Origin of the sequence: Pseudovibrio sp. WM33, assembly GCF_001623165.1 — a bacterium.
In the GTDB taxonomy this organism is placed as follows: Bacteria; Pseudomonadota; Alphaproteobacteria; order Rhizobiales; family Stappiaceae; genus Pseudovibrio.
Genome location: NZ_LMCK01000079.1, coordinates 1 through 54,366, shown reverse-complemented (window position 1 = coordinate 54,366; position 54,366 = coordinate 1). Strand labels below are relative to the sequence as shown.

The following is a 54,366-nucleotide window of genomic DNA, read 5'->3' as shown; positions in this document are numbered from 1 at the left end:
AACCCACCTAACCGGGTCAATTTTGCATGCCGATTCACATTCTTAGGCGGTCTGGCGAGCCCAAGGTACAGGCTGGGCTGAAGGTGCTGCAGCGCGAGTATTTGCGGCAATCACCTCAACTTCTCGGTGATTAACACACCGATTTTCAAGAGGAGGCAGTTAGGCAAGCCTGATCGGCGGTTGTTTATGGCTTGAGGAGACTGGCTTATGAAAGCGGAGAAAGTCCTGAGTATTTTAAATCCCGAACTGAAGAAGAAGCTTGCTGATAAATATGATGCTGCGGTGCCCGGTATGTCTGAAAGTGTGGTGGACTGGGCCTACGACAAGCATTATGGCCGGGAAGGGGTTGACCTGAAGACCCGGCAATTGTGCAGTATTGCGGCTTTGACAGCGATGGGTGGGCATACAGGGCCACAACTGGTCATGAATATTGAGCACACACTGAACTCAGGTGCACGCCCCTCCGAGATCCTTGAAGTCATCTGGCAAATGGCGGTCTATGCAGGCGTACCCGCCGCCCTGAACGGCCTGAACACAGCAATCGCGTATTTTGAAGAGAAGGGGCTGGATCCGCGGTCTTAAAGGAGTTTCCTCGACCTCTCATCTGGAGTGCGAACCTGACGTCCGCACTCCATTTGTCTTTGTAGGCTTCTACTTCTTCTTCGCGGGGCGGGATGGGCCTTCGCGTTCGGAGGATTGGGCCCAGAGGTTGATGTTGGCTTCTGTGGCGTACTGATCGATGGCGGTCAGTTCCTCCTCTGTGAACTCCAGATTGTTGATGGTGGCTGCGCAGTCGATCACCTGCTCCTTGCGGCTTGCGCCGATCAGAGCTGAGGTGACGCGGCCTTTGCGCAGAACCCATGCCAGCGCCATCTGGGCCAGTGTCTGCCCACGGTTCTCGGCAATCTCGTTCAGCGAGCGAATGTGGGTCAGCGTGGTCTCGTTGAGGAAGCTTTCCTGGAAGGAGCCAACGTGTTTGCCCGCGCGGCTGTCCTGCGGAACGCCGCCCAGGTATTTGTTGGACAGCATGCCTTGTGCCAGAGGGGAAAAGACGATGGAGCCGATGCCTTCTTCTGCCAGCGTGTCGAGCAGGCCGTCCTCTTCCACCCAGCGGTTGAGCATGGAATAGCTTGGCTGATGGATCAGGCATGGGGTGCCCAGTTCCTTCAGGATCTTCGCTGCTTCCCTGGTGCGTTTGGAATTGTAGGAGGAGATGCCCACGTAGAGCGCTTTGCCCTGACGAACGATCTGGTCGAGGGCCATCATGGTCTCTTCCAGTGGAGTATCCGGGTCGAAGCGGTGGGAATAAAAGATGTCGACGTAGTCCAGCCCCATACGCTTCAAAGACTGATCGCAGCTGGCCATGAGGTATTTGCGGCTGCCCCATTCGCCATAAGGTCCCGGCCACATGTCATAACCTGCTTTGGAAGAGATGACGAGCTCGTCGCGGTATCCGGCAAAGTCGGTGCGCAGGATCTCACCAAAAGCGGTTTCCGCACTGCCTGGAGGCGGGCCGTAGTTGTTGGCAAGGTCGAAGTGGGTGATGCCCAGATCGAACGCTGTGCGGCACATTTCGCGTTTGGTTTGATGTGGGGTGGTTTCACCGAAGTTGTGCCAGAGACCGAGGGAGATGGCAGGTAGCTTGAGGCCACTCTTCCCGCAGCGGTTGTACTTCATGGTGTCATAGCGATTTTCAGCTGGTTGCCAAGCCATCAGATGTCCTCCCAGACTTCTGTTTATTTGTTTTGGATGGAAAAATTGAGGAGGACTGGTGGCGCGGTCGCCACCAGTATTTTTGGAGGGTACGCTCAAAACGAGCGCGGTACTTAAGCGGAGAGTTCAACCCAGACTGGGACGTGGTCTGATGGTTTTTCCCAGCCGCGGACGTGTTTGTCGATGCCAACGCCTTGCATGATGCGGGCGGCTTCCGGTGAGAGCAGCAGGTGGTCGATGCGGATGCCGTTGTCACGTTGCCATGCGCCCGCCTGATAATCCCAGAACGTGTAGGTTCCGGCAGTGCTGTTGGTGGCGCGGACGGCTTCGGTGAAGCCGAGGTTGAGCAGGGTGCGGAAACGCTGGCGGCTTTCCGGACGGAAGAGAGCATCACCAACCCAAGCCTCTGGCTTCTTTGCGTCTTCCGGCTCAGGAATAACGTTGTAATCGCCAACCAGCAGGAAGGCTTCTTCCTTTTCCAGCTGCTTAACTGCGTGCTTGTGAAGGCGATCCATCCAGCGCAGTTTATATGGAAACTTTTCGGTCTCTACCGGATTGCCGTTTGGTAGATATAGGCAACCCACGCGGATCGGCTCGTTGTCGCCGGCGATAACGGCCTCGATATAACGGGCTTGCTCGTCTTCGTCTTCACCCGGCAGGCGGCGGTTAACCTCCTCAAACGGGCGTTTGGACAGGATTGCGACGCCGTTGAAGCCTTTCTGGCCGTGGGTTTCCAGATTGTAACCCAGCTCCTCAAACGGAGCGCGCGGGAAGTTCTCATCAACCGATTTAATTTCCTGAAAACAGGCGACGTCTGGCTGTTCTTCTTCGAGCCATTTGAGAACCGTTTCTAACCGCGCTTTGACGCCATTAATGTTCCAGCTTGCGATTTTCATCGGGTTTCCCTTCGAGAAAGCAGTGAGGTCAGAGCTCTGCGCATTAATGCATTTGCAGCAGTCGCTCTGGCTGCTTGGTCTATATGTGTCTTGATTTGTTCTAGCACGGTGTCCGAGGAGGGCAAGGCAGGCAGGGCAAGTGTGTGTGGATGAGGCCTTGTCGAGCGTTATCGGGTAATCCTGAGGCGGCTTTACTTGGCTTTCTGATCCAAAAGCCTTTTGAGGTACTCAAGGATAAAGGCCAGCGCAATGAGTTGCCCGCCGATTGCAAATGAACTCACAAGGACAGATACCTGGGTCACAAACTGATCGGCGGTGTAAGCAAAAACGCCAAAATGCCAGTTCGCTATGAGTGATGTTGCGATCTGCAGCACGCCAATACTCAAGAGCGCGTAAACAACCAGCTTGTGTGCGTTTTGAAAGGACAGCATGAGGCTTCTCTGAGGGTGTTTGCGTGGAAGGGAACAAGTTCTACGCGGAACGAGGATAACTGTTTTGCGTTGAAATGTGCGTTGGTTTGCGCGGAAAGCGGGAAAACTGCGTTCTTATGGGGCGGGGCTTTGAGGCTGGTAGGGCGTGGTTGCTTTGGGATGCATTCACGCCCGCTTTTTAACTTATTCCCCTGATGTGCGACTGGCTTATCTTAGATGGAGAAGCTTGTGCCGCATCCACAGCCGGCGGCGGCCTGAGGATTTGAGATCTGGAAGGACTGGCCCATGAGATCTGTTACGAAATCAATTTGCGAGCCTGCCATATATTGCAGGGAGATGCTGTCGATGAGAACCGTTGCGCCGAGTTTGGCGAGGACGAGGTCGTCATCTTCCTGTTCTTTTACGATGTCATACTTGTATTGAAAACCGGAGCAGCCGCCACCTTCGACAGAAATGCGGAGCATGCTGCCATTGGTTTCTGTTTCCAGTATCTGGGCGACGCGTTTTGCGGCCTTGTCGGTCAAGCCGACAGTATTTTCAGGGGTCTGGGTCATAAGCTCAGTCTTGTTTCGGCTTGCGTACTTTCTTTGCCTTATAATTTAGGTGGTCTCCATGGTAATTTCCATAGTATTTTATTGCTAAATTACATTTGGCTTGGGAAAGCGGTTGTTTACAGGGCTTTTACATCTGTTATGTCATTGCTGTGATACGAAAATCGCAGGGAATGACCTGGGCATTTTCTGATTGTAAGGGGCGGGGGATAAAGAATGGTCAAGACGTTAGGATACGGTGCTCAGCCACGGGCGGAATATGCTGTTGATCCGGAAGTCAGCCGTGGCCGACTTTTTCCAGAACCGGAAAGCCCGACACGTACGCCGTTTCAGCGTGATCGAGATCGTATTATTCATAGTGCTGCTTTCCGCCGCCTCAAGCACAAGACGCAGGTCTTTGTGTACCATGAGGGCGATCACTTCCGCACACGCCTGACGCACACCATTGAGGTCTCCCAGATTGCGCGTTCGCTTGCACGTGCGCTGCGGCTGGATGAGGATCTGGCCGAGTGTCTGGCGCTGGCGCATGATCTTGGACACACTCCGTTTGGGCATGAGGGCGAGGACGTGATGCATGAATGCATGGCGGACTATGGCGGGTTTGACCACAACGCCCAGTCTCTGCGCATTGTGACGGATCTTGAGCGCCGGTATGCCGAGTTTGATGGCCTCAATCTGGCGTGGGAAACGCTGGAAGGGCTTGTGAAGCACAATGGGCCGCTGATGGATCGATCCGGCGCGCCTTGTGGCAAGCTTGAAGGCAAGCATCTGCCGTTTGCTGTGAGCGAATATGCCAAGCATCAGGATTTGCTGCTGTGGTCGTGGCCAAGTGCAGAGGCGCAGGTGGCAGCGATTGCAGATGACATCGCTTATGACGCGCATGATCTGGATGATGGACTGCGGGCTGGGTTGCTTAGCTTTGAGGCCATGAAAGTGGTGCCGTATCTGAAGCGTATTTTAGACGAGGTGGACGGGAAATATCCCGGTCTTGAGGATGCGCGGCGTATTCATGAGATTGGGCGCAGATGTATCACCGGCATGGTAGAGGACGTGATTGCGGAGAGTATTTCGCGAATTAATCAGGTTTCTCCCAAGAAATGCGGGGATATTCGTGATGCAAATGGTCCTGTTATTGCCTTTTCAACTGAAATGGCGCGAGAAGAGCGCGAGTTGAAAGAATTTTTGTTTGCCAATCTGTACCGACACGAAAGTGTTCTGGCGGTTCGCAGGAAGGTTGCCAAAGTGGTGCGGGATTTATTCCATGCCTACTTTAAGGCACCGGAAAGAATGCCAGAACCATGGTGTACGGGACTGAAAGGCGAGGGTGATGATGTGAAGGCCCGCAGGGTTTGTGACTTCATTGCAGGTATGACGGACCGTTATGCCATAGACGAACACCGACGATTATTTGACGATACCCCGGAACTGGGGTAATGCGCCAATTCAAACACTATTAATTCATGGAGTTTATGTGGGGCTGCGGCTTCGCAAAACCCTGTGAGCTGTCAAACTAGGCTATTAAAAATGAACATCTTTGCAGACTTCGCCGAAAGGGTAAACAGTGTAGTCAAGGGTCTCGACCTTGCTGCTGACGCGCCGGAGCTGGATCTGCGACGAGTGACTGTTGAACCTCCTCGGGATGCTGCTCATGGCGATCTGGCGACCAATGCTGCCATGGTGCTGGCTAAACAGCTGAAGATGAAGCCGCGTGATCTTGCCGAAAAGATTGCAGAAGGCCTGCGCGCCGACAGTGAAGTTGATGCTGTTGATATTGCCGGACCTGGCTTCATCAACATCCGCGTAAACAAAGCTATATGGGAACGCGTGCTGGCAGATGTTGTTGCCAAGGGCAATGCGTTTGGTAGTGGCAGCCGTGGTGCCGGTTTGAAGGTGAACGTGGAGTATGTATCCGCGAACCCGACCGGGCCTATGCATGTGGGCCATACACGTGGTGCTGTTGTGGGTGATGCGCTGGCGAGCCTGTTGCAGTTTGCCGGTTATGATGTGACCCGTGAATACGTGATCAACGATGCTGGCTCCCAGATTGATACGCTGGCGAAGTCCGCCTTTCTGCGTTACCGCGAAGCACTGGGTGAAGACATTGGGCAGATCCCTGAGGGCTATTATCCGGGCGAATACCTTATTCCAGTCGGCAAGGCGCTGGCAGAGGAATATGGTGAGCGCCTGAAGGAGATGGGCGAGGGCGAGCGCCATGCTATGCTCAAGGGCTATGCCGTTGACAAGATGATGGATCTGATCCGTGAAGACCTGAGTGCTTTGAACGTGAAGCATGACGTGTTCTTTTCAGAAAAGACCATGCACGGTCAGGGGAATGCCATTGATCTGACGCTCGATGCACTGCGTCAGCGCGATCTGGTTTATACTGGCACTTTGCCACCACCAAAGGGCGAAGTGCCTGATGACTGGGAAGACCGTGAGCAGACCCTGTTCCGCTCTTCCAACTACGGTGATGACAGTGACCGTGCGCTGGTAAAGTCTGATGGCAGCTACACCTACTTTGCTGCTGACGTTGCTTACATGCGCGACAAGATTGAGCGCGGGTTCAAAGAAATCATCTTTGTGCTTGGTGCGGACCATGGCGGCTATGTGAAGCGTCTGGAAGCGATCGGCAATGCGATCTCCGGCGGTGATGTGGATGTGATTGTGCGTCTGTGTCAGCTCGTGAAGCTCTTTAAGGGCGGTGCTGAGTTCAAAATGTCCAAGCGCTCTGGTAATTTCATCACCCTTCGCGATGTGGTTGATGAAGTGGGCGTAGATGCGGTACGCTTTATGATGCTCTATCGTAAGAACGATGCGCAGCTGGATTTCGATTTTGACAAGGTGAAAGAGCAGTCAAAAGACAATCCAGTGTTTTATGTTCAGTACGGTCACGCTCGGTGTCATTCTGTGCTGCGTCAGGCTGCTGGAGAGCTGGATTGGTTCTCTAATACTGCTGAAGAGTTGCAGTCTGCAGATTTTGCACAACTTGAAGATGAGGGTGAACTTGCACTGGTCGCGAAGATGGCTCAGTGGCCTCGAATTGTAGACGGAGCCTCAGAAAATCACGAGCCGCACCGCATTGCGTTTTATCTGTATGAGCTTGCAAGCGCCCTGCATGGACACTGGTCCAGAGGCAAGGAAAAGCCGCAATTACGCTTTATTAATGATAAAACGCCAGAATTAACCAAAGCTCGACTCGCGTTAGTTTACGCAGTTTCACAGGTAATAGCTTCTGGCCTCAATGTTTTGGGTGTCACAGCACCAAATGAAATGCGCTAGCGCCTGAGCATAGTTGATAGAGTACTGGAGGTTCGCGGTGGGGATTGCGAGCCTCTTATTTAAGGGAAAACACCGCTGCAATGACCAATCGCTCCAAGTATCCGGGTCCGGGTGAGGTTTCTGCTAGGCAAACGGCAGGCGATGAACCGCAACAGTGGGCAGGCGATCAAGATCCGCTCGTAGAACTTGCCAGAATTGTCGGGGAGAGCGCTGCTCAGTACCGTCCTAGTTCTCGCGTAGAAAGCGAAGTCTCTGACCGTCCGCTGTTTCCAAAGACTGATGAGCGCAGTGTAACTGCCGATCATGCTCCTCAGCATGGCTCTCAGGACGCCACGTTGGCCGATGATTATTCAGTGGGTGCAGCTGAAGTGAATGAGCCTGCATCAACTCAAGATTCATTTGCGGCTCTGGATGCTGTTTTTGCATCTCCAAAAACCTCCGCGTCACCTGCACATGCTGATCCGTTTGCGGATTTGAGCGCTGCTGCGTTGTCCGCCGGTGCGCCGAGTGAGGCTGTTGACTACGTCAGTGACCTTCCACCGGTTCCAAAAGCGGCGGCTGTGCCTGAAGCAAAGCCAGTTCCTGCTCCTGCACCTGTGCGCCAGTCTGTGACTGCTGCTGATGTGACTGCAGAGCCGGAAATGGATGATATTCTTTCGCGCGATCTTGAAGAGAGCCTTGTTGCCTCTCTCAATCAGTCTCAGGTGGAGCGTGAGCAGACGTCTCGTCCTCAACGGTCCGTGAGCCGTGCGACACCGACGCTGGATGCTGTTGGCGCACGGGATGTGCGCCCTGAGCAGACTTTGCGTGAGCGCCTTGAACGCCGCACAGTGGATGCTCCACGTGTGGTTGAAACACCGCGCGTTGCTAAGCCTGCTGCGCCTGTACAAAATGTGGCGTCTGCTTCGCCGAGAGCTCTGGATGAGCTTTCCCAGAGTGATTATGACAGCTGGCGCGCCGAGCGTGCTGCTGAGCGTGCAACTGCGGCAGCAGCTGCCAAGCCTGTTCAGCCTGCACCGGCACCAACGCCTGCGATTGAAGAAGCTCCTGCCGCGCCTCAATTGCGTGGCACGCATGATGATGTGGCACCTGCTGCTGACCCTGTTTCATTTGAACCTGATATGACAGCGTTTGCGATGGACACCGGTGCTGAGCTTGAGGGTGAGCACATCAGCGCTCCTGAAGTGTCTGCACAGGAAACTGTTATTCCTGCCAAGCATCTTGAAGAAGCTTTGTTGGCTGAGTTCAGTCTTGACGAGGAAGCGCAGCCAAGCGTTGTTGCTGAACCTGTTGCGCCTCAGCCTGTGCGAAATGTTGCGCAGGAGATTGAGGCGAGCGTTGATGACATCTTTGCAGATGAAATTGCGCAGGAGCCGCAGCCAGAACCAGAGCCGGAGGTTGAAATCGGCCCTGAAGTGGCTGCAGAGCTGAATGAATTTGAGCGCATGAGTGCCGGTTTTGAACAGGTTGCTCAGGAAATCGATCCATTTGCCGTTGAAGGTGATGATGCATGGCAGCTGGACGAAAGCGTTGCCAACGATACGTCTTTGGATGAAATGTCCTGGCCTGCTGCTGCTGAAAAGCTGGCGCAGACAGAAGCTGCTCATCAAGAGGCGATGAATGCAGCGAAAAAGCCTGGTGAAGAGCAGTCTCCTCCTCCTGGTGGATATGATCTTGATGCTGTGGCGCAGGCTATGCGCAAAGAAGACCCGAGCCTTGATGGCGGCGTTCTTCCGCAAGCTGTGCCACGCGTTTCTGTTGATGTTCCGATTGAAGCAGAAGAGAACCGCAGTGGCGGTATGCGCAAAGGCCTGATGGCTGCTTCGCTCATTGGCGGTATTGTTGTGGTTGGCGGTGCCGGTCTGTTCCTGTTCGACTTCGGTGGAACAGGCGGAGATGCAACTCCACCACCAATTATTCGAGCTGATGCCTCTCCAATGAAGGAGGTTCCATCTCCTTCAGCGCAGCCTAAAAACGACACGGCAAAAGTCTTTTCTCCGGAGGAAGCGTCTCAGCCAGTCACTGGCGAGAAGATGATTCAGCGTGAAGATGCAGCTGTGACACCATTGCCGCCAGCATCCAGTGAAACGGATACTGCAAAGTCCAGCGTGTTTGATGTGAACCCGACGAAGAAGGTGCGGACCGTTATTGTTCGTCCTGACGGGACCATCGTACAGCGGGCTGGTGCAGAGGCCAATGTGTCTGCACAGCCTCGTGTTGTCACAAGCAGCACTGTGCGCAACAGTAATCCGCAAAATACGGGTAGCACCACACCGGCGGCAACGTCTGGGCAGTGGGACCCACTTCCGGGTGAAACCCAGGGTGCAAACCAGCAGACTACAGCTGTACCAACAACCACCAGCTTGCAGGATGCGTTTGCGAATGCTCCGGTGGCAACGCGGACCGAGACGCGCAATACGCTTCTGGGTGTGAGTGTTGTGCCTCAGTCCAAGCCGTTTGTTGTGGCGTCCGCCAATACAGGCAGCGGTACTGTTCGCTCCAACACACTGACGCCGCTGCAGCCGCAGCCAACGTCTCGTGCCAGCAACGCACCGCTGAACCTGACAGGTAACCAGAACACGCAAACAGCTGCTGTAAACCCGCAGGCGATTGCTCCAACTCCGACACCTACCGAAGGTGTTGTTGGTGAGATTCCAGGTGGGACTTACATTGTGCAGGTGGCGTCTGTGCGCACTGTTGAGGATGCTCGTGGTCAGATCCGCCGTTACAACAGCCGCTATCCAAACCTGATGGCGTTGGTGACACCGGTGATTACGCGTGCTGATCTTGGCGACAAAGGCATTTACTACCGCATTCAGGTTCCGTTTGATGGTCCGACCAGTGCAAACACCTTCTGCGGTGAGTTTAAATCTGCAGGTGGCGACTGTTACGTTCGCCGCAACTAAATACGCTTTCCCTTTTCAGGGACTACGCTTTGGAGCTTGACGCCGTACCGGCGTCAAGCTACCAGCTTTACTCATGTTTTTAAAATCGTTCATTTCCGGATGCCTTGGACCTGAGCTCAGCGCTGAGAGCAAAGCCTTTTTTCGCGACCAGCAGCCGTTTGGTCTGATCCTTTTTGCTAGAAACATGGAAACGCCGGAGCAGATCCGCCGACTTTGCGCTGATTTTCGTGAGGCTGTTGGCCGTGCGGATGCGCCTGTTTTTATTGATCAGGAAGGCGGGCGGGTGCAACGCTTTGGTGCACCGCATGTGCCAGTCTATCCAGCGGCAGGGACGATTGGGTGCCTTTATGCGCAGGACGTTGAGGCGGCGAAACGAGCTGCTTATTTACATGCCTTGCTGATTGGGCTGGATCTGCGTGATCTTGGGTTGAATGCCAACTGTATTCCGTGTCTTGATATGCCCATTGAAGGTGCGAGCAACATTATTGGTCTGCGGGCCTACGGATCTGATGCGGCGCTTGTGAGTGATTTGGGCCGCGCTGCGATGGATGGCTGTCTTGCTGCTGGTGTGATGCCGGTTATGAAGCATATGCCGGGCCATGGCCGGGCGCTGGTTGATAGTCATCTTTCCTTGCCTGAAGTGACAAGCCCACTTGAGGAGCTTGAAGAGCGGGACTTTTTGCCGTTCAAATCCTTGCGGGACTGTCCGATGGGGATGACCGCTCACATCGTGTTTAAAGAGATTGATGGAGATCACCCTGTTACGCAATCTTCCTATGCTATTCAGAAGGTTATCCGGGAAGCGATTGGTTTTGATGGCGTCCTGATCAGTGATGACATCTCCATGAAAGCGCTTGGTGGTGATCTGAAGAGCCGGGTTGAGAAAATTGTTGCGGCGGGGTGTGATCTTGTTCTGCATTGCAATGGCGAGCTGGATGAGATGAAGACGGTTGCTTCGGCTGTGCCGGAGATTGATGGCAAACGCGCTGAGCGCATCAAGGCGGCTATGCAGCGAAATACCCAAGTGTTTGATGGGGATGAAACGGCACTGCGCACGGAGTTTGATGAGCTGTGTGCGAAAGTTTGAGAGGGTGTCTTTTTACCGGAGTGCAGGTCATGCTCTTCGGAGATACGCTTTAAAGGGATTGATGTTTGAGCGACGTTGAGGCCACAGAGCAGATAGAGGAAGCGTTGGCAGGCGCGGCAGCTGTGGAGCAGCCCGCGACTGGCGACCCGAACCTGCTTGTGGATGTGGACGGGTTTGAAGGCCCGCTTGATGTTTTGCTCACACTGGCCCGCAGCCAGAAGGTTGACATCACCAAGATCTCCATTCTGGCGCTGACAGAGCAGTATCTTGAGTTTGTAAAGGAAGCGCGCCGTTTGCGGCTGGAGCTGGCTGCAGATTATCTGGTGATGGCGGCGTGGTTGGCTTATCTGAAATCCCGTTTGCTCATACCGCAGCAAAAAGACAGCGACGAGCCAACGGGTGAAGAACTGGCAGCGGCGCTGGCGTTTCGTCTGCAACGATTAGAAGCCATGCGGGATGCTTCTGCAAAGCTGATGAACCGGTCACGTCTTGGACGGGATCTGTTTGCGCGTGGTGCTCCTGAAACTGTGTCGGTGGAGCGGCGCAGTGTTTGGACTGCCACGCTTTATGATTTGCTGATGGCGTATGCGTCTCAGCGCCAGCGCCACTCGGTGACGTCCGTACATGTGAAGCGGCGTCAGGTCTGGTCGCTTCAGGACGCGCGCGATATTCTGACCCGTCTTGTGGGGCAGGTTGCAGTATGGACACCGATTGAGCGATTTCTGACGGCTTACCTGGAAGACCCGCAGGAGCGGGCGACGGCTATGGCTTCGGCGTTTTCGGCCAGTCTGGAGCTGGTGCGTGAAGGGGTGATCGATATTCAGCAATCCGGGCCGTTCGAGACGATCTATGTGCGTGCCTCACAACGGACGCCGGAAGAGATTGGTGCGGGTGAACCAGCTGAAGAGCTTCAGGAAAAAGAGGTTGAGTTGTCATGAGTAAAACGCCAGACCTGCTCGACACAGTCTCAGACAATGAGGCTATTGAAGTTGCGGATGCCGGGGAGCTTTTAGAAACGGAGCGCATGGTTGAGGCTTTGATCTTTGCCAGTGCGGAGCCTCTCAGCTTTTCCGAGCTGACAAAGCGTATTCCTGGTGATCGGGATATTCGCGGCGCTCTTAACCGCCTGCGCTCGTTTTATCGCAAGCGCGGTGTGCAGCTGCGGTCTACTGAGGATCGATGGTCGTTTCGGACTGCGGAAGATCTGTCGTTCATTTTGCACCGTGAAGCGATTGAGCAGCGGCGCTTGTCGCGGGCTGCACTGGAAACATTAGCTATTATTGCCTTTCACCAACCTGTGACCCGCGCAGAGATTGAAGATATTCGCGGCGTTTCTACATCTAAGGGCACGCTTGATGTGCTGCTGGAAACGGGCTGGGTGCGCATGCGTGGTCGACGCAGAACACCAGGGCGTCCTGTAACTTATGGAACGAGCTTTGATTTTCTTGATCACTTTGGTCTTGAGAACATCAAGGATTTGCCGGGACTGGAAGAGCTGAAAGGGGCAGGGCTGCTTGATAGTGCGATACCCGCCAGCTTCCATGTGCCTGCACCGGATGACAGTATTGATCTGACAGAAGATGAAGATCCTCTGGAAGAAAGTGAAATGTTTGCAACTGGCGCACTTGAAGAAGACGCCGGAGAAAAATAAACACATGCAAGGGGCGCGAATTTGTGTTCGGCCGCCTTGCAAGTTTTATGAGGGACGAATGGAGCCAGGGAAGGTTGCGGCATCAGAACGGCTGGTGTTTGACAATATCTACCATCATTATGGGGACTTACCTGCGGTTCGCGGTGTTTCGCTTTCTTTGAAAAGCGGAGAAGTGCTGTGTTTGCTAGGGCATTCTGGTTGCGGAAAGACAACGGTGCTGCGTATTGCCGCTGGTGTCGTGCGTCAACAGCAGGGAAGCGTCCGGATCAATGGTTCTGTAGTTGCTGATGAGCGGACTTTTCTGCCGCCAGAAAAGCGCGGTGTGGGGCTTATGTTCCAGGACTATGCGCTGTTTCCGCATCTAACGATTCTTGAGAACGTGAAGTTTGGCCTTTCTGACCTTTCTTCTGAAGTGGCCGAGCGCCGTGCGCGTGATGCGCTGCACATGGTTGGTCTCGGTCAGTATCTGGATGATTATCCGCATGGACTGTCTGGAGGTGAGCAGCAACGTGCTGCGCTGGCGCGTGCAATGGCGCCGCGGCCTCATACACTTTTGATGGATGAGCCATTTTCAGGACTGGACAGTCGCTTGCGTGATGATGTGCGCACGCAGACGCTGGATATGATTAAAATGCAAGGTGCGACAGCGGTTGTGGTGACCCATGATCCTGAAGAAGCCTTGCGTGTGGGTGATCGAATTGCGCTGATGCGTAACGGGGAGGTGGTGCAATTGGCGACGCCAGAGGATATCTACTTCCGCCCGAATAGTTTGTTTGCCGCTAAATTCTTTTCCGATCTCAATGAGATACCCGGAAAAGTTGTTGGTGGCCGTGTGGTCACGCCTATCGGGAATTTTTCCTCTAATGGCCTTGAAGAAGGGGCTCATGCGACCTTATGTGTAAGACCACATCACTTAAAGGTATGCCATGGTGAGGGACAGTTCAAAGGCAGAGTAATTTCTCGCGCAATGGCAGGTGAGACAGATCTTCTGGACGTACAAGTTGATGGAATTGAGCGTCTTCTACGTATTCGTACGAGGGATGTATTACAATTCTACCCAGAAAATGTCATAGACTTGTGTATAAATGCAGAGAATGTTTTGGTTTTTGGGCGAGAGACGTCAGTAAATCATAGTGGGTAATTCTTCTGGATACTACCTATTAGTATCTGGGGGATGTAGTGTCTCTCAAAACACAGTTCAGGGTTCTTAAGGAGTTTGGTTGATGGGCTCAATTGGTATTTGGCAAATTGTCATCATCGCGGTTGTCGTAGTTCTGCTGTTTGGTCGCGGAAAGATTTCCGAGCTGATGGGCGATGTTGCAAAGGGCATCAACAGCTTCAAAAAGGGGCTGAATGATGATGCTGCGGAAGCAAAAGAAAAAGAAGAAGATCCTAAAGTGATCGACCATGCGCCGGGTGACACCGTGAATGCGCAGGAAAAAACTGAAGACACCGCGAAAAAGGACTAAGTCTCCTTTAAGGTAGTCTGTGTAATTTACCTAGGGAAAGTCGGCGTTTTCTGGCTTAGAGTTTGTGATCTACGCCTTTCCCTAGTGAATGTGCCGTTTGCGGCACGACATGTCTATGATGAGAGCCTGGCAACGGGCTGTCATTGAGACACTAACGAAACGGCTTCTTTATGTTCGATATCGCATGGACAGAGCTGCTGCTTGTTGCTGTGGTTGCCATTTTGGTGGTTGGCCCCAAAGAACTGCCGGGCATGTTGCGCACAATCGGGCGCACAATCGGCAGCGTGCGGCGTATGGCTGGCGAGTTTCAGTCTAGTTTGAATGACGCTGTCAAAGAAGCGGAGAAGCAGACCGGCATTGATGAAATGCGGAAGCAGGCTGATGCAGCACAGAACTTCAATCCACTTGATGACTTAAAAAAGACATTGGCGGACGAGAAGAAGAAGCTTCAGGACAGCATGAAAACTGCGGAAAGCGACGTGAAAAGCTCGCTGAACGGTGAGGGCTCTACGGAGAGCAAGCCGGACAGTGCGCCAGAAGCTGCGCCTGTGAAAGCAGAGGTTCCGACGCAGAAAGTTGTTTCTTCAGCTGAGCTGGCTTCCACGCAAAAAGCAAAAGAAAGTGCCGCAAGCACTCCTTCCAGCAAAGACGAAAGCTAGGGCGGCTATTTTATGAGTGATAACGAAATTGAAGATTCGCGTGCGCCGCTGATTGAGCACCTGATCGAATTGCGTTCCCGCCTGATGAAGTCGGTGATTGCGATCGCCATTGCCTTTGCGGTTTGCTTTTACTTTTCAAATGACATCTTCAACTTCCTGATCGAACCGTTTTCGGCAGCGGCCGGGGAAAGTATTGAAGTCAAGCTGATCTACACCGCACCGCACGAATGGTTCTTCACGCAGATGAAGCTGGCTTTGTTTGGAGCGCTGTTTATTGCCTTCCCGGTTCTTGCCAGTCAGATTTACATGTTTATGGCGCCCGGGCTTTATAAGCATGAGCGTAGTGCGTTTATTCCGTATCTGATCGCGACACCTGTTTTGTTCGTGATTGGTGGATCGCTGGTGTATTACCTCGTGCTGCCAATGGCGATGGGCTTCTTCCTGGCCATGCAGCAGATGGGTATGGACGGGCAAGCGTCCATTGAGATGCTTCCGCGTGTGAGTGAGTACCTGAGCTTTGTGATGGTTCTGATCTTCGCGTTCGGTCTGGTTTTTCAGCTTCCGGTTGTTTTGACGCTTATGGGACGCGCGGGTCTTGTGACCTCTGAGTCTTTGAAGGGTAAGCGAAAATATGCCGTTGTTGCTGCGTTTGCAGCTGCGGCAATTTTAACACCTCCTGATCCGATTTCGCAGATCGGTCTTGCACTTCCTACTCTGCTTCTCTACGAAGTCTCCATCTATTGTGTAAGGCTCGTCGAGAAGAAACGTAAAGAGAAGGAAGCGGAAGAAGAGGCCTAGTCTCACTTCCATCCTGATTTACGAGTTTCCCGGCGGGTTATTTGAAGGCAAACCTGCCGGGGTTACTAAGTTATGCTTGATATCAAGTGGATTCGTGAAAATCAGGAGAGCTTTGATACAGCTCTCGCTAAACGCGGCCAAGAGCCACGCGCTGCGCTGCTCGTTGAACTGGACGATGCGCGCCGTTCCCACACCACCAAGCTTCAGGAGGCGCAGCAGCGCCGTAACTCCGCATCCAAAGAAATCGGCATGGCCATGGGCCAGGGCGACAAGGAAAAAGCAGAGGCCCTGAAGGCTGAAGTTGCCGAAATCAAAAGCTTTATTCAGAACGGCGAAGAGGAACAGCGCAAGCTGAACGCAGCGCTCGAGGATGCTCTGGCTGTTATCCCCAATATTCCGCATGAGGATGTTCCGCTTGGTGCGGATGAGGCTGACAACGTTTTGCTGCACACGCATGGCGAAAAGCCGCGTAACAACTTTGAGCAGAAAGAACATTACGAACTGGGTGAACAACTTGGCGGCATGGACTTTGAAACCGCTGCTAAAATGTCTGGCTCCCGTTTTGTGTTGCTGAAAGGTCAGATTGCGCGACTGGAGCGTGCGATCGGTCAGTTCATGATTGACCTGCACACGCAGGAAAACGGCTACACCGAAGTTTCTCCACCACTGTTGGTGCGTGATAACGCGCTGCACGGCACGGGGCAGCTGCCAAAGTTTGCTGAAGATCTGTTCCGTACGACAAATGATCATTGGCTTATTCCAACAGCAGAAGTTCCGCTGACGAATGTGGTTGCTGGCGAGACGCTTGCTGAGGCAGACCTGCCACTGCGTATGACTGCTCTGACCTATTGTTTCCGCTCTGAAGCTGGATCTGCTGGTCGTGATACGGCTGGTATGCTGCGTCAGCATCAGTTCCAGAAGTGTGAGCTTGTTTCTATTACGGATGAGAACAGCTCTCTGGAAGAGCTGGAGCGGATGCGTGAGTCTGCTGAAAAGGTTCTGAAGCTGCTTGGCTTGCACTACCGCGTTGTCACACTGTGTGTTGGTGATATGGGCTTTGGTGCTCGTAAAACCTACGATATTGAAGTTTGGCTGCCAGGTCAGGATGCTTATCGCGAGATCTCTTCCTGTTCTGTTTGTGGTGACTTCCAGGGCCGCCGCATGAATGCACGCTACCGCGTGGAAGGCGAGAAGGCTCTGAAGTTCGTTCATACTTTGAACGGCTCTGGCCTTGCTGTTGGGCGCTGCCTGATTGCGGTGATGGAAAACTATCAGAATGCAGACGGAACAATTACGGTTCCTGAGATTCTTCGCCCGTACATGAATGGCCTTGAAGTCATTGGCGCTTAACAATTGATGTAAGCGTATTTTCAGCAGAAGGGCGGTAGCGTTCTTCTGCTGCACTGCGCGACTTATATGAGGAATTGCTGCGATATGCGTATCTTACTAACCAACGATGACGGGATCCACGCTGAGGGTCTTGAGGTTTTGGAGCGCATTGCGCGGCAGATTTCAGATGATGTTTGGGTTGTTGCGCCAGAAACCGACCAGAGCGGCGTGGCGCACTCCCTGTCTTTGAATGATCCTTTACGCGTTCGTGAAATTGACAGCCGTCACTTCGCTGTTCGCGGTACACCAACGGATTGTGTGATCATGGCGGTTCGTTCCATCATGGATACACCGCCTGATCTGGTTCTTTCCGGTATCAACCGGGGTGCGAACATTGCAGATGATGTGACTTATTCCGGCACCATTGCTGCGGCTATGGAAGGCACTTTGATGGGCGTTCGTTCCATCGCGCTTTCTCAGGCTTATGCATTTGGTTCTGAGTTTGGCCCAAGCTACGACACCGCTGAAGCGCATGCTGTTGGTGTGATCCGCAGCTTGCTGGAGTTCAATTTGCCATCTGACACGCTGCTGAACGTGAACTTCCCTAAAGACGCGCCTGACATGGTTAAAGGTGTTAAGGTTGTGCGTCAGGGCAAGCGCGATGCGGGTTCGCTCTACATTGAAAGCCGCAAGGATGGCCGTGGTAATCCATATCACTGGCTTGCTTTCCAAAATCGTGTACCAAGTGCGCGTGAAGGGACTGACATCAATGCTTTGAAAGAGGGCTATATTTCAGTCACGCCTTTGCATCTGAACCTGACAGCTGATGAGTTAATGGGGCAGTTGGAAAAGACGCTTGAAAAGTCCTGATATGATGAGAACCTGATAAGGTCCTTCGGGTTCACGTCAGGTTCTTAGGTTATATGTGCGTATTCTTCAAAGGGCAGAGGTGGCCTTTGAAAGCGCGCTCTTTTGAGCTTGCTGGTCCGCCAGCAGGCTTTGCATTGCAGATAGACGGAGTGTTTAAAATGGAAGGCAGTCTGTTTGCTGATGAAGATGGTCGCTTTGATGAGAACCTTGCCAGGCAAGCGGCATGGGTGATGAAGCTGCGATCTGAGGGTGTGCGGAATATTGTGGTTCTGGGCGCACTTGAAGCTATTCCTCGTAAAATATTTTTGTCAGCCAGCCAGCAATTTCTGGCCTTCGAAGATCGTGCATTTCCAATTGATTGCGGGCAGATGAGTACACAGCCATCCTTGATTGGGAAGGTTGCTGATTTTCTGCAAATGAAGCCGGATCATTCCCTGCTGGAGATTGGCAGTGGATCCGGGTATCAGTGCGCGGTTCTTTCTAAAATCTGTGATCGCATCGTCTCGCTGGAGCGCTACCGGACACTGGCTGATCTGGCGCGTGAGCGACTTCGGTCCTGCAAGATCAACAATGTCGATGTGATTCATGCAGATGGTCTTGTAGCGCCTGTTGATGAAGAGGACGATGGCGGCCCGTTTGACCGCATTATTTTAAATGGTGCGCTGGACCGTGTGCCGGGCTTCTTGTTCGACCGCCTTGCGCCCGGGGGGCGTTTGTTGGCGCCAATCAAGCATGAAAGCGGTATTTGCCGCCTGATTCAGTATGACAAAGGTGGCCGCGGTCTTGATGAGACCGACCTTGGTGGTTTCCGCTATCTTTCTCTCACACCGGGAATAGCTGCGAAACTGTAGGGGAATGAGGCTTTAATTAAGTCTTTATCAACTCTGTTGTCAGTAAACTTACGCCAGTTAGCCTTTTATTTGTATTGGGTAGGGCGGATATGCAGTTTCATTCCCGTGAGAAAGCCAGATTGCGGCGCGGTGTAGCCTTGTTTTTGCTGTCAGCAGGTCTTGCTGGTTGTAGTGGCAATGTGGACCGGTTTGGCAAGTCTGAATATGTTGATGAACCAACGTCTCCGGCTCGAACTGCCGTTGTGGTGACACCCGGACTTCCATCAACAAGCACAAAATCTGTTGTTCAGCGCGGCGTCTTGTTGCCTGCGCCAACAGCAAGCAATGCTCCTATTGTGACCGGATCTGCGCAATCGCGCGGGTATCCGCAGCAGACATGGCAGCCGACATTTTCTAAACAACCTGCTCCGGTGAGCCAGCGCACGCGCGCGAGCGCCCGGGTTCCTGCAGCACTTGCCAAAGCGCCGAATGATGGCACGCTTGGGTGGACAGCTGTTGGTGGCCGCGTTGTCACGCTGAAAGCCAACGAGAATGTTGATAGTCTTGCCTGGCAATACCGTGTGCCGGCGAACGAAATTCTTCATGCCAATCGCGTGACTGTGAGTTCTGCGCTGCAGCCCGGTGATTCCGTTGTTATTCCGGTGAAAATGGTTCGTAAGCCGAACCGTTTGCCGAAAGCCAGCGCTCGTGTGTTGCCGTCCAATAATCAGCAGCCTCAGATGACGGCCTCCATTCCTTCGCAGTATGTTGCGCCTTTGAATGCCAATGGCTCTGCTTCCAGGCAGTCTCGTGATGTGTTTGCCACCAAGATTGCGGCTGCGTTGCTTCCTCCGGGTAATGTGGGAGAGCGATCGCGTCCTGTTTACAGTGATGCGCCTCCAGCCGCTTATCCGGTGCAAAGGCGAGCACCAGCAGCAGCTGTGCCTGCGTCTTCGCTTCAGCCAATTCAGCAGCCTGCACCTTCTCAGGTCTATCGTGCGCAGCAACAGCCAACGACCTATCGCAGTCAGTCTTTGACACCGATTGTTGCTCCGCAGTCTGCGACTGCTCAGCCATCTTATGGTGTGCCTGTTACGGGGCAGGCGGCGCGCAGCGTTGCTCCTCTGCGCGTTTCAGCTGTGCCAAAGAGCAAGCCTAGGGCTTCTGTTGCACAGCGTCCGGCATCGGTTGTCAGTGTTAAAGCGACACAAGCTGTGCCGAAGCCGAAGAGAATCGCTTTGGCAGGGTTGAGCCCGCAACGCGTGACCGCTCCGGTTGCGACACAGCGCACGCTTGCCAATTCTCTTGCGCCGACCCCAGTTCACACCGCAAGTGTTCAGAAGCCGCAAAAACCGATTGTTCCGGTTATCTCTGAAGCTGAGACGGATGTTGTCCGTTTGCAGCCGACAGAAGTTTCCAAGCCAGCGCCTGTGCAGCCAGTTGCGACCGCGAAGGCTCCAAAGGTTGCTGTGGCAGATGAAGCGACGTTCCGCTGGCCGGTACGTGGGCGGATTATCTCTGACTTTGGCGTGAAGCCGGGTGGGTCTAAAAACGACGGCATTAATCTGGCAGTTCCATCAGGAACAGACATTAAAGCTGCAGAAGACGGAACCATCGTTTACGCTGGTAACGAGCTGAAAGGCTTTGGAAATCTGGTGCTGATCCGCCATGATAATGGCTGGGTTTCAGCTTATGCGCACAACAAAGAGCTGAAGGTGCGCCGTGGTGACGCCGTACGCCGTGGTCAGACAATTGCCATGGCTGGCGCGACCGGGTCTGTGACACAGCCTCAGCTGCATTTTGAGCTGCGTAAGGATAACAAGCCGGTAGATCCTATGAACCATCTACCGCGTTCCTAATAAAAAGGGGGAGGGTTCTTCTTGGAACTCTTTTCATAGGTAGAGCACGCCGCGTTGGTGACCTTCACGCGGCGTGCTTTTTTATGAGCGCTTTTGCTTGTCAGGACAGCGTTTGGCTGAGGCGGCCTGCCAGATCCTGAATAAATTGCCATGCGACACGACCAGAGCGAGCGCCGCGTGTGGTGGACCATTCCAGAGCCTGCGCGCGGAGCTGCTCCTGCTCGACCTTTAAGCCAAAATGCTCTGTGTAGCCGTAGATCATATCCAGATACTCATCCTGAGAGCATTTGTGGAAGCCGATCCAAAGGCCGAATCGATCAGAAAGTGAAACCTTCTCTTCCACCGCTTCGCTTGCATGGATCGCGGTTGACCGCTCGTTCTCCATCATATCGCGTGGCAGAAGGTGTCTGCGGTTGGATGTGGCGTAAAACAGGACATTTGCTGGTCGACCTTCAATGCCGCCGTCCAGAGCTGCTTTCAGGCTCTTGTAGCTGGTGTCGTCGCCATCAAAGGAGAGGTCGTCGCAAAAGATGATGAAGTTGTAAGGCTTGCCGCGCAGCTCGTTCATCAGCGCGGGGAGGGCTTCGATGTCCTCGCGGTGAATCTCAATGAGAACAAGTTTGCGGACGCCTTCGGAGTTTGCGTGTGCTGCGTTGATCGCAGCATGAGCAGATTTCACCAAAGACGACTTGCCCATGCCTCTGGCACCCCACAACAGCACGTTATTGGCCGGAAAACCTTCTGCGAACCTATTTGTATTCTCCATCAGCATTTTCTTGGAGTGATCGACGCCTTTGAGCAGGTTAATATCAACCCGATTGACTTTGGGTACAGGTGCAAGCTCAAACGGGGAAGGGTGGAATACAAAGGCATCGGCTTCGTCGAAATTGACAGTAACCGGAGGCTTGGGAAGGGAGCTGGCCAACAGGGCGACAATCTCGTCCAGCTTGGATGTAAGAAGGGCGACTTCAGAGGTATTTTCTTTAGTGGTCATGTGTATCTACGTGATTAACTCAGGTGCGCTGGCATAGGCTTTACGCAAAATGCACTAGGTGAAAAATTGTCTCAGCGGCGGTTCTGCTATTTGATCTGCGGCCAAGTATCCCTATTTACAGCTGTATCATGTCCAATACTCTTGGGGAAAGTCCCAGTTAGCATGTCAATGCCTTGAAAAGGTTGGAGTGGACTGTATAGTCCAGCGCAAAATCCTTGTTCTTTCGGGCCAAGGTCAATTTTGGAGGGGTTCACCTCGCCAATTGTTTAATGAACGCCATCAGGTTCCTCGGGAATTTGTGGTAAGGAGAAACTAATGTTTATTACCCCTGCCTATGCACAGGCCGCAGGCGGCGTGCCAGACGTTGTAATGTCTATTGTGCCGTTCGTCCTGATCTTTGTGATCATGTGGTTCCTGATCATTCGCCCTCAGCGCCAGAAAATGAAGTCTCATCAGGAAATGGTGAGCAATCTGCGTCGCGGCGACACCGTTGTGACTTCTGGTGGTCTGATTGGTAAAGTTGCTAAGATCGTTGATGATGCTGAACTGCAGGTGGACATTGCTGAAGGTACGCGTGTGCGTATTGCTCGTGCCATGATCCAGGAAGTTCGCTCCAAAGGTGAACCTGTTAAGGACGGCGAATAATCGCGCCTTGATACCTGTAGTTTCAGACCGCTTTCCTGTTTCGGCAATTGCCGCAGTGAGAGCGGTCTGCCTATTCTAGGACCGGGCATATACTCATGCTTCATTTCGCGCGTTGGAAAATCGCCCTGATTATCGTCGTGGTGCTGGGCGGTATCTTTACAACATTGCCGAACTTCTTCCCGGCAAGTACCGTTCAATCCTGGCCGGATTTTATGCCTAAGCGCCAGATTGTTCTCGGTCTTGACCTGCAGGGCGGTGCTTATCTGCTCTATGAGGTTGATAAGGAAGATTACAAAGAAAAACAGTTCCGTCAGCTGGTTGGAAATATCCGCCGGGCCCTGCGCGAGAACCCACGTATCGGCTACACCGGTCTGGGTATTCAGGGAGACGGTGTTCAGGTTCGCATTCGTGATAATGCACGCTTTGACGAAGCCGAACAACGCCTTGCAGAACTGGTAAACCCGCTAAACTCCGGCGTTTTCGGTGGTGCAGCGGTTAACGAATTTGTTCTTGAACCTCAAGGTGACGGCCTGTTCCGCATGGCTTTCTCTGAGGAAGGTCTGGACATGCGCCTCGCTTCTGTTGTGAGGCAGTCCATTGAGGTTATCCGTCGCCGTGTTGATGAACTCGGCACGACTGAGCCTTCCATTCAGCGTCAGGGCACTGACCGTATCCTTGTTGAAGCGCCGGGTGAATCCAACCCTCAGCGCCTGAAGGATATTATTGGTGCAACTGCGCAGCTAACGTTCCATCTTGTTAGTCAGGAAATGAGCGCGTCACAGGCACTTCAAGGCCGTCCGCCAGCAGGCACGATGGTTGTTGAGGGTTCTGATGGGCAACCATACCTGTTGGATGAAAACCCGTTGCTGACGGGTGAAGAGCTGCAGGATGCTTCTGTTGCGTTTGACCAGCAGACAAACGAGCCTGTTGTGAACTTCCGCTTCAACACTGCCGGTGCCCGCGTCTTTGCGGATGTGACCCGCGCAAATGTTGGTCGTCCGTTTGCGATTGTGCTGGATGACGAAGTGATCACCGCTCCGGTTATCCGTCAGCCGATCACAGGCGGTTCCGGTCAGATCTCCGGCAGCTTCACTGTTGATGGTGCGAATGATCTTGCTGTTCTGCTGCGTGCTGGTGCGCTTCCTGCGCGTCTGGATGTAGTTGAAGAGCGTTCAGTTGGTCCGGGCCTTGGTCAGGATTCCATTGATAGCGGTAAGGTTGCTTCCATCGTTGCAGCGGCAGCGGTGGTGATCTTCATGCTGCTGGCTTATGGCCAGTTCGGGATCATTGCGAACCTTGCGCTCGCTTCCAACGTGTTCCTGATCTTTGGTGTGCTCACCACACTTCAGGCAACGCTGACCCTGCCGGGTATTGCGGGTGTCGTTTTGACAATTGGTATGGCGGTTGATGCCAACGTGCTGATTTATGAGCGCATTCGTGAAGAGGCACGCGCTGGTCGTTCCGCTATTGGTTCGATTGATGCGGGCTTTAAGCGTGCGCTTGGCACCATTTTGGATGCAAACATCACAACGCTGATTGTGGCTGTGATCCTGTTCTTCATCGGTTCCGGTCCTGTTAAAGGGTTCGCCGTAACGCTGATGATCGGTATCTTCACCACAGTGTTCTCTGCGTTTACTATCTCTCGTTTCCTCATCTCTGTATGGGTGAAGCGTAAGCGTCCATCCAAACTGCCAATCTAACTCGGAGCATGACCCTATGAAACTTCTTAGACTTGTTCCGGAGCAGACCAACTTCCGCTTTATGCATTGGCGGGTGTTGAGTTTTCCGTTTTCTGGAATTACGGCAGTTCTTTCCGTTGTGCTGTTCCTGACAATCGGCCTGAATTACGGCATCGATTTTAAGGGCGGGACGCTGATTGAGCTGCAGTCCACAAGCGGTCCTGCGAACCTTTCTGAAATTCGCCGGACCCTTGGTGGTCTTGATCTGGGTGATGTGCAGGTGCAGGAATTCGGTAGTCCTACCGAAGTTCTGATCCGCATTGAATCTCAGGGCGAAGGTGAAAGCGCGCAGCAGGATGTGGTTGAGAGTGTCCGTGGTGCCTTTACCGATGGATATGAATTCCGCAGAACTGAGGTGGTTGGACCTCGTGTCTCCGGTGAGCTTGCTTATGCAGGAACGCTGGCGGTCGGGTCTGCCTTGCTGATGATCATGTTTTACATCTGGTTCCGCTTTGAATGGCAGTTCGCAGTTGGCGCGATCATCACCACCTTCAATGATATCCTGCTGACGGTTGGATTGTTTGCGGTGTTGCAGCTGGACTTTACGCTGTCCAGTATTGCGGCGGTGCTGACGATTATCGGTTACTCACTCAACGATACGGTGGTTGTTTATGACCGTATTCGTGAGAACCTGCGTCGTTACAAGCGTCTTTCTCTGGAAGAGCTGCTTGATAAGTCCATCAACGAGACCCTGTCCCGTACAACAATGACATCCGTGACCACTTTGCTCGCGCTGTTTGCATTGTACTTCCTGGGCGGTGAAGTGATCCAGTCCTTCGTGCTGGCGATGATCTTCGGTATCGTGATCGGGACTTACTCTTCTATCTTCCTTGCCTCTCCGCTGTTGATGCTCATGAAGCTTCGTACCAGCGTGTTTGACAAGAAAGACGATGAAACATCTCCGGCAAAATCTGCTTAACCAGCGGAAACAGCTAATGTTTTAGATGGGGCTGACCACAGTTGTGGTCAGCCCCATTTTCTATTGGACATTCTTTCGCGTGTAATTAAACAGAGGCTATCAATTTGCGCGTATACTGGGCGAAAATAGCCATTGGAGGACACTATGGGAAAACGTGGAGAGCCTTTGGAAGTGCGGGATGCGCATTATCCAAGTATGGTTCAAATCGACGCCTACGGAAATGGCGGCTTTCGATTTGCCGATATGTCTCATCGTGGATCGCTGATGTGTGTGCCATCTGGTGTTTATGGTTGGGCGCCAACCAGCTTTGATGAAGTTACGGATGAGGCACTGGCGCAAATCCTTGCAGAGTCTGACGATATTGAAGTGCTGTTGATTGGTGCTGGTGACGAGCTGAAGCCATTTCCGGAGTCTCGTAAGGGGCCGTTTCGTGAGAAGGGCATCATGGTCGATAGCATGTCCACTGGTGCTGCTGTGCGCACATACAATGTGCTTCTTGGTGAAGACCGCGCTGTGGCAGCCGTGTTTATTGCAGTTGAAGACGTTTAAAAAGAAGCGTGGAACCCAGCTATGAGCCAGGCCTATGACCACTGTAATGATTTCGTAAAACGCTTCTCCTACGAGCGTTACCTGAGCACATTGTATGCTCCGATTATTGCGCGTCCGAGTTTGATTGCCCTTTACGCCTTTGCCTGTGAGATTGCGCGTATCCGGGAGCTGGTCAATGAGCCGATGCCCGGAGAAATTCGCCTGCAATGGTGGCATGATGCGCTGAGTGGAACTGACCATGGCGATGTGATGCACAACCCGGTTGCGCAGGCGATCATTGAGACGATTGAGCATCATAAACTGCCAAGAGAGCCGTTCCTCAACCTGATTTCTGCGCGCCGGTTTGATCTTTATTCCGATCCAATGCCAACCATCAATGATCTGGAGGGGTATTGCGGGGAGACCAGTTCTACAGTGGTTTTGCTGGCCTCTATGATATTGAGCGGAAAACCTGCTGATCGCCAGCTTTCTGATGCCAGCGGGCATGGTGGTGTGGCGTATGCGCTCTCTGGCTTGATGCAGACGCTTGCGTGGCAGGCCTCGCGGCACCAACAGTTCCTTCCCAAAGATGTGATGGAACGACACGGTGTGGATGCCAATGCCTTGCGAGGGAACCGTTCAAATGATGCTGTCTGGGCGGCTTTTGAAGAAATGGTGGAGCTAAGCAAAAAGCATCTCGATGATTGTGAGAGTGCACTGGAAGGAATTGACCCGTCTGTGCTGCCTGCGTTTTTGCCTGTGTTTCAGGTGGAGCTGTTCTTCAATGAGGCGGACAAAGATAGTTTTGAGCCGCTGCAGGTTTGCGGTGGGGCGCCGCATATGCGCCGTGTCTGGCATATGTGGCGGACATCTCGCCGCCTTACCAAACTCTCGCGGAAATAGAAAAAGGCCGGAAAATCCGGCCTTTCCTGTATCTGATGGCAGGGTGAGAGCGAGTTAAACGTTTGCTACCCATGCCGTGAAATCGTCCAGACCGCGCTTGGCCATAACCTGCTTTTTAAGGCGGGTTTTTTCTTTACCGCGCAGGCGCTTGCCTTCCGGATGCTTTGGCATTTCCTCCAGAGGTGGCAGCAGGCCGAAGTTGATGTTCATTGGCTGGAATGAACGCGGGCCAGAGCCATCTTCACGATCAATGTGACCACCTGTGATGTGGTTGACGATAGCGCCGCACGCGGTTGTTACTGGTGGAGGTGCTATGTCTGTTCCGAGCGCCTGGTGAGCCGCGAACAGACCAGTCAAACACCCAACGGCGGTGGATTCCACATACCCTTCACAGCCGGTGATCTGACCTGCAAAGCGCACGTGAGGCAGAGCTTTGAGGCGCATCTGATCATCCAGAAGACGCGGCGAGTTGAGGAAGGTGTTGCGGTGCAGGCCGCCGAGGCGGGCAAACTGCGCTTCTTCCAGGCCTGGGATCATACGGAGAATTTCTGCCTGCGCGCCGTACTTCAGTTTGGTCTGAAAACCAACCATGTTGTAAAGCGTGCCAAGGGCATTGTCCTGACGCAGCTGCACCACAGCGTAGGCCTTGATGTCTGGCTGATGGGCATTGGTCAGGCCCATTGGTTTCATCGGGCCGTGGCGCAGAGTTTCGCGGCCACGTTCTGCCATCACTTCAATTGGCAGGCAGCCATCAAAGTAAGGCGTATTTTCTTCCCATTCCTTAAAAGAGGTCTTTTCGCCGCCAATCAGTGCATCGATAAAGGCTTCGTATTGCTCTTTATCCATTGGGCAGTTGATGTAATCTTTACCTGTACCGCCCGGGCCGACTTTGTCGTAGCGAGACTGAAACCATGCCTTGTTCATATTGATGGATTCAGTGTGAATGATCGGTGCAATCGCATCAAAAAAGGCGAGGGAGTCTTCGCCGGTTGCTTGCAGGATCTGCTCAGAAAGAGCTGGAGATGTGAGCGGGCCGGTTGCAAGAATGACCTGACCGCTTTCTGCGGATGGGATCTCAGTCACTTCTTCGCGGAGGATCTCTACGTTCTTGTGGCCTTCCAGCGCAGCCTGCACAGCTTGGGAAAACCCATCGCGATCCACGGCCAGTGCGCCGCCAGCAGGCACTTTGTTGGCATCTGCGCATCTCATGATCAGGGAGCCAGCGGCACGCAGCTCAGCATGAAGCAGGCCAACAGCGTTGTTTTCAGCGTCGTCAGAACGGAATGAGTTGGAGCACACCAGTTCTGCAAGGCCATCTGTTTTGTGTGCATCGGTCTCACGTGTTGGGCGCATTTCGTGCAGAACGGCCTTCAGGCCTTTTTCTGCGATCTGCCATGCTGCTTCGGAGCCTGCCAGGCCGCCGCCAACCACGTGTATGGTCTGCTTCGTCATTTCCTATCCAATCGACTGGGCTTCTGTTGCGCCAAAGCGTCTGATGAAGCCTAAGTGTTTATCGCTTGCGAATTGCTTAGCCTCTGAACTTGCTCAGTTCAATCATTTAGGCCATCAATCTTCCATGGTTGTGCAAAGTGATTCACAAAAACACATGTATTTTTCAAATAAGAAACTGAAGAAAATTTCTCAGGCCTTCGTGATTGTGGTTGGCGCAATTGGGCTAACTGCGTGCATGAGCCAAATTAATAGAAAGCCAAGCACCTGGTATACTCAGATGGGTGGCATCGAAAACAAAGGTGATACGCTTTACATCTGCCATGGTTTCGGCTGCGAATATCGCACGGCTGTGACGTTTAGCCAGAAAGACAAACAACGATTACGCACGATTTTGAAGCGGGGGCATCGAAGCCCTGAAGCTGAGCGTGCCGCAATTTCCAAAGCGGTGCAGTGGCAAGAAAAGCGTGTTGGACCTGTGGTTGGGTCATCCAATGATATTGGTGGGCTGGATATGGGTAATGGCAATGTTAAAGGGCAGATGGACTGCATTGACGAGGCGACCAATACGACAAGCCTACTGGTTTATGCGGGTTCTCAAGGGTGGCTTAAATACCACCGTGCGGCGCGGCCTGCCTCTCGCGGTTTTTTCCTTGATGGCAAATATCCGCATGCTTCAGCTGTTGTGGTGGATACGACCACAGAGATTCCATGGGTGGTAGACAGCTGGCGCCTGAGTAATGGCAAACCACCGGATATTCTGCACATGACTAAGTGGCTGACTATGACCAGCGCTGATTTGGAAAACCCATCAGGCGGGTGAGCTGGTAATAAGAGTTACGCAGTGATGATTTGGAGAGCGTATCAGCGAGGCTGGTGCGCTTTTCTTTTGCGTGATTGCTTTGCTGAGGAAGGCGGACAGTTTTGAGGAAAATAGGCCCTTAAAACAGCTAACGCCCGTCGATGGGAGGAACGACGGGCGAAGCTAGTAAACAGAGAACTGGGAGGAAATCTCTGTTTAGAACCATCAAGCAGCTTGGGAGGAGGTGCTGCCTGAGGATTGTATGTTAGGCTGCCGAGGTTTAATTGGGAGGAGTTCCTCAGCGGCCTTGAGTTGGTTTATACAAAAGACTTTCCAATTGTGCATCACATCATTTCGCATGTCCGATATGCAAAAAATGCATGGCATTATGGTAAATGATGGCGCTACCATTCTTCAAAACGACATAAATGCTAAAATTAACGATTGTGCAGTGCGGTAATTTTGTGATTTGCGGCACAAATCTGCATACCTGAGGGGCTGGGAGTGCTGTTTTTAGGCAGTTGGTGCTGAAAACTTAATCATATGTCAATGTGTCGCCGGCTTTGGGTGGGGTTTGCAGTGGATCGGCGCCAGTTGGTATTTTGTGTTGTTTTCGCGGAAAGAGACTGTTGGGGGCGGTGATTTTTGCAAAAAAAAAGACCGGGACAGTGCCCGGCCATTTGGTTTTTATTCTGCTGCGTCCAGCTTGCTGGCGCTTCGCCTTTCAAACAATTCCTTGAGGAAGTGTCCCGTATAGCTCTCTGGTACCTCTGCCACATCTTGTGGACGGCCTGTTGCAACGATGGTTCCGCCGCCGTCACCCCCTTCAGGGCCAAGGTCAAGGATCCAATCTGCGGTTCTGATCACTTCCAGATTGTGTTCGATCACGAGAACTGTGTTGCCTTGATCGACCAGCTCATGAAGGACATCGAGCAGCTTGGCGACATCGTGGAAATGGAGACCGGTTGTTGGTTCGTCCAGAATATAGAGCGTACGGCCAGTTGAGCGTTTGGAAAGCTCTTTTGCCAGTTTCACACGTTGTGCTTCACCGCCGGACAAGGTGGTGGCTTGTTGGCCGACCTTGATGTAGCCGAGGCCCACGCGGGCGAGGGTTTCCATTTTGTCGCGGATAGATGGCACGGCAGAGAAGAAACTTGCTGCTTCTTCAACGGTCATGTCCAATACATCTGCAATGGATTTGCCTTTGAACTGAACTTCCAGTGTCTCGCGATTGTAGCGCTTGCCCTTACAAACATCACAGGTGACATATACATCAGGTAGGAAGTGCATCTCGATCTTGATAACACCGTCACCCTGACAGGCTTCGCAGCGTCCGCCTTTTACGTTGAAGGAGAAGCGGCCCGGCGCGTAGCCGCGCGTTTTCGCTTCCGGCATGCCTGCAAACCACTCCCGGATTGGAGTGAAGGCGCCTGTATAGGTTGCCGGGTTGGAGCGCGGCGTTCTGCCAATTGGGGACTGATCAATGTCGATGACTTTGTCCAGGCGCTCCAGACCTTCAATCCGGTCATGCGGGGCAGGGTTGTCGCGTGCGCCATTGAGGCGACGAGCGGTTGCCTTGTAGACGGTATCGATCAGGAATGTGGATTTACCGCCACCAGATACACCGGTTACACAAGTGAATGTGCCAAGCGGGATGGTAGCATTCACATCTTTGAGGTTGTTGCCGCGCGCGCCGAACACTTTGATCTGACGGTTCTTGTCAATCTTGCGCGGCTCATCTGGTTGCGGGATGCTCATTTTGCCGGAAAGGTACTTGCCAGTGAGGGAGGCCGGATTGGCCATCACTTCATCCGGCGTGCCTTTGGCAACTACTTGTCCACCATGGATACCTGCGCCCGGACCCACATCCACCACGTAATCCGCGGTGAGGACGGCGTCTTCGTCGTGTTCTACCACGATAACAGTGTTGCCGAGATTGCGCAGGTGTTTCAGGGTTTCCAGAAGGCGGGCATTGTCACGTTGGTGCAGGCCGATGGATGGTTCATCCAGAACATAAAGCACACCAGTCAGGCCGGAACCGATCTGGGAGGCCAAGCGAATACGTTGGCTCTCACCACCAGACAGGGTTCCGGAAGAGCGGTCCATGGAAAGGTATTCCAAGCCAACATCGTTGAGGAACTTCAGGCGCTCACGGATTTCCTTGAGGATGCGATATGCGATTTCGTTCTGTTTATCAGAGAGCTTTTCATCAATGCTGGAGAACCAGTCATGTGCGGTTTTGATGGAAAGGGCTGTGATCTCGCCTATATGGCGATCTGCTATTTTGACGCAAAGGGCTTCAGGCTTGAGGCGGTAGCCTTTACAAGCGTCGCAAGCATGGTCGGATTGGTAGCGTGAAAGTTCATCGCGCACCATCTGAGAATCTGTTTCACGCCAGCGCCGCTCGATGTTGCCAACAACGCCTTCGAATGGCTTTTCGGTTTTGTAAGAGCGGGTGCCGTCGTCATAAACAAACTGCACTTTTGTGTTGCCGGTTCCAAACAGCACTGCATTGCGAAAGTCTTCAGGAAGGTCTTTCCAGGCCTTGGTCATCGGCTGTTTATGATGCTTGGCCAAGGCTTCCAGTGTTTGGGTGTAATAGGGAGAGGTTGAGCCTGTTTTTGACCACGGCAGGATCGCGCCACCCCGAAGGGACAGGGTTTGGTCCGGTACAACGAGTTCGGCTTCAAACGCCAGCTTTGTGCCGAGACCGTCGCAGGTCGGGCATGCGCCAAACGGGTTGTTGAACGAGAACAGACGCGGTTCAATCTCTGGGATCGTGAAGCCGGAGACCGGGCAAGCGAACTTTTCAGAGAAAATGAGTTGCTTTGCTTTGCCTTTCTCATCCTGCTGATCTGCAAACTCAACGGTAGCGAGGCCTTCAGCCAGCTCCAGTGCCGTTTCCAGAGAATCTGCCAGGCGGCCAGCCATGTCTTCGCGCACAACGATACGGTCAACAACGACGTCAATATCGTGTTTGAACTTCTTATCCAGAGTGGGTGCATCGGCGATTTCATAATACTCGCCATCAACTTTTACGCGCTGGAAGCCCTTTTTCATGAGCTCAGCAAGTTCTTTTCTATACTCGCCTTTGCGGCCACGCACGATTGGGGCCAGCAGGTAAAGGCGGGTTCCTTCTTCTAATGTCAGAATGCGGTCTACCATTTGGGAGACGGTCTGACTTTCAATTGGAAGGCCCGTTGCCGGTGAGTATGGAATGCCTACGCGCGCGAACAGAAGGCGCATGTAGTCATAGATTTCTGTGACTGTGCCGACTGTGGAACGTGGGTTTTTGGAGGTTGTTTTCTGTTCAATGGAGATTGCAGGTGACAAGCCGTCGATCTGATCTACGTCCGGTTTCTGCATCATTTCAAGGAACTGGCGGGCGTAAGCGCTCAGGCTTTCAACGTAGCGGCGCTGCCCTTCAGCGTAAATCGTATCGAAGGCAAGAGAGGATTTGCCTGAGCCGGACAGGCCTGTCATGACGATCAGGCTGTCTCGTGGAAGATCCAGGTCCACATTCTTCAAGTTATGTTCGCGAGCGCCACGTACAGTGATCTGCTTCATAAGGTCTGCGCGCGCGGGAGTATTTTGTGTGTCATGTGTTGGCGACTTCGCCATGGAACTGTCCTTTATCACGGATACCGAGTTCGCATATAAAAAGCAAAACAGGTCTGGGCGCGATCCTCAAAATGCAGGAGAATGAGCGCTGGAAATCAGGTGGAACATAAACGGAACAATTTTAAGGAGCAAGCCTTTTTGAGTTTGCTCGCGTAAAATTGTCTTTTAGAAAAATTGAGAGTTGAACGTAGCAGTTTTGCAAGGCAATGTGTCGGAACAAAAATAGAACGAGCAGATAGCCTTGCTTGCGGGCGCCTGATATTCCGACTGAAAGCCTAGGAAATGTGGACAACCACTGCGGCTTTGAGAAAGTCTGTTTGAATTGTAGAGCGCGGAGCATAGGTTACTTGCCAACTTAACTCGCTTAAACTTTGGGCGAGTTCAGACTTAGGAGTAATTCAATGGCCGGTAGCGTCAATAAAGTCATTTTGGTTGGAAATTTGGGCGCAGATCCGGAAATTCGCCGTACGCAGGACGGTCGTCCGATCGTCAACTTGCGTATCGCTACTTCGGAGAGCTGGCGTGACCGTAACAGCGGCGAGCGCCGTGAGCGGACCGAATGGCACCGTGTTGTTGTGTTTAATGAAGGTCTTGCAAAGGTTGCCGAGCAATTCCTGCGCAAAGGCTCCAAGGTTTACATCGAAGGTCAGTTGCAAACTCGCAAATGGCAGGACCAGAGCGGCCAGGATAAATACTCCACCGAGATCGTTCTGCAGGGCTTCAACTCTACGCTGACTATGCTTGATGGTCGCGGCGAAGGCGGTGGTGCAGGCGGCCAGGGTGGCCAGTCCGGTGGCTTCGGCGGCAGCGGCAGCGGCGGCGGCGGATACGACCAGGGCGGTGGTTTTGGTGGTGGTGGCTCCAGCAATCAGGGCGGCGGTTTCGGCGGTGGCAGCGGAGGTGGTCAAGCACCATCTGGCGGCTTCGGCGGCGGAATGGACGACGAAATTCCGTTCTAAGCCAAGCATGCAATTCAAGATGGCCCGGAGTGAGCGCAGGTTCACTGCCGGGCTTTTTTGTGTTCCGGTGCGAGGTCTTGCTCAGAAGATGATGCGGGTAAAAATCTTATCTTTCGACTTTACTTGGGCTTAAGTGGACTGGTCGCGGCTATGGGGATTGGGGAGCTTGTTTGCAGAGATGTGTCGTCAATGCTTGCTCTCAAAATAATAGAGAAACAGCGCATGAAGATGCAATGCTAGCAAATTAAATAAATTGAAGGAGAGAATTGGTACGCCCAAGGGGAATCGAACCCCTGTTTCCGCCGTGAAAGGGCGGCGTCCTAACCGCTAGACGATGGGCGCACTCTACAGCATTTGCGCAATGTGGCGCGCTGTGAGGAGGCTTATAAGTTTTCAGTAGGATATTGTCTAGTGCTTAAAATTTTATAATTCAAACAATCCACAAATACGGATTTGGTCTATTCTTTTCTTAATTATTGTTAGATTTCAGCGCCTCAATCGAAATTGAGACGCTGAGATGTTTGTGCTGGAATTACCAGCTTCCGGTGTTGCCCATGGAGAGCCATGGCTCAGCTGGTTCAAGGCTTCCACCTTTTTGCAAAAGCTCAATGGAAATTCCATCTGGAGAAACAATGAATGCCATACGGCCGTCGCGTGGTGGTCGGTTGATTGTGATCCCAGAGGCTTGAAGCTTTTCGCAGGTCTCATAGATATTGTCGACTTCATAGGCGAGGTGGCCGAAGTTGCGACCTCCGGCGTACTCTTCCGGATCCCAGTTGTATGTTAGCTCGAGTGCTGGTGCGGAAGATGCGCTGAAGCTTTCTTTGTCTTCAGGCGCAGCCAGGAAGACAAGCGTGAAGCGGCCAGCTTCGCTTTCGTGACGGCGAACTTCTTCCAGCCCAAAGATGCTGCAATAAAACTTCAGGGATTCATCAAGATCTTTAACGCGGACCATGGTGTGTAGATAACGCATGTCGAACTCTTTCTTTTATGGGATTGGCTCTGTGAAGTGGGAACCAGCAGAGGTTGAAGTTGGCAGAAGCTAGCGCGAAAAAAGCTAGGAGGGAAGGGTGCCTAGTATTTCTGAATTCTGAATATGCAAGGTATGCTCCGCAATAGTGTGTATCTGATGACGAGCGGAGACTTTGAAAGTAACGCGGGGATTCATGGGATAAAATCTTCAGTAGTGTTAGCTATACCCCCTCCAAACTTCAGGTAAATGGTGTTGATAGGACAACACTAACCAAATCAATGGGGGATCATTTAGCTCTTTGTTAATTTTTTACCTTTTTGCCGTCGGGCGTAATGATATTCTTTTTGTGGAATCAAGTGGTGTTCGGTTTTGATCGAGCGTTACATTTCAGATGCGGCAAATTTCGGGGCATTCATCATGGTGGTAAAAACGGCGCCTCAGTTAGGCTCTGTCGAGGACCTGGTTGACGATACAGCCTTAGATGTTCTTCAAGTGGCAGGAACAATCAAGTGGTTTGATATTGGCAAAGGCTATGGTTTTGTAGAGCCGGAAGACGATCTGCCTGACGTCTTGTTGCATGTTACATGCTTGCGCAGGGACGGCTATCAGACGGCGTATGAAGGCGCGCGTGTTGTTTGCGAGGTGCTTAATCGTCCGCGCGGATTGCAGGCGATGCGCATTCTTTCCATGGATGAGAGTTATGCGGTTCATCCTTCTCAGCTGCCACCTTCTCGGACGCACGTGCAGGTGACACCAGAGGGTAGTTTTATCGACGCGGAAGTAAAGTGGTTTAACCGGGTCAAGGGCTTTGGCTTCCTGACGCGTGGCGAAGGCACGGAAGATATTTTCATTCATATGGAAACATTGCGTCGTTTCGGCATTACGGAGTTGCGGCCTGGCCAAAAGGTGCAGGTGCGCTTTGGTGACGGGCCGAAAGGCAAGATGGCTGCGGAAGTTCGGCCTGTTGGGAGTGGTACTCACATTCCGGCATCCCACTGACGAGAGTCTGACGATTTTCTGATCACATTCCTGAGATTTGCTGATTTTAAGCCCTTGGCGACTTGCCAAGGGTTTTTCTTTGGCTCAATGCTAAAGAAAACGAGGTTTAAGGCTATATGACGGTTCTTCGAATTGCATTCATTTTTGTTGTGCTGGGTATGACATCAGCGGTTGCTGCAGGTATGAGAACTGAAATGTTTGAAGTGCGTAGTGCCAATGGAACGCATGAGTTTCAGGTTGAAGTCGCTGAAACGCCTGATGACAGGGCTCAAGGCTTGATGGGCCGAACGGATCTGACGGCTGATCAAGGGATGCTGTTCATTTTCCCGCAGTCGGGTCTTCAATATTTCTGGATGAAAAATACGCCGACTTCGCTTGATATCATCTTCATCGGAGCTGATTATAAAGTGAAAAGTATTGCTGCAAACACAGTGCCATACTCGGAAGAGATTGTTCCTTCCGGTTTGCCTGCTCAATATGTTTTAGAGGTGGTGGCTGGGCGCGCGGCTGAATTGGGCATACAGCCCGGAGATCGCGTTATTCGTATCCCATAGTTGAAGTGTCGAATGGTTCGCAGGAAAGTGTGCCGACTGAGGAGTTTAGCCGGCACAATGACGTTTAAAGGCTGTTTTTGAATTGGAGCTTTTTCTCCCAATCCAGCGCGTGCTTTACGATTGTTGGCAAGTCATCAAAGCGAGGCTTCCATTCCAGATTGCTCATGATTCTGGAGTTGTCTGCGACAACTTTTGGAGAGTCGCCAGCACGGCGCGGTTCTTTTTTCACCTCAAAATCAACATCTGATACGGCTTTTACAGCGTCGATGACCTGAAGGACTGAGTAGCCGTCACCGTAGCCTGCATTCATGATGGTGCTATCCCCTCCATCGCGCAGGCGTTTTAGGGCAAGGTAATGCGCGCTGGCGAGGTCGGAAACGTGGATGTAATCGCGCACTCCAGTCCCATCTGGTGTGTCGAAATCATCGCCAAAAATGCCGAGATGGGTACGCTTACCGAGGGCAGCTTCGCAGGCCACTTTGATCAGATGTGTCGCATTCTTGGTGGACTGGCCAGTGCGACCTTCCGGATCAGCGCCTGCCACATTAAAATAGCGTAGAGCCGTGTATTTGAACTCGTGGGCGGCGGCCGTGTCGCGCAGCATAAGTTCTGTCATCAACTTTGAGGTACCGTAAGGGCTTAAGGGGGTTAGGGGGGTGTCTTCAGAAACTGGAATAACTTCTGGATCACCATAAACTGCTGCGGTTGATGAGAAGATGAAATGCTTGATGCCATTCTTCACACAGGCTTCAATTAATGTGCGTGAAGCTGCTGTGTTATTCTCATAATATTTCAGTGGGTTAGAGACGGATTCTGGGACGATAATTGAGCCCGCGAAGTGAATGACCGCAGAGATGTCGTGGTTGCGGAAGATTGTCTGGAGCAGATCAAGGTCTGTGATTTCGCCTTCGTAAAGCTTGGTGCTCTGCGGGATGGCCCAATCGAAGCCCGTGGACAGATTGTCTATGACGACAAAATCCTCTCCTGCGTCGTGAAGACACCACGTCATGTGGCTTCCAATATATCCGCAGCCGCCTGTTACAAGTATGGTCATTGTCTGCTCCAAAATTCTTAGTATGTAAGCTTCTTAAGGGTCTAATTTGTAAGTCACTAGGCGGATAAACTACTCGCCCTCAAGAATCCGATGATCGCGTGCAGCCTGAACTTCAAGGAATACGCGTCCGATCAATGGTTGTGCCCGTTTGATCGTGTCTTCCAGTGAGAAGATGACTTCTTCAACTGCGCCTGCTGTCAGAGCGTCTTCGAAATCCAGCGAGGCTGCGAGAAGGACGTCATTTGGGCCCAAGTGCAGGGTGCGGATTTCATTCACGCCTTTGACGGCTGCTGGTGCCTGTAGAATTTCTCGTACGGAGGCAACAAGTTCGTCAGAAGCGCTTTCGCCGATGAGGAGGCCTTTGGTTTCCAATGCCAGTACAAATGCTGTGCCTGCGAGGATGAGGCCAATTACGACAGAGGCTGCTCCGTCCAGCCATGCAATGCCCAAAGCTTGAGCGCCGTAGATACCGACAAGGGCTACAAGCAGGCCAAGCATTGCGGCTGTATCTTCGAAAAGCACTGTGAAAACTGTTGGGTCTTTGCTGTCGCGCACAGCGGCAAGGAAAGGGCGTTTGCCTTTGGTTTTTTTGAACTCTTTGTAGGCGACCATCCAGGCCCAGCCTTCAAAAATGATTGCGAGTCCAAGGACGATGTAAGCGATCAGGGCAGATTCAATCGGGTGAGGATTGAGAATTTTCTGAATGCCTTCGTAGAGCGAAATGCCTGCACCAACGGCGAAAATCATGATGGCGACGACAAATGCCCAGAAGTAAATTTCTGAGCCGTATCCGAACGGGTGTTTTTCATCTGCAGGTTTTTCAGCGCGCTTCATGCCAAGCAGCAGCAGGCCCTGGTTTCCTGTGTCAACGAGCGAGTGAATGCCTTCGGACAGCATTGCGGCAGACCCGGTATAGGCTGCGGCAGCAAATTTGGTGATTGAAATGAGTGTGTTGCCAGCAAGGGCGGCGAAAATCACTTTTTTTGAGCCGTGGGCAGCCATTCGAATCCTCCGTAAAATACAAGGGTGACTTTACGAAGGGGATTTGGGACTGCAAGCTTTAACTCATTTGGGGAGAAGAGCGCCCACAAGAGGTATGGGCGCTCGCCTGAATTATGAATGCATCTCGATTAACGAGAAGATGCCATCTGCAACGAACTGAACGGACAGTGCTGCGAGGATCACACCAAAAAGACGGGTGATGATGAGCTGAACTGTTGAGCCGAGCAGTTTATCGATGCGCGCTGCCAGCAGAAACACGAAGAAGCTGAGTGCGAGCACAGACAGAAGGACTGCGATCAGGCTCATCTGGCCAGCGAAGCCCGGTGCCTGACCGGCGAGCAGGATGATTGCAGAGATAGTTGCCGGACCTGCAATGAGCGGAATAGCCAGCGGGAACACTGCTGTCTGGGACAGGTCTTCCTGTTCGACAACCTTTTCCGCACTTTCAGCTTTACGCTTCTGGCGATGCTCGAACACCATCTCAGTTGCAATGATGAAGAGCAGAAGACCGCCTGCAACCTTAAAGGCAGCTTGAGAGATGCCGAGAACTTCCAGAAGCTGGCGTCCGGCAAAGAAAAATGCCAGGAGCGTGATGCCAGAAATGACTATGGCTTTAATCGCGATCTGACGGCGCTCAACACTGCTTGCCCCGGCGGTTACGGCCAGAAAAATTGGTGCCAGACCAATCGGGTCGATGGTGACAAACAGCATGGCAAATGCATTGATGAGGAACTCAATGAGCATTGCGCTTTACCTTGTATGTGGTTTAGCCCATCTTTGGGCGCTTTTACCCGCATTTCTGCGGTTCTTGAGAGGGCGCTACCAGACAATGTTGTATTTGGCAAGAGTTTGATAGGATTTTGCACCGCCTGCGTATAGCTTAGTATTTTTATGAGGAAGAGCGATGCTTTTGAGCAACGAAACTGTGTAGCAAGGCCTAGTAACCTGCTGCCAATAAGGTCGTGGGGTAAGGTAGTTGTTATTAGGTGTCTTTTCAGGGCTTATGGCGTTTGGTTCTGCGGTTTGAATCGGCTATAAAGGCTAAGAATTCTGACTTAAAATTGATGAGAATAATCCTTGGCAGATCAGGACTTAAGTACACCACCAGGTGGCCTACCCAGCGACATTCGGCCCGTCTCTATCACAGATGAAATGAAGCGCAGCTATCTCGATTACGCAATGAGCGTGATTGTGAGCCGTGCGCTTCCCGATGTTCGTGATGGTTTGAAGCCGGTTCACCGCCGTATTCTGTATTCTATGCATGAAAACGGATATGAGTGGAACAAGCCCTATCGTAAATCCGCCCGCGTCGTTGGTGACGTTATGGGTAAATATCACCCACATGGTGATAGTGCGATTTATGATGCTCTTGTTCGTATGGCGCAGAATTTTTCCATGCGCCTGCCACTCATTAATGGGCAGGGCAACTTTGGCTCGGTTGATGGTGACCGTGCTGCAGCGATGCGTTACACAGAGTGTCGCCTCGAAAAAGTTGCTCAGACACAGCTTTCCGATATCGACAAAGATACCGTGAACTTCAATGAGAACTACGATGGCTCCGAGACGGAACCTGAAGTTCTCCCAGCACGCTACCCGAACCTTTTGGTAAACGGTGCTGGTGGTATCGCTGTTGGTATGGCGACCAATATTCCACCACATAACATGGGTGAAGTGATTGATGGCACGATCGCAATGATCGAGCGCCCCGAAATCACTCTGCCGGAGTTGATGGAGATCATTCCGGGGCCAGATTTCCCAACCGGTGGTATTATTCTTGGCCGTGCTGGCATCAAATCAGCCTATGAGACCGGACGTGGTTCCGTTCTTATGCGCAGCCGGGTTGAGACTGAAGAAATCCGCTCAGGCCGTATGGCTTTGATTGTCACCGAAATCCCTTATCAGGTGAACAAATCCTCGATGATCGAAAAGATCGCAGAGCTTGTTCGTGAAAAGCGGATTGAGGGCATCTCTGACATTCGCGACGAATCTGATCGCCGGGGCATGCGCGTTGTTATTGAGCTGAAGCGTGATGCTGTTCCTGATGTTATCCTGAACCAACTCTATCGTTACTCTCAGCTTCAACAGAGCTTTGGCTGTAACGTGGTTGCCTTGAATGGTGGCCGTCCTGAGCAGCTTGCTCTGCAGGATATGCTGAAAGCATTCATTGCTTTCCGTGAAGAGGTTATTGGTCGCCGGACCCGTTTCCTTCTGAATAAAGCGCGTGATCGGGCTCATGTTCTCGTAGGTTTGGCTGTTGCGACTGCCAACATTGATGATGTTATTCATCTTATCCGCACAGCACCGGATCCTGCGACTGCGCGTCGTCAGCTGATGGAGCGTAACTGGCCAGCGAAAGACATTGAGCCGCTTATCCAGCTGATTGATGATCCGCGCTACGCTATTCAGGAAGATGGCACGTTCAAGCTTTCTGAAGATCAGGCTCGCGCCATTCTGGACCTGCGCTTGCAGCGTTTGACTGCTCTGGGCCGCGATGAAATTGGCGATGAACTCGACAAGCTGGCGACGGAGATCAAGGATTATCTTGATATTCTGCGTAGCCGTGAGCGTATTCTTCAGATCGTTCGTACCGAACTTGAAGAAGTGCGTTATGAGTTTGCGACACCACGCCGGACTGAAATTACCGATGGCGGCGGAGATCTGGATGATGAAGATCTGATCCAGCGTGAAGATATGGTCGTGACCGTGTCTCATACCGGCTACATCAAGCGCGTTCCTTTGGATACCTATCGTGCACAGCGTCGTGGCGGCAAGGGTCGTTCTGGCATGCGGACGAAGGACGAAGATTTTGTAACCCGCCTGTTCGTTGCAAATACGCATACGCCGGTTCTGTTCTTCTCTTCTCGCGGTATCGCATACAAGATGAAGGTCTGGCGCTTACCTCTGGCTAGTCCTCAGGCGCGTGGTAATGCGCTGGTCAATATGCTTCCTCTGGAGCAGGGTGAACGCATCACATCCATTTTGCCGCTTCCTGAGAACGAGGAAACTTGGGCTGAGCTGGATGTTATGTTCGCGACCAAGCGCGGTACGATCCGTCGGAACAAGCTCTCCGATTTCGCTCAGATCAACAAGAACGGCAAGATCGCCATGAAGTTGGACGAGGGTGATGGCATCGTCAACGTTATGACTTCAACCGAAGACGATGATGTTCTGCTGACGACCTCGTCGGGTATGTGTATTCGCTTCCCGGCAACGGATGTTCGTGTGTTCTCTGGCCGTAACTCTGTTGGTGTTCGTGGGATCAACCTTGCTGAGAGCGATCACGTCATCTCCATGACGATCCTTGGTCACTTCGAGTGCGATTCAGAAGAACGTACGGCTTATCTGAAGCGTTCCCGTGCTATGCGCGGTGAAGAAGCGGAAGGTACTGTGCCGTCGTTCGAGGATTCGGGCATCTCCGAAGAACGCTTTAAAGAGATGGACGAGAGTGAAGAAGTCATTCTTACTGTTTCTGAAAAGGGTTATGGCAAGCGTACAAGCTCGTACGAATACCGCACTACCGGTCGTGGTGGTAAGGGTATCGCGGCGATGACGGTGAATGATCGTAACGGCCGCCTGGTTGCGTCTTTCCGTAGTGAGGACAGCGACGAGATTATGCTGGTGACCGATGGTGGTCAGTTGATCCGTTGTCCAGTTAATGGCATCCGCATTGCTGGTCGCTCGACACAGGGTGTGACCGTGTTCAATACCTCTGCCGAAGAGCAAGTTGTTGCGGTGGAACGCATTAGCGAAGCTGACGATGACGAGAATGCTGAAGCTGACGACGTCGTTGAGGCTGGTGCTGAGACTGGCGAAGCTTCGGCACCTGAGGGTGATGGCGGTGAAACGCCAAGCGCTGAGTAAGTGCTGTAGATTTTAGAAAAAGGCGGGGCATGTGCTCCGCCTTTTTTGTTTCTGGTCCTTTGATCCGTGAGTAGGGCACTGCAGTTTGTCTCAACTATAGGCCAAATTCTGCAGGAGCAGCCCTAAATGCTATGGTCTCATTGTCAGAAATAGCTTGAAACGCATGGGGAAAATGGGTTCAATCGCGCCAACGCCCGAGAGGTAGGTGTCATTTATGATGCTTATGGGGAGAGGTATTTGTGACGCGAGAGATTATATGAAGCGCATTGCACTTTATCCGGGGTCTTTTGATCCTATGACACACGGCCATCTGGATATTCTGGAGCAATCATTGGTTTTGGCTGATGAGGTGATTGTAGCCATCGGTATTCAGGCTTCCAAGGCCCCGTTGTTTTCCTTTGAAGAACGCGTAGAGTTGATCCGCCTTGCTTGTGAGGAGCAGTTTGGAGCAGAGAATGCTGTTCGTATTCGCACTGTCTCCTTTACGGGGCTTGTCGTGGACGCCGCGCGGGAGCATGGCTCCAACATTCTGGTGCGCGGACTTAGAGATTCAACCGATCTCAACTATGAAATGCAAATGGCTGGAATGAACGGGGCGATGGCTCCTGACATCAAGACCGTATTTTTTCCAAGCTCACCTGTGATGCGCCCCATTACGGCTACACTGGTGCGCCAGATTGCAAAGATGGGGGGAGATTACAGTTCGTTTGTCCCCAAGTGTGTTGAGGCTGCGCTCAAAAAGCGCTTTGAGATTGCTTAAAAACAACGCAACAGAAAAGACTGCCTATTTGATAGGGTTAGACTTTTTTAGCGCGTCGCGTTTATGTGCAATCACGTAACACCCGCTAAATTTTGTTTTGTATGCGTACCTCTTTTCGAAAGCCAATTGGGAGTTTGGGAGGTACGCCTTGACTAAGACAAGGACAGAAATCTTGCTACGTATCCTGACAGCATGTGCGATGGTTCTGGGCGCATTTATGATGCCTTTTACCGCCAGCGCCAAAGATCTTGAAAACACGATTTATCTGGACCTGAAAGACGGGCGCGTTGAAATTGCGCTGCGTCCTGATCTTGCTCCTGAGCATGTGAGGCGTATTAAACAGCTTACGCGTGAAGGTTTTTATGATGGCATCGTATTCCATCGTGTGATTGACGGCTTCATGGCGCAGACTGGTGACCCAACCGGCACTGGCATGGGTGGTTCTGAAATGCCTGACCTGAAAGCTGAGTTCTCCAAGGCTCCGTTCAAGCGCGGTACTCTTGGCATGGCGCGTTCCCGCAGCCCGAACAGTGCGAACTCTCAGTTCTTTATCATGTTCAATGATGGGTCCTGGCTTGATGGTCAATATACCGTATTTGGTGACGTGGTTTCCGGAATGGACGCTGTAGACAAGATCAAACGCGGCGAACCTGTTCGTAACCCTGATAAGATCATCAAAATGCAGGTTGCGGCAGACGCCAAGTAGAGGCTATGTCTGCACTCAGACTTATTCTAAGATAAAGGACAGTCCCGTGGCTGATATCAAAGATCCAGAAAACACACTGCTGCTGGAAACCACTCAGGGTAACGTTGTTATTGAACTGCGTCCTGACCTGGCACCTAACCACGTTGCTCGAATTAAAGAGCTGGCACGTGAAGGCTTTTACGACGGCATCGTGTTCCACCGTGTGATTGACGGCTTCATGGCTCAGACCGGCTGCCCACAGGGTACAGGTACTGGTGGCTCCGGCAAAAAACTGAAAGCTGAATTCAACGATGCGAAACACGTTCGCGGCACTTGCTCCATGGCTCGCTCTATGGATCCAAACTCCGGTGACAGCCAGTTCTTCATCTGCTTCGGCGATGCTTCCTGGCTCGACGGCCAGTACACCGCTTGGGGGCAGGTTGTTGAAGGTATGGACAACGTTGACAAGATCAAACGTGGTGAGCCAGTTTCCAACCCAGATAAGATCGTATCTTTGAAGGTTGCTGCAGACGCTTAATAGCGAACGCACTGTGAATTATAAAAGGCTCGGCATTTTGCCGGGCCTTTTTGTTAGGGCCATGCAAATGGACGCAGCGCTATTCTAAACAGGTTGACCTAAATCGCGTCAGGGGGTATCTCCCTCTGGCTTCAATCGTTTGACTGCGGGACAGGTGACAGCAAGGCCTGCAGAGAACAAACGGATTTGGCAATAATTCCAATAAGACAGCACGGAGATGGCGACCACATACTGTGCGGCGCTGAGTTGCTGTTTTGTAAAGCTGGATACCCTATGCTGGTTGATGATTTTGATTTTGATCTGCCGCCGGAAAACATTGCGCTCCGCCCGGCAGTTCCGCGTGATAGTTCACGATTGCTGGTGGTACGCCCCGATGGTGAGCAACTGCTGACAGATGATCAGGTGCTGTCTCTGCCTGATCTTTTAGAGCCGGGTGACGCACTCGTCTTTAATGATACAAAAGTTATTCCGGCACAGCTGCTTGGCTTCCGCTCACGTGATGGCGTGACGGCAAAAGTTGGTGTGACATTGCACCAGCGGGCCAGTGCCAAGGAATGGCGTGCATTTGTTCGCCCTGCTAAAAAACTGAAAGTTGGCGATACTGTTCGTTTTGCTTTTGACGAGGAGAGCAAGGATACCGCAGAGCTTTCTGCTGTTGTGACTGAGAAGTCCGAGGCTGGCGATATTCTGTTCGAGTTTGACCACTCTGCCGGTGAGCTGGATGCTGCGATTGAGCAGGTGGGCCACATTCCACTGCCGCCTTACATTGCAGCCAAGCGTGCTGAAGACGATCAAGACCGCAAAGATTATCAAACCATCTACGCAAAGTATGAGGGTGCCGTTGCTGCACCCACTGCTGGCTTGCATTTTACAGATCAGCTGTTTGCTGCGCTTGAACAGCGCGGTATTGAGAAGCACTTTGTGACGCTTCATGTGGGCGCTGGAACGTTTTTGCCAGTCAAAGCCGACAAGACTGAAGACCATAAGATGCATTTCGAGTATGGCGAGATCAGTAGTGAAACAGCTGCAGCGCTCAATGCTGTACATGCTCGTGGCAACAAGATTGTTTCTGTTGGCACAACTTCGCTGCGCATTCTGGAAAGTTCAGTATCTGAGGATGGCGTGATCAACCCGATTTCTCAGAGCACCGACATTTTTATTACGCCAGGCTATCAGTTCAAAGCCATTGATGCGCTGATGACCAACTTCCATTTGCCGCGCTCTACGCTGTTCATGCTTGTGAGCGCATTGAGTGGCATGGACGAAATGCGCGCTGCTTATGAGCATGCGATCAGCACTGGCTACCGTTTTTACAGTTATGGAGACAGCTCGCTGCTGTTCAAGAAGGCTTCAAAATGACCGAAACATCTCGTGAAACACAGCAGGACACCAAACCGTTTTCCTTTAAGCTGCTGAAAACAGATGACATGGCGCGCCGCGGTGAAATCACAACACCGCATGGTAAGGTTCGTACGCCTGCATTTATGCCAGTTGGTACTCAGGCGACTGTTAAGGCTATGTATCCGCAGCAGGTGCGTGATCTGGGTGCGGATGTTGTTCTTGGTAATACGTACCACCTGATGTTGCGTCCAACTGCTGAACGGATTGCCAAGCTTGGCGGCCTGCACAAGTTCATGGGCTGGGATCATACCATTTTGACGGACTCCGGTGGGTTTCAGGTGATGTCTCTTTCTGGTCTTCGCAAGATGACTGAAGAGGGGGTGACCTTCTCGTCTCACCATGATGGGTCTAAGCACTTCATGAGCCCGGAGCGTTCTGTTGAAATTCAGGGCCTGCTTGGTTCTGATATCCAGATGCAGCTTGATGAGTGTATTGCGCTTCCTGCTGAGAGAGCCGAAGTTGAACGTGCGATGCAATTGTCTCTGCGTTGGGCTGAACGTTCCCGTGCTCAGTTTGAGAAAATGGGTGGACCAGAAAAGGGGCAAGGTCTTTACGGTATCGTTCAGGGCGGTGATGTGCCGGATCTGCGGGTTGAATCTGCTCAGCGTCTCGGTGAGCTTCCGATGGAAGGTTATTCCGTTGGTGGTCTGGCCGTGGGGGAGCCTCAAGCCGTTATGCTGAAGATGTTGGAAATTACAACTCCAGCGATGCCAAAGGATAAGCCACGATACCTGATGGGTGTTGGTACACCAGAAGATATTCTGGAAAGTGTCGCGCGTGGTATTGATCAGTTTGACTGCGTGATGCCAACCCGTGCTGGCCGCCATGGCCTGGCTTACACGCGTTTTGGTAAGGTGAATCTGAAGAATGCCCGTCATTCTGAAGACCCACGCCCATTGGATGAGCAATCCAATTGTGAAGCAACCTCCAAATACTCCCGCGCTTATCTGCATCATCTGGTGCGCGTGAATGAAGGTCTGGCGGCAATGCTGTTGACCTGGAATAACCTTGCTTACTACCAGTATCTGATGCAAGGCATCCGTGATGCAATTGATGAAGGCCGATTTGAGGAATTCCGCCAGCAGACCAAAGAAGACTGGGCACGTGGCGATATTGAGCCTTATGTTTGGTCATAAGCTTCAGCGAACATGAAACTACGAAGGCTTGGGTGTTAGAATGCCCAAGCCTTTTCTATAGGCGCCATAGAAGCACATGTTCTGGGGTTTTCTCCCTTTCCAAAAGACCGTGAAGATCAGCCACAAAGACTTTTTCTGCACTTAAGTACCGTTCCATCACATGCCAAGGTTCTTCGTTTTCGAAGAAAGCATGATGGGGGACTGCCAGAATAACCGCATCACAGTCACCTGGCGGAGTTTCCTGGTAGAGCTCAACGCCAAAGTGCTCCTTCGTGTGTTCCGGATCGGCTAAAGGATCAACAGCGAAGATGTGGGCTCCGAAGCGCTCCAATTCTCGGATCAGGTCGATTACTTTGGAGTTTCGAGTATCAGGCACATCTGCCTTGTATGTGATGCCCAATATGGCAATACGAGGTGGCATGGGGCGTGCAAGCTTTACGCAGCCTTGAATAACCTCTGTTGCGATAAACCTGCTCATACTTTCATTGGTGCCTCGTCCTGCAAGGATGACCTGAGGGGAGAAGCCAAGCTGATGTGCTTTATCTGTCAGGTAGTAAGGGTCAACGCCGATGCAGTGTCCGCCGACCAAACCGGGATGAAATGGCAGGAAGTTCCATTTGGTTGAAGCGCCTTCCAGAACATCGCGTGTATCGATATCCATGGCATGGAATAGCATGGAGAGCTCATTCATAAGAGCTATGTTCAAATCACGCTGTGTATTCTCAATGACCTTTGCAGCCTCTGCGACTTTGATGGATGAGGCTTTGTAAACACCAGCTTTGACGATCTTTCCGTAAAGCTCCGCCAGTGTTTCAAGTGCATCCTCTGAACTAGCTGAAACGATTTTGAGCAGGTTGGAAAGTGTGTGTTTTTTGTCGCCGGGATTGATCCGCTCGGGTGAGTATCCAATCTGGAAATCCTTCTGAAATCGCAGGCCGGACTCTCGTTGCAAAAGGGGGATCGCGATCTCTTCGGTGGCGCCGGGATAAACTGTAGATTCGAACACTACGATGTCGTTGGGCTTCATGAATGCCCCAACGATTTTGGAGGCTTTTTTGATTGGGCCGAGATCAGGGCGTTTGGAGATGTTTATTGGAGTGGGGACTGCAACGATGTGGATCCGCGCCTGTCTGATATCAGGCGCGGAGTACGTGAGCGTCAGGTGTTTCGAAGAGAGAGCCGTCTTGCTGACAGATGCAGTTCTATCATTTCCCTCGAGAAGTTCTTGAACACGATGACGATCTATATCGTAACCAATGGTTCTGATACCTGCATGCGCCAGCGCACAAGCAACGGGTAAGCCTACATAACCAAGCCCGACAACTGAGACGATTTCTTCCATAAAATGGCACCTTGGGATGTCCTACACATTGTAGTAATCCCGGTACCATTTGACGAAGTTTGCAACCCCTGCCTTTACAGAGGTTTGTGGTTTGAAGCCGGTTGTTTCAATCAGATCCGTCACATCAGCAAAGGTAGCTGCAACGTCCCCTGGTTGGAATGGCAGGAATTCTTTCTTTGCAGTCATGCCCAGCGCGTCTTCGATAGCGGCAAGGTAATCCATTAACTGTACTGGATCGCTGTTGCCGATGTTGAAGACCTGATAAGGCGCGCTTGATGTTGCCGGATCAGCTGCTTTCCCGTCCCAATCATCCGTGCGTTTTGGGGGGAGATCTGCAACCCGCACAATGCCTTCCACAATATCATCCACGTATGTAAAGTCGCGGATCATGTTGCCGTGGTTAAACAGCGGAACGGGTTTACCCTCCAAGATTGCTTTGGTAAATTTGAACAGAGCCATGTCCGGGCGCCCCCAAGGGCCGTAAACGGTAAAGAACCGCAGGCCTGTGCAAGGGATGTCAAAGAGGTGGGCATAGGAATGGGCCATTGCCTCATTGGCTTTTTTGGTGGCTGCATAAAATGAAACCGGATGATTTCCGCCGCGATGTGTTGATAGCGGCATCGTTTCATCCAGCCCATAGACAGAACTGGTGGACGCGTAGACCAGATGCTTTACACCATGAGCGCGAACGCCTTCCAAGATGGATAAGAAGCCAGTGAGGTTTGCATCGACATAAGATTGCGGGCTTTCAAGCGAATAGCGCACGCCTGCCTGAGCGGCGAGGTGAATGACCTTTGATGGGGCATGTTGCTTGAAGATGCGCATGACAGCTTCGGCATCTTCAAGCCTGATCCGCTCTTCTGTGAAATGGTTAGAGGATGTGAGGCGTTTCAGTCGTTCTTCCTTCAGCGTCACATCATAGTAGTCTGTGACACAATCCAGGCCGATGACATGATAGCCATCTTGTAACAGACGGAGGGCTACAGCGTTGCCGATAAAGCCGGCAGTGCCTGTTACAAGTACTTTTTCCATTTCACGTTTCCCGATGCTCAGCTGGTTTTTACAAGAAGCTTGTCCAGCATTGGGCGCAGCTGTGCAGCCAGCTCCGAATCATCCAATGCATAAGCGACATTTGCCGACAAGAACCCTGAGCGAGAACCACAGTCGTAGGTTTCTCCACGAAATTCGACGCCGTGGAAGTCTTGCTGGCCCATCAATGTGAGCATGGCATCGGTGAGCTGAATCTCACCACCAGCACCGGTGCTTTGTTTTTCGAGAAGCCCAAAAATCTCTGGCTGCAGGATATAACGGCCATTGATGTAAAGGTTCGACGGCGCAGTTCCTTCTGCTGGCTTTTCAACCATGCCGGTGATGGAGAAGGTGTCGTCAGTGCGTGGAGCATCACGTTCGACAATGCCGTATTTGTGTGTCTGGTCCCACGGCACTTCCTCAACTGAGATGATGTTGCCACCATGGTTCTCATAGGCCTCTACCATTTGTGAGAGGCAACCTTTTGGTGCTTTCATCAGCATGTCTGGCAGCAAAATAGCGAAAGGTTCGTTGCCGATGATGTCGCGCGCGCACCAGATTGCATGCCCAAGACCGAGAGGTTCCTGTTGACGTGTGAAACTGGTTGTACCTGCGGATGGGCGGATCTTTTCAAGAAGTTCCAATGCATGGTCTTTGTTTCTGCGGCGCAGAGTTTCTTCCAGCTCGTAAGCAATATCGAAGTGATCTTCGATCACCTGCTTGTTTCTGCCCGTTACAAATACGATGTGCTCAATCCCGGCAGCGCGAGCTTCATCAACCACGTATTGGATGATAGGCCGATCCAGAATGGTCAGCATTTCTTTTGGAACGGCTTTTGTTGCAGGAAGGAAGCGGGTGCCCAGGCCAGCAACCGGGAGAACAGCTTTTCGTATCGCACGTGTCATATATTTGAATTCCTTAGGTCAAGGAGATCGAAACAATCATTTTCTTAGCACTTATCTGCAGCGAATTAGGCTCATCAATGATACCAAATGAATTTGTCCTAGGACATAATGCTTCGATTGCCCGAAATTTGAATTACTCATTCTTTAGAGATGTTCATTCGCAGTCAATTATCGCGAAATTGTGAAGCTCTCTTGTTTCTCCAGAACATGCTGTTTTAAAAGTTACTCCAAGATGAACAGAAAGCTATCAAGGGTGTAATTGTGATTGAAGGTTTTAAGCTTGCGGCGCTGGAAGCCGGACAACGAATTCTGGGGATTTATGAGGAAGGCTTTCAGTCAGAGACAAAAGGAGACGGTTCTCCGGTCACAATTGCAGACCAGCAAGCTGAAGAAATTATCCTCAATCACCTATCTACTCTCTGTCCAGATGTGCCTGTGATTGCCGAAGAGGCAATGGCTGCCGGAATTATGCCAGAAATCGGTTCCCGTTTTATTCTTGTGGACCCACTAGATGGTACGCGAGAGTTCATTAGCCGGAATGGCGAGTTCACAGTCAATATCGCTTTAATTGAGAATGGAATGCCCACCAAAGGCGTTATCTTTGCCCCTGTGACCGGTGAGCTGTTTTGGGGACATGTTGGACAAGGTGCCTATCGAGCGGAAGTCAAAGGGCTTGAGTTGGGAAAGGCTGTTGAAATGAGCTGTTCTGCCTTTGCTGAAGAGCTGCGGGTTCTTGCTAGCCGATCGCATCGCAGTGAACGGACCAATGCTCTGTTAGAGAAATTGGAGAATTCGTCGATTGTTGCTGCTGGGTCTTCTTTGAAATTTTGCCGCTTAGCGGAAGGAAAAGCCGATTTTTATCCGCGTATGGAGCCGACGATGGAGTGGGATACTGCTGCCGGGCAGGCGATCCTTTGTGCTGCTGGAGGAGCCGTGATTGTCGAGGGTGGAGCGCCGCTTGCATACGGCAAGCTCAAAACGCCTCAGGGCAAGCCTTTCGCAAATCCGTGCTTTTTAGCAGTCGCGGACGAAAAAATTATTTCCCATTATGGCTTAAGGTCGGGTTGGTAAGCTTCGGCGCATCAATGCTCAACCGTTAAACTCTGGTCCAAGACTTAACGACACGTCCTTTGGAGACCGTGATGGGCATTGATAGCCAGTCGCACTTGCGACGACTAGAAAACGAGAGCATTCATATTATTCGCGAGGTAGCAGCAGAGTTTGATAACCCTGTGATGCTTTACTCTATTGGTAAAGACAGCGCGGTGATGCTGCACCTTGCTCTTAAAGCCTTTTATCCTTCCAAGCCTCCATTTCCTCTTTTGCACGTGGATACCACGTGGAAGTTTCAGGAGATGATCACCTTTCGTGACTACACGGTAGATAAGTATGGGCTGGACCTGATCGTTCACACGAACGAAGAAGGTGTTAAAAACAACATCAATCCATTTGATCATGGCAGCTCCAATTATACGCACATCATGAAAACGGAAGCGCTGAAAGAAGCACTTACGCAATACAAGTTTGATGCAGCCTTCGGTGGAGCGCGGCGTGATGAAGAAAAATCTCGCGCAAAAGAACGCGTTTTTTCGTTCCGTTCTGCGAGCCATGGTTGGGATCCTAAGAACCAGCGCCCGGAACTGTGGTCACTTTATAACGGCCGTATAGCTAAAGGTGAGTCCATTCGCGCATTCCCGCTCTCCAATTGGACTGAGCTGGATATCTGGCAATACATTCTGGCAGAAGGTATCGAAATTGTACCTCTCTACTTCTCTGCCAAGCGCCCTGTGGTTGAACGGGATGGCACTTTGTTGATGTTGGATGATGATCGTTTTCGTCTGGAGCCTGGCGAGAAAGTTGAGCAACGGGATGTTCGTTTCAGAACTCTTGGATGTTATCCGCTGACAGGGGCTGTGGAATCCACAGCTGATACTCTTGAAGATATTGTGAGTGAGATGCTCATTGCACGGACTTCTGAACGTAGTGGTCGCCTGATTGATCATGACAGCTCCGGCTCAATGGAAAAGAAGAAGCGTGAGGGGTATTTTTAAATGAATAAGATCGCGCCAGTGGCAGAAGCATTTGATCTGTCCACCTATATCAACTCACAAGAGTCCAAAAGTTTCCTGCGGTTTTTGACTTGCGGCAGTGTCGATGATGGAAAGTCCACGCTTATTGGTCGCTTGCTCTATGACACCAAGCTGATTTTTGAGGATCAGCTGGCAGCGCTTGAGAAAGATAGCCGCAAGCACGGAACTGTTGCAGACGAAATTGATCTTGCACTGCTCGTGGATGGCCTTGAGGCTGAGCGGGAGCAGGGGATCACAATTGATGTTGCTTACCGCTTTTTCTCGACTGAAAAACGGAAGTTTATTGTTGCTGATACACCTGGGCATGAACAGTATACGCGGAACATGGCGACCGGGGCGTCAACGGCAGATCTTGCAATTTTGCTGGTTGATGCGCGCAATGGACTGCTAACGCAGACACGTCGCCATGCGTTTATTGCCTCATTGTTGGGCGTGCGTCATGTGGTTCTGGCGGTCAACAAGATTGATCTCGTTGACTATGATCAAAAGCGGTTTGAAGAAATCAAGGCGGATTTTGAGAGCTTTTCATCTGGTTTTGATTTCGACAGTAGTGAAGTCATTCCGCTTTCTGCGCGTTTTGGTGACAATGTAACCACCAATAGCGAGAAACTCAGTTGGTTTACTGGCCCGACTTTGCTTGAACACCTTGAAAATGTTGAACTTGGTGAAGAGCACAGCGAAGCAGCGTTCCGTTTTCCAGTTCAGTGGGTGAACCGTCCAAATCTGGATTTTCGCGGATATAGTGGTACCGTTCGTGGTGGTTCTGTCAATGTCGGTGATGAAGTTGTCGTTGCCCAGTCTGGCAAAACCAGTCGCGTTGAAAAGATTGTCACCATGGATGGTGATCAGCTGCGAGCTGATGATGGTCAATCGGTTACTCTGACATTGGCTGATGAGATCGATATTTCTCGTGGCGATGTTCTGGCGCCAGCGCACTCACGACCTGATGTAAGTGACCAGTTTGCCGCTCATCTGATCTGGATGTCTGAAAATGCAATGCTGCCGGGGCGTCCATACCTTTTGAAGTGTGGTACTAAAACCATCGGGGCAAGTGTTACTGAGATCAAACACAAGGTAGATGTGAACACGTTTGATCATCATGCGGCAAAGCAGCTGGCTCTTAATGAAATCGCGTTCTGTAATTTGGCGCTTTCTGAAGCAATTGCGTTCGACCCGTATGAAGCAAACCGGGATACTGGCAGCTTTATTCTTATCGACAGAATGACGAATGAGACTGTTGCTGCTGGTCTGATCTGGTTTGGACTGCGACGGGCAACTAACGTCCATCGTCAAGCCCTGGATGTGAACAAGAAAGCGCGTGGTGGTCTTAAAGGACAGAAGCCTGCCGTTCTCTGGTTTACAGGGCTTTCAGGTTCCGGGAAGTCGACCATCGCGAATGCGGTGGAACAGAAGCTACTGAGCCTTGGACGGCATACCTATCTGCTTGATGGCGATAATGTTCGTCATGGTCTGAATAAAGATCTTGGATTTACCGATGCTGATCGCGTTGAAAACATCCGCCGAGTTGCTGAGATATCCAGGCTCTTTGTGGACGCAGGGTTGATCACACTGGTTTCCTTTATCTCGCCATTTAAGGCTGAACGTCAGCTTGCTCGTGATTTGCTGGATACGGATGAGTTCTTTGAAATCTTTGTCGATACAACTCTGGAAGAGTGTGAAACACGTGACCCTAAGGGACTTTATGCCAAGGCCCGGAAAGGTGAGATTTCCAACTTTACCGGGATAGATAGTGCTTATGAAGCCCCTGAGGCTCCGGAACTGCATTTGAAAACTGCAGGGCGCACTGTTGAGGCTCTGGCTGATGAGATCGTCGACCGCTTGCTTAAAGATGGCTATATTGGCTCGGACAATACCTGGGTCATCTAAAGCACCAGTAAGTTTTTGAAATTTGAAGCCGGGGACGAGAGTTCCCGGTTTTCAGTTTCAAGTGAGCGTTTTATCAGGCAGGGTTTATGCCAATCTTTCCGAATTGCTCTAAGATTTTTTTACCAAGGTGAGACCTCGTAATTTTTCGCAGGGTCGATATCAGGTAGTTTCTCGCTGCGTTTGTGCTGTTATGGCAAAACAGTTGGAGGAATAAATGCCAAAGGCTCTCAAAAAATATAAGAATATCAAAGAGTTCTTGAGTGGTGTGTCTGCTTTTCAGAAAGAAATGGAAAAGAAACATAAGCTCCCGGCTAAAGATGTCGCTAAATACGGCAAGTTGACAAATGATAAAGCGGCTGTCGAAAAGGCCTACATGAAACTCGTCGAGGATGAACCGAAGCTAAAGAAAATTTCCGCTGATATTGAAACAGGTCAGAAAGCCCTCAAATCTCTTGCGAAAGCGCAGGACGACTATATCAAGGCACATAATTTGGTGGAACAAATCACCAAGGGAATGAAAACTTTGGAAGCTGAAGCCGGTGGAGACAAGAAAAAGCTCATTGGCGTTGAAAAGTATCAAAAACTTCGCCAGCATTTAGATACCGCTAACAAAGGTTATGATGCCGCTGAAAAGAAGATTGCTCAGGTGACCGCGCTCCAAAAGCAAGTTGAGCGGTTTCAGGATACCTATGAGAAAGAGCGCGACAAAATAGCAAAGAATTATGAGGTTACCTTAACAACAGATGCGAAGAGTTTGATTGTTCTTATGGGGAAGACTGCCGAAATGTCTATGGTTATTGGATGACGCTGTTTTAACCTAGTGGATGGTTCGCGTGGCTACACTGTTTCTGATGGTTCGCTTTTGTGTTGGCGCTGTTATGTTTCATTTAAGCTCAGTGTGGGTGGCAACGTATAGATTGGCCGGTTGCCACTCTCTTCAATGCAATATGAAGCATCAATGAGCTCATCAAAGAATGTGTTTTGAACCACAGGCTTTGGCTGCTGAAAAGGTAGCCATCCAAGTTGAAGCGTAGCACTCATCTACTCACTGATGAGATGCATTCTATGTACTGCGTGCTTTGGATGACGCTGTTTTAACCTAGTTGCTAGATATGCATTGGACCAAGTAAGGCGGTGATTGGTGCTCCCCTATGAGTCTTAAGTTTAGCGTTCACAGACTTGGAGGATCGACTGCAAGATCTGCGTATGTCAAAGGTCTCTGTGGTGAGCTTCCCCCTTTGAAGTGGTCCACGCCTATAGTTA

At 51.7% G+C, this 54,366-nt stretch carries 48 protein-coding genes and 1 tRNA gene; 34 read left to right on the top strand and 15 right to left on the bottom strand.

Annotation, left to right across the window (positions count from 1 at the left end; translation table 11 throughout):
* Positions 1 to 207 precede the first annotated feature (207 nt).
* On the top strand, positions 208 to 582 hold the full coding sequence (locus tag PsWM33_RS13645; protein ID WP_063300610.1) for a carboxymuconolactone decarboxylase family protein: 375 nt from the start codon (positions 208 to 210) through the stop codon (positions 580 to 582).
* Positions 583 to 651: 69 nt separating this feature from the next.
* Here the strand turns inward: PsWM33_RS13645 and mgrA are convergent, their stop codons facing one another.
* The 4 genes from mgrA to erpA all read right to left on the bottom strand — a co-directional run bounded on the left by mgrA (position 652) and on the right by erpA (position 3,594).
* Positions 652 to 1,713, bottom strand: coding sequence for an L-glyceraldehyde 3-phosphate reductase (gene mgrA / locus PsWM33_RS13640; RefSeq protein WP_063300609.1), 1,062 nt, complete (start codon positions 1,711 to 1,713; stop codon positions 652 to 654).
* A 113-nt stretch (positions 1,714 to 1,826) separates the two neighbouring features.
* Entirely contained in the window at positions 1,827 to 2,609 is a 783-nt protein-coding gene (gene xth, locus PsWM33_RS13635; protein ID WP_063300608.1) for an exodeoxyribonuclease III, read from the bottom strand.
* Between the two features lie 191 nt (positions 2,610 to 2,800).
* Positions 2,801 to 3,040 carry a hypothetical protein gene (locus PsWM33_RS13630; RefSeq protein WP_063300607.1) on the bottom strand — a complete coding sequence of 80 codons (240 nt, stop codon included), beginning with the start codon at positions 3,038 to 3,040 and terminating at the stop codon, positions 2,801 to 2,803.
* A 212-nt stretch (positions 3,041 to 3,252) separates the two neighbouring features.
* Complete coding sequence (erpA, locus tag PsWM33_RS13625; protein ID WP_063290856.1) at positions 3,253 to 3,594, bottom strand: iron-sulfur cluster insertion protein ErpA; 342 nt, start codon at positions 3,592 to 3,594, stop codon at positions 3,253 to 3,255.
* Between the two features lie 213 nt (positions 3,595 to 3,807).
* Here erpA and PsWM33_RS13620 point away from each other — a divergent pair, with 213 nt between their 5' ends.
* The 14 genes from PsWM33_RS13620 (at position 3,808) to PsWM33_RS13555 (ending at position 20,328) form a co-directional block, all read left to right on the top strand.
* Entirely contained in the window at positions 3,808 to 5,025 is a 1,218-nt protein-coding gene (locus PsWM33_RS13620; RefSeq protein ID WP_063300606.1) for a deoxyguanosinetriphosphate triphosphohydrolase, read from the top strand.
* Between the two features lie 90 nt (positions 5,026 to 5,115).
* The gene (argS, locus tag PsWM33_RS13615; RefSeq protein WP_063300605.1) at positions 5,116 to 6,870 is read left to right on the top strand and encodes an arginine--tRNA ligase; all 1,755 of its coding nucleotides are present in this window, start codon (positions 5,116 to 5,118) and stop codon (positions 6,868 to 6,870) included.
* 80 nt (positions 6,871 to 6,950) lie between these two features.
* Positions 6,951 to 9,776, top strand: a complete 2,826-nt coding sequence (locus PsWM33_RS13610; RefSeq protein ID WP_063300604.1) for an SPOR domain-containing protein — start codon at positions 6,951 to 6,953, stop codon at positions 9,774 to 9,776.
* Between the two features lie 73 nt (positions 9,777 to 9,849).
* Positions 9,850 to 10,863, top strand: a complete 1,014-nt coding sequence (nagZ, locus tag PsWM33_RS13605; protein WP_063300603.1) for a beta-N-acetylhexosaminidase — start codon at positions 9,850 to 9,852, stop codon at positions 10,861 to 10,863.
* A 65-nt stretch (positions 10,864 to 10,928) separates the two neighbouring features.
* On the top strand, positions 10,929 to 11,801 hold the full coding sequence (locus PsWM33_RS13600) for a segregation and condensation protein A (RefSeq protein WP_063300602.1): 873 nt from the start codon (positions 10,929 to 10,931) through the stop codon (positions 11,799 to 11,801).
* The gene (scpB, locus tag PsWM33_RS13595; RefSeq protein WP_063300601.1) at positions 11,798 to 12,514 is read left to right on the top strand and encodes an SMC-Scp complex subunit ScpB; all 717 of its coding nucleotides are present in this window, start codon (positions 11,798 to 11,800) and stop codon (positions 12,512 to 12,514) included. The genes PsWM33_RS13600 and scpB overlap by 4 nt, the downstream gene beginning before the upstream one ends.
* Positions 12,515 to 12,572: 58 nt before the next feature.
* Positions 12,573 to 13,655 carry an ABC transporter ATP-binding protein gene (locus PsWM33_RS13590; RefSeq protein ID WP_057466249.1) on the top strand — a complete coding sequence of 361 codons (1,083 nt, stop codon included), beginning with the start codon at positions 12,573 to 12,575 and terminating at the stop codon, positions 13,653 to 13,655.
* 82 nt (positions 13,656 to 13,737) lie between these two features.
* Positions 13,738 to 13,983: a twin-arginine translocase TatA/TatE family subunit gene (locus tag PsWM33_RS13585; protein ID WP_057466250.1), complete on the top strand. Its 246-nt coding sequence runs from the start codon at positions 13,738 to 13,740 to the stop codon at positions 13,981 to 13,983.
* A 170-nt stretch (positions 13,984 to 14,153) separates the two neighbouring features.
* Entirely contained in the window at positions 14,154 to 14,642 is a 489-nt protein-coding gene (gene tatB / locus PsWM33_RS13580; RefSeq protein WP_063300600.1) for a Sec-independent protein translocase protein TatB, read from the top strand.
* Between the two features lie 12 nt (positions 14,643 to 14,654).
* Positions 14,655 to 15,440 (top strand): twin-arginine translocase subunit TatC, encoded by a 786-nt coding sequence (tatC, locus tag PsWM33_RS13575; protein ID WP_063300599.1) that lies wholly within the window; start codon positions 14,655 to 14,657, stop codon positions 15,438 to 15,440.
* A gap of 72 nt (positions 15,441 to 15,512) precedes the next feature.
* Positions 15,513 to 16,790, top strand: a complete 1,278-nt coding sequence (gene serS / locus PsWM33_RS13570; protein WP_063300598.1) for a serine--tRNA ligase — start codon at positions 15,513 to 15,515, stop codon at positions 16,788 to 16,790.
* Between the two features lie 84 nt (positions 16,791 to 16,874).
* On the top strand, positions 16,875 to 17,639 hold the full coding sequence (gene surE, locus PsWM33_RS13565; RefSeq protein ID WP_057466254.1) for a 5'/3'-nucleotidase SurE: 765 nt from the start codon (positions 16,875 to 16,877) through the stop codon (positions 17,637 to 17,639).
* An 86-nt stretch (positions 17,640 to 17,725) separates the two neighbouring features.
* Positions 17,726 to 18,490 (top strand): protein-L-isoaspartate O-methyltransferase family protein, encoded by a 765-nt coding sequence (locus PsWM33_RS13560; RefSeq protein ID WP_208994559.1) that lies wholly within the window; start codon positions 17,726 to 17,728, stop codon positions 18,488 to 18,490.
* Between the two features lie 89 nt (positions 18,491 to 18,579).
* Positions 18,580 to 20,328, top strand: a complete 1,749-nt coding sequence (locus PsWM33_RS13555) for a M23 family metallopeptidase (RefSeq protein ID WP_063300597.1) — start codon at positions 18,580 to 18,582, stop codon at positions 20,326 to 20,328.
* 100 nt (positions 20,329 to 20,428) lie between these two features.
* On the opposite strand, the gene PsWM33_RS13550 is transcribed toward PsWM33_RS13555, so the two are convergent.
* Positions 20,429 to 21,322 carry an ATP-binding protein gene (locus PsWM33_RS13550; RefSeq protein WP_063300596.1) on the bottom strand — a complete coding sequence of 298 codons (894 nt, stop codon included), beginning with the start codon at positions 21,320 to 21,322 and terminating at the stop codon, positions 20,429 to 20,431.
* A 315-nt stretch (positions 21,323 to 21,637) separates the two neighbouring features.
* Here PsWM33_RS13550 and yajC point away from each other — a divergent pair, with 315 nt between their 5' ends.
* The 5 genes from yajC (at position 21,638) to PsWM33_RS13525 (ending at position 26,056) form a co-directional block, all read left to right on the top strand.
* Positions 21,638 to 21,967 carry a preprotein translocase subunit YajC gene (gene yajC / locus PsWM33_RS13545; protein WP_057466258.1) on the top strand — a complete coding sequence of 110 codons (330 nt, stop codon included), beginning with the start codon at positions 21,638 to 21,640 and terminating at the stop codon, positions 21,965 to 21,967.
* Positions 21,968 to 22,062: 95 nt separating this feature from the next.
* Positions 22,063 to 23,667: a protein translocase subunit SecD gene (gene secD / locus PsWM33_RS28455; protein ID WP_057466259.1), complete on the top strand. Its 1,605-nt coding sequence runs from the start codon at positions 22,063 to 22,065 to the stop codon at positions 23,665 to 23,667.
* A 16-nt stretch (positions 23,668 to 23,683) separates the two neighbouring features.
* Positions 23,684 to 24,625: a protein translocase subunit SecF gene (gene secF, locus PsWM33_RS28450; RefSeq protein WP_063300595.1), complete on the top strand. Its 942-nt coding sequence runs from the start codon at positions 23,684 to 23,686 to the stop codon at positions 24,623 to 24,625.
* A 144-nt stretch (positions 24,626 to 24,769) separates the two neighbouring features.
* Positions 24,770 to 25,174, top strand: coding sequence for an Mth938-like domain-containing protein (locus PsWM33_RS13530; protein WP_057466261.1), 405 nt, complete (start codon positions 24,770 to 24,772; stop codon positions 25,172 to 25,174).
* Positions 25,175 to 25,195: 21 nt separating this feature from the next.
* Positions 25,196 to 26,056: a phytoene/squalene synthase family protein gene (locus PsWM33_RS13525; RefSeq protein WP_063290844.1), complete on the top strand. Its 861-nt coding sequence runs from the start codon at positions 25,196 to 25,198 to the stop codon at positions 26,054 to 26,056.
* A 54-nt stretch (positions 26,057 to 26,110) separates the two neighbouring features.
* On the opposite strand, the gene trmFO is transcribed toward PsWM33_RS13525, so the two are convergent.
* A complete protein-coding gene (gene trmFO, locus PsWM33_RS13520; RefSeq protein ID WP_082827002.1) occupies positions 26,111 to 27,508 on the bottom strand; it encodes a methylenetetrahydrofolate--tRNA-(uracil(54)-C(5))-methyltransferase (FADH(2)-oxidizing) TrmFO in 1,398 nt (465 codons plus the stop codon).
* 235 nt (positions 27,509 to 27,743) lie between these two features.
* On the opposite strand from trmFO, the gene PsWM33_RS13515 reads away from it, so the two are divergent.
* A complete protein-coding gene (locus PsWM33_RS13515; protein WP_208981903.1) occupies positions 27,744 to 28,328 on the top strand; it encodes a hypothetical protein in 585 nt (194 codons plus the stop codon).
* A 666-nt stretch (positions 28,329 to 28,994) separates the two neighbouring features.
* Here the strand turns inward: PsWM33_RS13515 and uvrA are convergent.
* A complete protein-coding gene (gene uvrA / locus PsWM33_RS13505; RefSeq protein ID WP_063300593.1) occupies positions 28,995 to 31,928 on the bottom strand; it encodes an excinuclease ABC subunit UvrA in 2,934 nt (977 codons plus the stop codon).
* A gap of 401 nt (positions 31,929 to 32,329) precedes the next feature.
* Between uvrA and PsWM33_RS13500 the strand changes: the two genes are divergently transcribed.
* Positions 32,330 to 32,887 (top strand): single-stranded DNA-binding protein, encoded by a 558-nt coding sequence (locus PsWM33_RS13500; RefSeq protein WP_063300592.1) that lies wholly within the window; start codon positions 32,330 to 32,332, stop codon positions 32,885 to 32,887.
* A gap of 267 nt (positions 32,888 to 33,154) precedes the next feature.
* On the opposite strand, the gene PsWM33_RS13495 is transcribed toward PsWM33_RS13500, so the two are convergent.
* Both PsWM33_RS13495 and PsWM33_RS13490 read right to left on the bottom strand, forming a co-directional pair.
* A tRNA-Glu gene (locus PsWM33_RS13495) sits at positions 33,155 to 33,229 on the bottom strand.
* Positions 33,230 to 33,419: 190 nt separating this feature from the next.
* Complete coding sequence (locus PsWM33_RS13490; protein WP_057466264.1) at positions 33,420 to 33,860, bottom strand: VOC family protein; 441 nt, start codon at positions 33,858 to 33,860, stop codon at positions 33,420 to 33,422.
* 417 nt (positions 33,861 to 34,277) lie between these two features.
* Between PsWM33_RS13490 and PsWM33_RS13485 the strand changes: the two genes are divergently transcribed.
* Positions 34,278 to 34,859: a cold-shock protein gene (locus PsWM33_RS13485; RefSeq protein WP_057466310.1), complete on the top strand. Its 582-nt coding sequence runs from the start codon at positions 34,278 to 34,280 to the stop codon at positions 34,857 to 34,859.
* 116 nt (positions 34,860 to 34,975) lie between these two features.
* Entirely contained in the window at positions 34,976 to 35,413 is a 438-nt protein-coding gene (locus PsWM33_RS13480; protein ID WP_063300591.1) for a DUF192 domain-containing protein, read from the top strand.
* 64 nt (positions 35,414 to 35,477) lie between these two features.
* Here PsWM33_RS13480 and galE read toward each other — a convergent pair whose 3' ends face one another.
* The 3 genes from galE to PsWM33_RS13465 all read right to left on the bottom strand — a co-directional run bounded on the left by galE (position 35,478) and on the right by PsWM33_RS13465 (position 38,213).
* The gene (galE, locus tag PsWM33_RS13475) at positions 35,478 to 36,467 is read right to left on the bottom strand and encodes a UDP-glucose 4-epimerase GalE (RefSeq protein ID WP_082827001.1); all 990 of its coding nucleotides are present in this window, start codon (positions 36,465 to 36,467) and stop codon (positions 35,478 to 35,480) included.
* Positions 36,468 to 36,536: 69 nt separating this feature from the next.
* Positions 36,537 to 37,469, bottom strand: coding sequence for a cation diffusion facilitator family transporter (locus PsWM33_RS13470; RefSeq protein WP_063300589.1), 933 nt, complete (start codon positions 37,467 to 37,469; stop codon positions 36,537 to 36,539).
* A gap of 111 nt (positions 37,470 to 37,580) precedes the next feature.
* Complete coding sequence (locus PsWM33_RS13465) at positions 37,581 to 38,213, bottom strand: MarC family protein (protein ID WP_057466267.1); 633 nt, start codon at positions 38,211 to 38,213, stop codon at positions 37,581 to 37,583.
* A 333-nt stretch (positions 38,214 to 38,546) separates the two neighbouring features.
* Between PsWM33_RS13465 and gyrA the strand changes: the two genes are divergently transcribed.
* From gyrA to tgt, 6 genes are all read left to right on the top strand, one after another.
* A complete protein-coding gene (gyrA, locus tag PsWM33_RS13460; RefSeq protein WP_063300588.1) occupies positions 38,547 to 41,330 on the top strand; it encodes a DNA gyrase subunit A in 2,784 nt (927 codons plus the stop codon).
* A gap of 256 nt (positions 41,331 to 41,586) precedes the next feature.
* Positions 41,587 to 42,090, top strand: coding sequence for a pantetheine-phosphate adenylyltransferase (coaD, locus tag PsWM33_RS13455; RefSeq protein WP_063300587.1), 504 nt, complete (start codon positions 41,587 to 41,589; stop codon positions 42,088 to 42,090).
* A gap of 199 nt (positions 42,091 to 42,289) precedes the next feature.
* Positions 42,290 to 42,796: a peptidylprolyl isomerase gene (locus PsWM33_RS13450; RefSeq protein ID WP_063300586.1), complete on the top strand. Its 507-nt coding sequence runs from the start codon at positions 42,290 to 42,292 to the stop codon at positions 42,794 to 42,796.
* Positions 42,797 to 42,851: 55 nt separating this feature from the next.
* Positions 42,852 to 43,313 (top strand): peptidylprolyl isomerase, encoded by a 462-nt coding sequence (locus PsWM33_RS13445; protein ID WP_093521872.1) that lies wholly within the window; start codon positions 42,852 to 42,854, stop codon positions 43,311 to 43,313.
* 273 nt (positions 43,314 to 43,586) lie between these two features.
* Positions 43,587 to 44,672 (top strand): tRNA preQ1(34) S-adenosylmethionine ribosyltransferase-isomerase QueA, encoded by a 1,086-nt coding sequence (gene queA, locus PsWM33_RS13440; RefSeq protein WP_063300585.1) that lies wholly within the window; start codon positions 43,587 to 43,589, stop codon positions 44,670 to 44,672.
* Positions 44,669 to 45,850 carry a tRNA guanosine(34) transglycosylase Tgt gene (tgt, locus tag PsWM33_RS13435; RefSeq protein WP_063300584.1) on the top strand — a complete coding sequence of 394 codons (1,182 nt, stop codon included), beginning with the start codon at positions 44,669 to 44,671 and terminating at the stop codon, positions 45,848 to 45,850. Before queA ends, tgt begins: the two co-directional genes overlap by 4 nt.
* Before the next feature lie 55 nt (positions 45,851 to 45,905).
* Here the strand turns inward: tgt and PsWM33_RS13430 are convergent, their stop codons facing one another.
* Genes PsWM33_RS13430 through galU form a run of 3 tightly spaced genes read right to left on the bottom strand, consistent with a single transcriptional unit; the run spans position 45,906 to position 49,126 of the window.
* Positions 45,906 to 47,192 carry a nucleotide sugar dehydrogenase gene (locus PsWM33_RS13430; RefSeq protein WP_063300583.1) on the bottom strand — a complete coding sequence of 429 codons (1,287 nt, stop codon included), beginning with the start codon at positions 47,190 to 47,192 and terminating at the stop codon, positions 45,906 to 45,908.
* A gap of 21 nt (positions 47,193 to 47,213) precedes the next feature.
* Positions 47,214 to 48,224 carry an NAD-dependent epimerase gene (locus PsWM33_RS13425; protein ID WP_063300582.1) on the bottom strand — a complete coding sequence of 337 codons (1,011 nt, stop codon included), beginning with the start codon at positions 48,222 to 48,224 and terminating at the stop codon, positions 47,214 to 47,216.
* A 17-nt stretch (positions 48,225 to 48,241) separates the two neighbouring features.
* Positions 48,242 to 49,126 (bottom strand): UTP--glucose-1-phosphate uridylyltransferase GalU, encoded by an 885-nt coding sequence (galU, locus tag PsWM33_RS13420; protein ID WP_063300581.1) that lies wholly within the window; start codon positions 49,124 to 49,126, stop codon positions 48,242 to 48,244.
* Between the two features lie 261 nt (positions 49,127 to 49,387).
* Between galU and cysQ the strand changes: the two genes are divergently transcribed.
* From cysQ to PsWM33_RS13400, 4 genes are all read left to right on the top strand, one after another.
* Positions 49,388 to 50,197 (top strand): 3'(2'),5'-bisphosphate nucleotidase CysQ, encoded by an 810-nt coding sequence (gene cysQ / locus PsWM33_RS13415; protein ID WP_063300580.1) that lies wholly within the window; start codon positions 49,388 to 49,390, stop codon positions 50,195 to 50,197.
* 71 nt (positions 50,198 to 50,268) lie between these two features.
* On the top strand, positions 50,269 to 51,177 hold the full coding sequence (gene cysD, locus PsWM33_RS13410; RefSeq protein ID WP_057466276.1) for a sulfate adenylyltransferase subunit CysD: 909 nt from the start codon (positions 50,269 to 50,271) through the stop codon (positions 51,175 to 51,177).
* Positions 51,178 to 53,103, top strand: a complete 1,926-nt coding sequence (gene cysN, locus PsWM33_RS13405) for a sulfate adenylyltransferase subunit CysN (protein WP_063300579.1) — start codon at positions 51,178 to 51,180, stop codon at positions 53,101 to 53,103. It abuts the gene before it with no gap.
* 214 nt (positions 53,104 to 53,317) lie between these two features.
* Positions 53,318 to 53,908, top strand: a complete 591-nt coding sequence (locus PsWM33_RS13400) for a hypothetical protein (RefSeq protein WP_063300578.1) — start codon at positions 53,318 to 53,320, stop codon at positions 53,906 to 53,908.
* Positions 53,909 to 54,366 lie beyond the last annotated feature (458 nt).

Excerpts from the sequence above, each read along its gene's own strand:
- PsWM33_RS13550 (WP_063300596.1), bottom strand. The coding sequence starts at position 21,322 with ATGACCACTAAAGAAAATACCTCTGAAGTCGCCCTTCTTACATCCAAG.
- cysN (WP_063300579.1), top strand. The coding sequence starts at position 51,178 with ATGAATAAGATCGCGCCAGTGGCAGAAGCATTTGATCTGTCCACCTAT.
- scpB (WP_063300601.1), top strand. The coding sequence starts at position 11,798 with ATGAGTAAAACGCCAGACCTGCTCGACACAGTCTCAGACAATGAGGCT.
- PsWM33_RS13610 (WP_063300604.1), top strand. The coding sequence starts at position 6,951 with ATGACCAATCGCTCCAAGTATCCGGGTCCGGGTGAGGTTTCTGCTAGG.
- trmFO (WP_082827002.1), bottom strand. The coding sequence starts at position 27,508 with ATGACGAAGCAGACCATACACGTGGTTGGCGGCGGCCTGGCAGGCTCC.
- PsWM33_RS13555 (WP_063300597.1), top strand. The coding sequence starts at position 18,580 with ATGCAGTTTCATTCCCGTGAGAAAGCCAGATTGCGGCGCGGTGTAGCC.
- secD (WP_057466259.1), top strand. The coding sequence starts at position 22,063 with ATGCTTCATTTCGCGCGTTGGAAAATCGCCCTGATTATCGTCGTGGTG.
- cysD (WP_057466276.1), top strand. The coding sequence starts at position 50,269 with ATGGGCATTGATAGCCAGTCGCACTTGCGACGACTAGAAAACGAGAGC.
- nagZ (WP_063300603.1), top strand. The coding sequence starts at position 9,850 with ATGTTTTTAAAATCGTTCATTTCCGGATGCCTTGGACCTGAGCTCAGC.
- PsWM33_RS13490 (WP_057466264.1), bottom strand. The coding sequence starts at position 33,860 with ATGCGTTATCTACACACCATGGTCCGCGTTAAAGATCTTGATGAATCC.
- PsWM33_RS13590 (WP_057466249.1), top strand. The coding sequence starts at position 12,573 with ATGGAGCCAGGGAAGGTTGCGGCATCAGAACGGCTGGTGTTTGACAAT.
- PsWM33_RS13630 (WP_063300607.1), bottom strand. The coding sequence starts at position 3,040 with ATGCTGTCCTTTCAAAACGCACACAAGCTGGTTGTTTACGCGCTCTTG.
- PsWM33_RS13400 (WP_063300578.1), top strand. The coding sequence starts at position 53,318 with ATGCCAAAGGCTCTCAAAAAATATAAGAATATCAAAGAGTTCTTGAGT.
- galE (WP_082827001.1), bottom strand. The coding sequence starts at position 36,467 with ATGACCATACTTGTAACAGGCGGCTGCGGATATATTGGAAGCCACATG.
- PsWM33_RS13470 (WP_063300589.1), bottom strand. The coding sequence starts at position 37,469 with ATGGCTGCCCACGGCTCAAAAAAAGTGATTTTCGCCGCCCTTGCTGGC.
- uvrA (WP_063300593.1), bottom strand. The coding sequence starts at position 31,928 with ATGGCGAAGTCGCCAACACATGACACACAAAATACTCCCGCGCGCGCA.
- erpA (WP_063290856.1), bottom strand. The coding sequence starts at position 3,594 with ATGACCCAGACCCCTGAAAATACTGTCGGCTTGACCGACAAGGCCGCA.
- tatC (WP_063300599.1), top strand. The coding sequence starts at position 14,655 with ATGAGTGATAACGAAATTGAAGATTCGCGTGCGCCGCTGATTGAGCAC.
- PsWM33_RS13620 (WP_063300606.1), top strand. The coding sequence starts at position 3,808 with ATGGTCAAGACGTTAGGATACGGTGCTCAGCCACGGGCGGAATATGCT.
- PsWM33_RS13465 (WP_057466267.1), bottom strand. The coding sequence starts at position 38,213 with ATGCTCATTGAGTTCCTCATCAATGCATTTGCCATGCTGTTTGTCACC.
- surE (WP_057466254.1), top strand. The coding sequence starts at position 16,875 with ATGCGTATCTTACTAACCAACGATGACGGGATCCACGCTGAGGGTCTT.
- mgrA (WP_063300609.1), bottom strand. The coding sequence starts at position 1,713 with ATGGCTTGGCAACCAGCTGAAAATCGCTATGACACCATGAAGTACAAC.
- PsWM33_RS13450 (WP_063300586.1), top strand. The coding sequence starts at position 42,290 with ATGGTTCTGGGCGCATTTATGATGCCTTTTACCGCCAGCGCCAAAGAT.
- serS (WP_063300598.1), top strand. The coding sequence starts at position 15,513 with ATGCTTGATATCAAGTGGATTCGTGAAAATCAGGAGAGCTTTGATACA.
- PsWM33_RS13530 (WP_057466261.1), top strand. The coding sequence starts at position 24,770 with ATGGGAAAACGTGGAGAGCCTTTGGAAGTGCGGGATGCGCATTATCCA.
- PsWM33_RS13585 (WP_057466250.1), top strand. The coding sequence starts at position 13,738 with ATGGGCTCAATTGGTATTTGGCAAATTGTCATCATCGCGGTTGTCGTA.
- PsWM33_RS13645 (WP_063300610.1), top strand. The coding sequence starts at position 208 with ATGAAAGCGGAGAAAGTCCTGAGTATTTTAAATCCCGAACTGAAGAAG.
- coaD (WP_063300587.1), top strand. The coding sequence starts at position 41,587 with ATGAAGCGCATTGCACTTTATCCGGGGTCTTTTGATCCTATGACACAC.
- PsWM33_RS13425 (WP_063300582.1), bottom strand. The coding sequence starts at position 48,224 with ATGGAAAAAGTACTTGTAACAGGCACTGCCGGCTTTATCGGCAACGCT.
- secF (WP_063300595.1), top strand. The coding sequence starts at position 23,684 with ATGAAACTTCTTAGACTTGTTCCGGAGCAGACCAACTTCCGCTTTATG.
- PsWM33_RS13485 (WP_057466310.1), top strand. The coding sequence starts at position 34,278 with ATGGTGGTAAAAACGGCGCCTCAGTTAGGCTCTGTCGAGGACCTGGTT.
- argS (WP_063300605.1), top strand. The coding sequence starts at position 5,116 with ATGAACATCTTTGCAGACTTCGCCGAAAGGGTAAACAGTGTAGTCAAG.
- PsWM33_RS13515 (WP_208981903.1), top strand. The coding sequence starts at position 27,744 with ATGAGCCAAATTAATAGAAAGCCAAGCACCTGGTATACTCAGATGGGT.
- PsWM33_RS13525 (WP_063290844.1), top strand. The coding sequence starts at position 25,196 with ATGAGCCAGGCCTATGACCACTGTAATGATTTCGTAAAACGCTTCTCC.
- PsWM33_RS13430 (WP_063300583.1), bottom strand. The coding sequence starts at position 47,192 with ATGGAAGAAATCGTCTCAGTTGTCGGGCTTGGTTATGTAGGCTTACCC.
- yajC (WP_057466258.1), top strand. The coding sequence starts at position 21,638 with ATGTTTATTACCCCTGCCTATGCACAGGCCGCAGGCGGCGTGCCAGAC.
- galU (WP_063300581.1), bottom strand. The coding sequence starts at position 49,126 with ATGACACGTGCGATACGAAAAGCTGTTCTCCCGGTTGCTGGCCTGGGC.
- queA (WP_063300585.1), top strand. The coding sequence starts at position 43,587 with ATGCTGGTTGATGATTTTGATTTTGATCTGCCGCCGGAAAACATTGCG.
- xth (WP_063300608.1), bottom strand. The coding sequence starts at position 2,609 with ATGAAAATCGCAAGCTGGAACATTAATGGCGTCAAAGCGCGGTTAGAA.
- PsWM33_RS13480 (WP_063300591.1), top strand. The coding sequence starts at position 34,976 with ATGACGGTTCTTCGAATTGCATTCATTTTTGTTGTGCTGGGTATGACA.
- tgt (WP_063300584.1), top strand. The coding sequence starts at position 44,669 with ATGACCGAAACATCTCGTGAAACACAGCAGGACACCAAACCGTTTTCC.
- PsWM33_RS13500 (WP_063300592.1), top strand. The coding sequence starts at position 32,330 with ATGGCCGGTAGCGTCAATAAAGTCATTTTGGTTGGAAATTTGGGCGCA.
- tatB (WP_063300600.1), top strand. The coding sequence starts at position 14,154 with ATGTTCGATATCGCATGGACAGAGCTGCTGCTTGTTGCTGTGGTTGCC.